This is a genomic window from Tenacibaculum aquaeponti, assembly GCF_052084715.1.
GTDB lineage: Bacteria > Bacteroidota > Bacteroidia > Flavobacteriales > Flavobacteriaceae > Polaribacter.
Map to the genome: position 1 here is coordinate 807,401 of NZ_CP197288.1, position 57,671 is coordinate 865,071.

The window sequence follows — 57,671 nt, forward strand, 5'->3', positions numbered from 1 at the left end:
GAGTTGGAAACCCTAATACATTCGCAGTAGCAGTTCCAAGGCCTCCAAAGAACTGAGAATTAAAATTCCCCTCTAAATCTCCTCCTCCTGGCATATCAAAACGTTGAATTGGTTGAGTTCTATTATCCTTCAATTGTATTGCTTCTTTACCTACTTGATTTGCACTAGCTTCTTTTCTTTGTACAGTGTTTGTTTTTTTATATTCCATGATAATTGAGGTTTTGTTTTATTTTGTATGAACAATTACAGGTCCTATAGCTCCGCTATAATCAATAGTAGAGCAATAATTATAGGTGTTAATAATTGCTTTTAGTTTTTCTATATGTGAATTTTCATATGGGAGTTTTATCTTCTTTCCTGTTAATATTTTAATAATGTATGGATTGTATAAAGTCTGCTTTTTAAATAGTTCTCGATAACTGTTTTCATATCCTAAACTTTCTTCATCTGCATTAGTAAAAATATATTGATACTCATATATCAATTCTACTATTTTTTTTGCGAGATAATTCAGTATTTTATCTAAGTTATGATGCTTGCTTTTCAATATTAAAAACAACCTTCTTTTCGCTATTACATATCCTTTTATTTGTATTCCCTTTCTTTCTACACAATAATTGAGTGCTTCTGCAAGTAATATGTTTCTATCAGTTATTGTAAGATTTTTATCCCAAGATTTTATAATGAGTATTAATTGATATATATGTTTTTCTTTGTGGTTTTGTATTACTAATATTGTACTCATTACAGGTTCTATTTACACTAATGAAATTGTTTTATTTTCTTTTTTAAACTCTTTTCGAATACCTTCTAAAAGTTCTTCTTTAGTTACTACAGTAGCACCTCTACTTATGGCTGATAAGGCACAAAACCGTAATACGTTAATAATTGCTCCACCAGCTAATTCATAAGCTTCTGCTATTTTCCATAAATCTATTGAAGTATCTAGTGTACAAGTTCCAGAGAATGCATTTTTCCATAACTGATAACGTTCATTTACTCCTGGCATATCAAAAAGAATCATAGCTTGAAATCTTCTGGTAAATGCGGCATCCATATTTCCTTTTAGATTTGAGGCTAATATGACAACGCCTGGAAAATCTTCTATGCGTTGCAATAAATAGGAAGTTTGCTGATTGGCATGTCGATCGTTAGAACTGTTGGCTTCTGTTCTCTTTCCGAATAAAGCATCGGCTTCATCAAAAAATAGAATCCAATTTTTATGTTCAGCGATATCAAAAACTCTAGATAAATTTTTCTCAGTTTCTCCGATATATTTAGATACAATCATAGATAAATCTACTCGATATACATCTCGTTTAGAAACTTTTCCTAACAATGAAACTGTTAGTGTTTTTCCTGTTCCCGGAGGCCCGTAAAATAAAGCTCTATATCCTGGTTTTATTTTTTTGTATAATTTCCAATCTTTAAGTAAAGTATTTCCATGAGTTAACCAAGCTTTTAATTCTAATACTTGATCCATCACCAAATCGTTTAAAACAACATCTTCCCATGCTAAATGTGTTGTGATTTTTTGTGCAGGAAATGTACTACTGTGTTCTAATTTTGGCATTTCTCCTGACAGGAAGTTATGAAACCAACGTTTGCTTAAGCTTATGATTCCATTGAATTTAGGAATGAATGTTTCTGTGGTTTCTAATGAAAGTATTTGCTCTTTTATTAAGATATTATCTTTATTGAAAATAGCTACAGCATCTTTTCTTAAAGACGGTTTTGTGGCTGCGATTAGAAATAATAAGGTTTGTCCTGTTGGTAAAAACCCGCTATGGTTTTTATCTATCACACCACCAAACTCTGTAAATCCTCTGTCGTAAATTTTATTTTTACCAAAGAAAATATCTAGTACTTCTGGCCTTAGCTGAGGTGCTAAAGTCAGTGCAATAGCCAAGCGTTCGAAAATTGTAAGCTTATAAGTTATTACAAAATTAGCGTACACGCTTTCTTGTATTTGTATATCTGGCATTGGAATATCCATCCAAAAAGGACGCTCGCCTTCGTGCTCTAAGTATGTACTTATTACATTGTGAATTACTTCTTGTAACCAATATACTTCATTTAATAGTGCTTGTATGTTTATTTTATAATCCATAAGAAAAAAACATTTGCTCTATATCATCAAGATTTGCATTTTCCCATTTAAAATATTCTAAAGCCGTATTTGGATTTAATTGATTAGCTTGTAACATATCTAGTACAGAGGCTTGTGGATTTCTTGGTGTTTTATTAGAAACATGGAGATTTTCGTGATAAAATTCATAATCAAAAAAATTAGATGCCCAATCTGCTACTCCTGTTCTTTCTGTTATTAGGTCACTAATAAAAACTTCTAATTTTTCGGGTTGTACTACCAACTTTTTTGCTTTAAAAAATGAAGGTCGTTTATGATTTTCTATTTCATAATATTCTATATCTCTTGCCTGAATAGTTTTAGAATTTGCATTTCCAAATAACTCTATTAGTCCAGCACTTTCGGTTTCTGAAGCGATTTCTAATTCTCCTTTATCAGATCCTGAAATAACTAATGTCCAATTTTTAGGCGCTACACTTTCTGTTACTACATATACTTCTCTAAATGAATAAAGTACTTGTGTTAGTTTTATAATGAGCTCTGCTGCAATAGCATTCCAATTAATTATTTTTACAGATTCTGGGTTTGTACTTGTAAAAAAGAAACTACCAAATTCTTTAAAGGATAATACTTGTCTGGTATATCCAAAAGTTCCTTCTATTGGATTTTGTCCGCTATCTCTACCAACAAATGGTTTAGTTACACCATTGCTAAACTTCCAATTGAATTCATTTTGTGGTATTCCGTTTTCAAAAATTACCTCATCTATATCTACTATATTTTTTCTAAAAATATTTCCCAATACAATGATTTCTCCTTTTTGAATTTGAAAAAAATCTCCTGGATATAAATTTTGTTTCAAAGGTTTTGATGGAATAAAACCATTGGTTTTATTATAGAAATCGACATAAAATTTTTTGGTAATATTTATCATCTCCTTATATTTAATTTATTATTGCTATTTTTTATTTTTCTTTCTCCTTTTCTCTAGTCTATTTTGAGCGAGTTTATCTTCTTTAAAATTTTTTCTTTGTGCTTTTACAAATGCCTTTGCTTTCTTACGCAAACTAGGAGGTATATTATCTCTTGTATATCGTTTTTTATCTTTATGTATTTTTTTTGATAGAATTTCCAGATTACTTTCTACATTGTATGAGTAGTTCTTAAACTCTTCCATTTCATTTGAAGATAAATCGCTATCATCATATCTATCTATTTCATCATCTATAGCCAAAAAATCAATCATATGATCTATATCGGGTTGTTTATTTTTTGTTGATTTCTTTTTATGGCTTCTTATTTCCCTTCCTTTAGCATCTAAATTAATAATAGGTCCATCTCCTGCGAAACCTGAACGTAAATTCCCTTTTGAATCGGTTTGACGTTTTATTAGATTTTTTCTTGTGTCTTGAGTTTTTCCAGTGTAAAATGAGCGTCCGCTTCTGTATGACTTTCCTGATTCTCTATAAATTTCATCAGGATCAAATTCTTCTTCAGATGGCGGATTATAATCATAATCACTATTTGATTCTTCATGCATAAAATCACTTTCATCATCTGATTCAGAAATCATTTTTTCATCATCACTGTCTATTCTTTGAATTATACTTTTTAACTGTATTTGTTCTCTATTATCTTCTAAATGATAATTACTTTTATTAGGCGATTTGCCCGTATTTGCTACTGATTGATGTGCTGTATTTATTTTGTTAGGAGTTTTATACATTGGTGAGTTTTATAAAACAAGAGATTGTTTTAAATACTATTTTAACAATCTCTTGTTTATTAACTTTATGAAGCCAAAGCAGCTGCATTTGCAGCTGCTAAACCAGCTTCTAAAGATTGTAATTTTATTGTTGCTTTGTTTAGTCTTGTTTCTGCTTCTCCTAGCTGATCTATCGCTTTTTTATTTGCTCTTAAAGTATTGTTATATATAACTGTAGCATTTGCATAAGCTTTATTAATTAAAGCAACTAAACTTTTATCTTTTGACGGTTTTTCGTTAGCTTTAGTTTCCTCTGATCCTAAGTTATTTTTTTGCTGCTGTAAAATATCTATACAGGTATCAATATCTTCTTGTTTAAGTATATTATTTACAGTTTCTCCAGTTATAAATTCATATAACCTAATTGATTGATAAAACTCTAAAGACATTACTCCTTCTGCCTCGATATTTGTAGTTTGTGAAGTGATTACAGAATTTAAAGCTGTTAATGTAAGCGATACTGCATTGTTAGCATTTGTTCCTGCAGTATTAACCATAGTTACTAAATCATCAGAAATTAATGGATTTTGCGCTTTTTTTCTAATAACTAAATTTGATAGCTTATTAATTACTTCAGCAGAATAAATTAGTTTATTCATTACTTCTTCAATACTATTAGCTACCTCTTTTATCTTAATATCTGATTTGGTTATTCCTACAAATGTAATTTTTGAATTGATTAAAACATTTATAACCTCATCTACAATTTTATCTAAAGACTCTTTATTGGCTAAGGTAGCTTTTTGATTGGTTTTATCGGTTTCTAATTTTGTTTGTAATGCATTGGTTTTATTCGTTAAAGAATCTACAATTGCTTGTAATTGTTCAACTTCGTTTTGTGCATCTTGTACTTCATTAGTTAATGCATCTATCTCTGCTTTCTTTTTCTCTGTAATTCCGTATTTTTTTACTTTTGGTGTAGCTAATGTTATTGGTGCCATATTATTTTATTTTAAGGAAGTTATTTTGTTATTGTGTAAGTGAAAAAATCTGTTTGCTGAGCATCTGATAGAGCTCCAATAAATCGGAAACGTTCGTCTTTTTTAGATGACATTGCTAACACTACAGGAATGTATTGTTTCCCGTTTATTAAACTATTTCCAAAACTATCTGTAGTAGTTATATCTATTTCTAATGAATATTTTTTCTTTCCATTAGAACTCGCTAAACGATAACTTTCTCGTTCTAAACTTTTTGCTATAGTGTAATTGAAGAAAAATTCTGGTTTGTCTCCTTCTATCTCTTGAATTTCTTCCGTTAATTCTTCTTTTTTCTCTTCTAAGGCTTTTAATTCTGAATTTACTCTTTCTAATTCCGCTTTTAACTCATCTAAATCGGTATTTTCAGCTCCTTTGTTTGTAATCTGATCGTTTAAATCTTTGATACGAGATTTTAACTTTTCTATTTTACTTTTATTTTCTTTTTCTAGTTCTTCTACTTCGTTTTTAACTTGAATTAGATCGTTAAATGTTAATAAACCTTTTGTTAATTCTGGACTGTATAACAAAAACATACAACGATACTCTACATCGAAATTAGATTTTTTATCTAAAGTAAAAGTCAACTTATTATTATTAACTTCAATTTTATCTGCATCTGGTGCAACTAATTGATTTTTTAAAGAAAAGGTTGCAGATGGTGCTGTTAAATAATCATCGAATGTATTTATTATTTTTTTATAGCCATTGTCAAAAACTGCAAAAACATAAACCACATAATTCTCTCCAATTTTTATAAATTCACCATTAACATCTTTTAAATATGTTTCGTCTGATGTATCATCTTTTCTTTGATCTTCGGTAAGAACTTGTATCTTTTGAGAATACTTTTTTTCTATTGTACTCGGAATTTTAATATATAAATGTTCCTTTTCTGATTCCGTTATTAATCCTTCTGCGTCTGAAATTGAAAAAAAATTCTTGTCTTTATTTTTTACTAAAAAGATATAATAATCGTTTACAGGATAACCTGGCTTTTTTGGTCCGCTCGTAATTCCTTCTTCTTGCTCATAAGCAAACGGACTTTTATAACTATTAAAACTTACAGTATAAGATGTTGGTCTTCCTTTTACTTCTCCTTCAGCTAAATCTACTTTTAAATCTAAATTTAACTGTTTATTACTTAAATCATAAGCTTCCTGTGTAGATAGATATACAATACCTGAATCTTCTAATGATCCTTCGGCTTTTTTCTCTGTAGAATTTGATGTTGTTAATGCTGTTGTATCTGTTAAAATTGTTTCTGATGCTGTATTAAAATTTGTATTAACAACTTCTAATAATGCTTTTATAGCTGTATCTGTTGAAGTTACTATTTCTGTTAAATTAGCGATAGGTACTTCGGCTATTTCTGCCGAAGCTTCCATACTTAATCTTGAAGTATTTTCAGCTAAATATGCTGTTCCTTCAACACCTTTAGCTACTTTACTTTTATCTGTACATTTTCCATTCATTAATTCATTAGCATATTTACTTTGATCGTAAATTTCAGTTCCATAATCTGCTGCATTTACAATGCTAAAAATACTTCCAACATCACTCGCTAACTTTATAATTGCATTTGTTGCTATTTGAACATTTGCTGCTGCAACTGCTGTATTACTTACTGTTTCTGGAATGAAAGTATTCGCTAGATTCGTTGTAGATAACACATTGGTAGAAACATCACTATCAATAACCATTTGTTCTAAAATGGCTTGTTGTTCTTTGTAGTTTACATTTGCTTTTTGTAGTTCTTCTGCCGCAGTAATTCTAGCTCCTTGTGCATAGTATAACGAAAACATAGAAGCATCTAAATTTGCTTTAGTTTTTTGTAATTTAGTTTCTTGCTCGCTTAGTGTTGATAATATACTAGCTTGCAAATTTTCATTATAAGAGTTCATAAAAAATTGTTTTAGTTAATATTCTTTTCGTTTATTTTTATTTTAAAAAGGCCAGCTTACATGTAATGCTTTTGGCATCCATGGAAATTTGATAATTGAAAATGAAAAAGGTGATTTATTTAATAGAATATCGTATGGTCTTTTCTCTATTGTTAATTCCCATCGATCTTCGTTTTCTCTTAGAATTCCATCTCTTACAAACCAGTTTCCTCGAAATCCGTTTACAGTTGTACTTCCAATAGCATTCCAATGCATAATTGCAGATTGTAACATTCCGTTTATTAATTCTCTATTTTCTGTACTTACATCTAAACTATCTTTTACAGGTTCTTCAAAATTTAATCCGCATAAAAGTTTATTTAAAACCAAAAATTCTTCTTCAGTTTGTGTTAAACCTGTTGCTACATACTGTAGATAATGTACTGCTTGAATTTGCGCTTCTTTAGTAACAAAAGACTTGTTTTCAACCAATTTTAGTCGCTCAAATAATATTGGAAAATAACTATTTAACAATACTAATCCTGCATTAGGAATTAATATTCTTTCATTCATAATTTTTGTCTTTTTAAAAATTGTGTTTGTTTTAGTTTCGCTTATATTTTCCTTTTTGATTGTTTTTTTAATCATTGTCTTTTTTTTAGTTGAACGCGTTGCTTCATATGATACTTGTAGCGTATTTGGTAACTGTAGCTTTACTTCATCTAAAGCTTTATAAAAATCATTTTCTTTAATGATATTTTTTATAGAAATCTCCCAAATTAGTTCCTTCCAAATTGAAGCCGTAGTTAATGGTTTCCAATTATTCTTTATCCAAGCACTTAACACTTTTTCATATAAAACCTCTCTAATTTTTATCACTTTACTTTTACTTATAGAATTACATTCTATAAGCTTATAAAACTTCTCTACTGATTTTAATAGTGTTTGTTTATCTGGATATAAATTGCTTAATACATTTACGATCTCAGTAAAACTGATATTAGATATTAGATTCTTTTTTGCTATACTATGTTTTCGTAAAACTGCTAGTATTGTTAAGGGAAATTCGTTTAGTACAAGTTTTAGTAATTCAATTTTTGTAATTGAATTTTGGTGTAAAAACCACGACGGAATTTTATTTTCTACTAAAAGTGTTTTTGATAATAATGGTAAACATTCTATGACTTGATTCTTTAGTGAACCTTCTGAAACATTACTTATGATTTCTGCTTCTTTTATTAATCTGAAAGTTGAATTTTTATTTACCAAAATCTTTTTTAAAATTGGTGGTAAAACAATATTTTCATATAGTATTTTTTCAATTATAAATTTTACACTAATGGTATCGATTTTATAAAATTCTTCGAAAACATCATTTACTATTTTTTTTAAACTTGATTCTTTTTTTTCTTGTAATATATTTAGTGCACATTCCCAAAAAGCAAATTCCTTTTCTTTTGTTATTGAAGTTCCTATAACTTTTTTCCGAATAGTATATAATACTTGAATTGAACGTATTAAAGCTATTAGTTTATTATTAGAAGTATCTTTTATTATTAATGTTAGAAATTGCGAAAAAGAGATTAAAACTTCAAAATATTCTATTTGATTCTTTGTCAGTTTTATAGTTCTTATGATTTCTCTTACCGCTTTAGGTGAACTTTCTAACAACTTAAAAAATGCAAATTGAACTGCTATTTCTTCAGTTTTTATTTTTAATGTTAATTCTCTTTTTTCTATCGCTTTTTGTAGAAGGTTTTGTAATTTTTTTATAGTGAAAATTTGAGAAGAAAATTGAATTTTAAATACTTCTTTTTGTATTATTTTATCATTTAAAAAGTAATGTATTGTTTCTTCTAAGAGCTTTTTAAATTTCGTTTGATTACCTTTATGCTTTTTATAATCCGCTATGCATTGCCAATAAATTTCGTGCATCACTTTAGAATTATCTATCTTACTTTCTAATCTGTTTTTAAAATTATTTTTAGTTTTTTTAAAAACCTCATCTGCATCTTTTAATAAATAATTACTAATTTTTTTTTCTACTTTTTTAAAAGCTACTGTATGAATTTCTTTTCGATGAACTAATTCTTCTAAAATTTCTGTAATTTCTTCCTGTTTATTTGGTGTACACTCTATAAACTTTAATAAAAATTCTAACGTAGTCGTTTGTGTAAACTCTTCTATGAAGTTCGATAATGTTTTCTTTTGATTTATTGAAAAATCGGTATGTTCTTTTTGAAAATACAATAAAACATCTAACAAACTTTCTCTTGCTATTACTGATGTTTTATAACTTTGCTGAACAACTATTTCTTTAAATAAAGTGGTTACTAATGAAACTTTACTTTTATTTTCTTCAAGTATTAATAACTTAATTCCTTTAAAAAATAATTGTGTTTTAAATTCATGTAAAACGGTATTGGCTCCTGTATTTTTTTCTAAAACTTTATTTATACTCTTTTCTAAGTCTTTTATAAATGCTAGTTGGTTTGATAATACTTGATCTAATACTATTGTTTTTAGAACTTCATCATTAAAAAGCTCTGGAAGTATTCTTAAAATAAAGTTTTTATTTTTCTGTACCTTTAACGATTTCCATAATTGTTTTGGTGTTTTCTTTATCCAATTACGAATAATCTCATAATAATTTTCAGTGATAATTGTAGTTCCTCCTTCTTGTAAATTCTTTTCTAATGCTTTTAAAACAATCTCTAATTTCTCTTCTGTAAATTTTGTTTCTTGATTTAATATTTCATTTGTATATAAATCTTTAATCGCATGAAAAATAGTAGCATTCACATCGTTTTTTCGATATACTTGAACATCTGTATTAAGAAGTTTTTCTAAAATTGAAGTTTTAGTCTTCTTCTTTAATGTACTGATTTCTTGAAATATAAAATTCAAATATTTCGTTCTTGAAAAAGTTTGACTTTTATATTTTTTTATAAATTTTAAACTTATAGCAAACAACCAATTTTCGTTTAATTGAAAATGTTTTTGGATTTGTAGTTTTTGTAAATTTTTAAGCTCTAACAAAACATTGTCTGCGACTTCATTAGAAATTGATTTTAAGAGAACTCCAAATAATTCTGGCTGTAAATCTTTGCTTACAAATTGCCAATTTTCTGTTGTATTATTTATTTTGTTAATTAAGTTTTGAAATCTAACTTTATTGATTTGAGAAAGTTTATTAACTAATTCTTTAAAAGCTTCTTTTTCTGATGATGTTTTTTGTTGTTGCGGGTTTTGTAAATAATTTAAGAGTAAACTCCAGCGTTTTTCTTGCTCTGCTATTGTAGCTTTTTCGTATTGAAAATTCTCTGTTTCTTTGTGTGAAAGAATTTCAAGAATATGAATGAATTCATTTTTAATATAAGATTGCTCGTGTAGTTTTTGAACTGCTTTTTCTATCAATGCAAAAAGTTCATGGTATTCCATATTAAAATGATTTGCCATTTGTTGAATGTTACTTCTCACAAACTCAACCTTATTAAACATGGTTCCTCTATGAACAAATAGATAATTTAAAATCCAAAACCACAGATTCTTTTTAAAATCATAAATACCTGCTTTTACTAATGTTTCTTTTGTTTGAAGCTTTGTAAACTCTTCTGAAAACTCTATAATATAATTATGATTACTTCGTTCTAAACTCGCTATAATATGATGAATATTAGCTTCTTTAAATTGCCATGCTATACGTTTTCGAACATATTCTTTTTCTGCAATCGCTGTAATTGCTTGTATTAATGCTTCTTTATTTTCTTGAAACTGAATTTCAAAAATTTGATTGATATTTTCTCCTCTTTTTGTGTAATTCCAAGGCATTATTCCTTGCTGTAAATAATGTGTAATTACATTAAACCAAACATCTTCTCCTTTTAAAATTTGTACGTTTTTTTTGTATTTATTTGGGTTGTTTAAAATTTCACGAAATTGTTCTTGTAATACTTCCTGTAATTTAAGTGTTAGTTGTTCTTTTAAGTTTTCATACTGAATTGCTCCAAGATCTATGGTTAATGATTTTATTTTAAAACTTTGATATTGAGTACAAATCGTATCAAAAACATCGTTTAATGTTCTTGGCATAAAATGTTCACTCCAATTACTAATTGCATTTTGCAACTCTCTTCCTTTCTCTTTATCATCAAAAACAGTATTCCAACTACAACGAGCCACGATATGTTGATTTAAGTTTCTCATAATTTTTTAGATTTTGTTAAACTTAAAAGTGCCAACATCAACTCTATCGTATGAACTACTAAATCAGGTCCGTGTAATTTTCCTGTTTGCTCATCGAAGCGTAAACTATTATGCCAATTTGCATAAGCTATAATCACAGCTTCAAGTTCTTTGCCTTTTGCATATAAAATTTGATATATGATTTGTACAGGTAATTCCCCTTCTAAAAAATAGCTTAATCGTTTTTTAAAATCTGGAATCTTAAATTGATTTTTCTCTGTAGAGTTTATATTTTCTTCTATAAAAAAACTAGGAAAAATAAATAATAAGCAATTTCTATTATCTAAAAACTCATCGATAACCCATTTATATTTTTCTAAGTAATCTATTTGATTTTCATTCTTATCAAGTTGATTAGTTAAAGATTCAATAATTAAATTGGCTTCAATACATAACAATCCTTTCCTAAATTTGTATAACCAATATGTACATGAGTCTTCATTTTGAATTAAGTAATTTTCATAAAAAACAGGTAAAGAGAATAAAAGATTCAATTTTAATTCTACACCAGAATAATTCGTAAAAAATGGTTTCTTTATTTGCTGTGTTTTATTGATTTCTACAGTTCTAAAAATGAAATCTTTTTGATTACCTTGTAACCACTTTTCTTGTAATTTTTTATATTTTTTTTGAAATTTTTCTGGTACTGTTATTATCTCTGTACTTAAAAAATTAGAACCTATATAATTATATGCCTTAGGCTGATAATAAGATAATAATCCTAAATTTTGCAGATATAAACTTTTTACAATTACTTTATCCTTTTGTGTATTTCCTGAATACACATTTCCTTCAATAATTGTATCTATAATTTCTGGTGATTCTCCATGTCTTGCCAATAAATGATTTAAAATCTTGTTTCTTCTTTTTATGTTTTCATGTTCATCTTCCATAAAAAGCATTAAACCGTGGATGTAAGAATTGTATGGATCGTACTGATATTCTTCCCAAGCGTTTTGCTTTTTTTTCTCAGTTTCAAAAACATCAAAAGTAAATTCGTGCTTTTTAATATTCTTTAATAAAGGTTTTATATGCGGAACTTCTTTATATAACGATTGATAGAAATAGGTTGGAGAAAAGCATAGATATGGCGCTGGGTATTTTTGATATTTCTCCTCATTAAAAGTTTGTACACTATAAAATTGAGCTTTATCTTTTGGATCGCCAGTTATTGAATTATCAAAAGAAAATAATCTTCCTAAATTCCCAAGTTGCATAAATTGGTTGGTAAATACTTGATCGAATAAAGTTAAATAGCCTTTGAGTTGCCTTGATTGTGCTTTTTGAAAATCCGTAGCATTATCACTCACTCCTGCAACTCCAACTGCATATACTTCTGGAAATGTATTTTGTATTGAAAAATAACTTTCGATATCACGATAATTTCCTTTAGGTAGTTCTGGATACATTTGTATCGTAGATACTTTTGAAATTTGCTCTATCGGTTGATTTAAGTTGGATAGTTCCTGAAGTAAATTTGAATTGATACTTTTATTTAATTGTCGATCTTTTCTGTAAATTTTAAAATTATACAACGAATTTATTTCTGCATTTTCTTCAAGCTCATCATCTAAATAATTACTACTTTTTTCTACACATTGAATAAAATCAAAAGTTAGGATTTCTTCTGGTCTAGAAAAAACTTCTAACTCTGTTCCTAAACGATTAAAGGCTACATTTGAAATACTTAAAACTCCAGGTACTTTTTGAATTACTTCAGCTAACTCAAATGCTTGAATTTTGTTTTTTTTAGGACATAAAGTTTCATCTGCTATCCAACCATTTTTCAAATTAGGTCCGTTAAAAATTTCATCTGTTGTTTTTCCTTCTTTCTTTAATTTATCATAACCTACTTCTAAAATTTCTGGAAAAACATAATTATTTATTGCAAACTCAATAGCTACAATAACTGTATCTAAATCATGATCTTCTGCTAATTCTAAAGTTCCATAAACTCGTTGTTTTTTTGATTGCAATGACTTCGGATAGCAAAACAATTCTCCTAAATTTCTACAGGTATTTAAAACAAAAAAAGTGTGATTTAAAATTAACTGTTCTTTAGTTATTATTTTTCCTTCTGCTTTTTCTTCTTTTATTAAACTAGTTTTTGCTTCTTCATTTTTATTTATCCTAGAATCTATTAAAACCTCTACTTTATATTTTCCCTCAATGTAATTTGAATCTTCTTTTATTGGTGTAATTTGAAGATTTATTACTTCTTTCACCTGATCTACAACATATTTTCTAATATCATTAATTGTAACTGGTGTAGTTGTTAAAATATCTTCCGGTAGGTAAAACTGATTTCTAATTTCTAACTCTTTATTCTTATTCGTAAGAATATCTTTCATTGGAAAATAGTTACAATATCCTAGTTCAGTAAATGCATAACATAGTTGATCTAATATGGTAACTCCTGGATCACTTGGATTTAAATTTGTCCATGTATTATCATTATTCTTTTGAATATAAGCAAGAGCCATACCTTTTAACTCCTCAAAATTAATCGTTAGCGGTAATGTTTTTTCTTCTATGTAATTTTGCTTTTCCATCATTTCACATAAATTAATTCTTGATTATTTAATGATGGTACAATTAATACATTCGAATTTATAGTGTATTTCTTTGTTATTAATTCAAAATCAACTTGTAATTCTCCTCTTACTGTTTTAGTTTCTATTATTTGAAAAGGTCCTTTTGTATAGTTTATTTTTCCTTTTTCTTCTCTTTCTCCTAAATATAATTTTAGGTTTTGAACACTTTTTATAGATGGATAACTTGTAATAAATTCTGAAATCTGAGCTATGCTTATTCCTGAATCTATTGTGATTTGTGATTGTGTAGTAGTAATCCAAGGCGATAAGAAAATATTTAATCTCCTATTAATTTCTTTCGATACTCCTTCAACTGCATAAGAATTTGTAACAGTTATTTCTCCTTCAATTTTTAAATACCTAATATCAAAATTTCTTACTTGAATATTAGCAAATTTAGATGCTCTCCCTTTTAAATATTCTTGAACTTCGTTTATTAAACATGTATTTACTAACGGAATAAAAGCATTAGATTCCGTCCAATCTTGAATGTTTTTTACTAGTAAAACTTCCGTTTTATTTAAAGCTCTATTGAATATTATTTTAGGATAGAAAACTTCTACAAATGTTTCTTTAATTATTCTGTAATAATCTTCGTTTGAAATTACTCTATCTTTTGTTTTTAAACGTACACTTACTCTTTTATTAAATCCTCTATCTGTTTCCGCCATTTGTCCTCCAAAAGATGAAAAAGGTTGCATAATTGTTGCTATTTGAGGAATTGAGCTATATGGACTATCAATAGTATTTGCAGCTATTTCAGGTTTTTCTGTATCGAACCTAAAGTTTTTTCCTGTTCTTTTTAGTTTAAATCCGTTTGTATTTAAAAAAGAAGTTTTACAAAAAGAATCTGTATTATTATCTACCGAAATTGAAATCCAAAGATTATCGCTTGGCATTGTGTGATGCAATTTTTCACTTTCTGATAGTAGATTTAAAACGATAAGGCCAGAACAACTAAAACCATTTGTTCCGTCTGCTAAAACTGGTAATTTCTTCCAATAATTTTCACTTAAATATCGATAAGAAATTTCAGATTTTCCTTGTGTATAAGTTGTAGCATAATCTTGAACTAATTGAAAATAAATCGACAACTCTGCTGGAGCAATTACTTCTTGTAACCCTAAAAATAATGTTCCTTCTTGTTTGATTCTTGGTAATAAACTAGGAAAATTTACATTGATTTTTTTATTAGTAATTGTACTTAAACTACTATCGTAAACTTTATAATTTTTAAAAACATCTTGGTAAAAACATTGAATTGGATATTTATTTTTCTTATCAGTTTCTGTAAAATCATATGTAAAACTACTCTTGTAATTACCTGTAAATATTCCCACAATTGGAGTATAAGGTTCGTTTGCTTCTTCTTGAAAAGTAACATCCTGTTTGTTAAACGCTAACGATAACAAATCGGCATTATACATTGCAATTGCGCTTACTACTTTTGGATATAATATAGCTCCAAATCCGTATATCGGATTGGTTAATTTCATTCTTAAAAAACCTGAAGTTGATGTTTCATCAAACTCCAATGGAAGATATTGAATTTCAGGATTAATATCTTTTTGTACTTCAGTTATTTTAGTTGATCCAAAAACACTGTAATTGAACATTTCTTTATAAGTCGTTGTATTTTCCTTTAATTCATAGATTTCCTTTCCTTTTGTTTGAAAAATATTTGTAAACTTTAAAGTATCTTGAATTTTTAAAAAACTAAATATTTCTACAGTTTCTTTAAAAGAAAGTGTTCCTGTTGAATTTAAAATTATCGGTGATTCATTTTTACACTCAATTTTTATACTCTCAACAGATTTTGTAAGAACTTCTGTAAAATTAAAATCAGCTTCATGAAATAATTCTTTGAATTTAAATTCTTTATTTATCTTAAAAATTGTAGTTGTTTTTCCATCTAAAAAATCTTTCAAAAACAACGAATCATCCAGTTCTATAATGGTATTAAACGAAAGCGATCTATTTATAATTCTCAATTTTTCTATATGAAACTTAATATGCTCTATCGTTGTTGTTTCATTTTTTAAAACGCCTATTTTCTTTAATTTTTTTTCAAAAGAAAATGTATCATTTACTTCTAAAAACTCTTGAAAAACAAAAACTTCCCTTGCTTTTAAATTTTCTTTTATTTCAAAAACATCTGTAAGTTTTATACTATTTTCTTCTTTTAAAACCTTATCTAACGTTACCTCTTCTTTTATTCTTAAAATCGCACTAACTTCTAAATCATTTATGATTTTAAGTACATTTTTTACTTTAATCTGATCCTCTAACCGAATTCCGTTTTTAAATTGAAAATTAATATCCGTAGTAAAAATATTTTCAAGAATAAATAATGTATCAACAGTTATATTTCTATTGATTTTTATCAATTCTGATATTTTTAATTCTTTAAATTTCTCGTCAATAAATAAAGGTGTACCTTGAAAGAGAGTTCTTGTTAAATCATTAGATTTTAATTGAAAAATATCTTTTAAAATAGAAGGTGTAAAATTCATATCTACAGCAGTCCATTGTTTATTTTGAAGCAACTGAAAATCTACTTTAAATGCTTTATCATTAAATGGTTCTTTATATATATTAACCTCAACTAAAGTGTTTAATATGAGTTCTTTTATTTTTGATCTGAGTTCTTTTACATTTTGATCTGATCCAGATACAAAAACATTTATTTTTTTTTCTGTTTGTTTTAAAACAAAAACTGATTTCTTCTTATTTCTTGAAAATATTTTATTTAAATTTTTATCAATTTTAGAGATCAGTACATTTACTAATTTTCCGTCTTTTAAAAACCATGACTCTATAGCTTTATCTATATCTGCTAAAGCTTTTTTTATTATTTTTTTATTATTTTTAAATAGATTCCCAATTGTTTTATTCCATAAATCTTGGAATACAAAATTTGTATCTTTTATTGGCGGATTTTTATAAAAATCTGCTAAGTATTTGTTATACTGTTCGTAATACTTAATAAAATTATCTGGTAAATTATCCCAATTCAATTTAAAATCGAATTCAGTAACAGGCTTACTAAACACCTCTGAACTACCAATCATAAAACTTTGATCTTTACTAGGTGTTGGCCCTAATAGTTGGAATGGCTTTTCTGTTTCTAGCGCTCCAAAATCATTATACAACTGAAAATTTTGTAAATTTTTAACCTCAACATCTATTGTAATTGTTTTAATTTCTAACTGATAATCTTCAGCCATGAATTCTGAAAAAGACATGTAAAATAAAGGCCATGAAGTTTTAAAATTATCTTTCTCTTCTGAAAAAGCTATGATAGCTGGATCTTCTTCAGTTAATTGAATTTCTATAAAAAGCTGTGATAATTCTTCTTGATTTTGAGTTATTTTTATTTGTGAATCTAGAATTATAAACCATTCTTCTTCTGTACTTAATTGATAAATTCCTTTTGTAAAAAACTCTAGATTTAAAATATCTTCTTTGAAAGTTATAGTGATACAAAGTTTTCTTTTTCCTCCATTTAAAAATAACATAGGAGAAGCAAAAGCAAAACCTAAATTTACTTTTTTACCGTCTTTAATTGTAGAAGAACCAAAAGTTTTCCAACTCTGAATTTCTCCTTCTTCACTAGTTTTTACTTCATTTACATTCTCATGTGTTTTAAGATAAAGTTTAAAACTTTCTTTCTTTTCATTAGATACTTTAGATAAAGTATAGACTTCTGCTATTTTGGCTGGATTTATAGATACATTTTCTACAGATTCATATAAAATCGTTGAATCATCTTGATAAGTACCACCATTAAAAAGTGTTCCTTTTGCCAAATCAAAAGTTGATACATTTTCTTGAAGTTCTGCACACACAAAAACCGAATCTGGTTTTGCTAATGTTTTTCTTTCTTTTAAAATGTCTTTATAGTAAAAGTTAAGATGCTTTTTTGTTAATCCATTCAACTGATTTTTATACGGTTTTATTAATTCAGTAAATGTTTTAAGTAATAATGTATCTGGATATAAATCTTTTTCTTTTTCAAGTTCTTGAAACTCTACTGGCGCATATTCTATAATACTATTAAAAAATGAGAACATAATTTCTCCTATTTTTTTTAATGTTCCAGATATATTTAATAGTCCTTTATTAGTATTTTCAATCGAATAATTAATTTCTAATAATTCCCAATACGGTGTAGTTTTAACTCCAGATTTCCAAATATTTTTATCATAAGATTGATATATATTGTCGTTATCATCTTCTGTTTTTTCTACAATTTTATTATGATGTAATTGGTTTTTTAACCATAATATAGCCCATAAAAAGTGGCTATATTTTGTTTTTACTTCTCTAATTACATAACTCTTTAGCTTGTATTCTAGCGGGTATTGTAACATATAATATATCCATCTTTCTATTAAATGAAAAACATGTAATAATTGATGAAATAATTGTTTAAATCCAATTAACACCTTCTCTTTTATCTCGTTTTTTTCTAATTCTTTTTGCTCTAAAACTCTTTTTAAAGTAACACTAGTTTGTAAAAAAAGCGTGTACATTTTTTTAAAAGGAGTTTTTGCAATAGAAGCCATTAAAAATGATGGATCTTTCAATAAAAAAGGCGTCCAACTTCCATTTACTTGATTCTTGTCATCATAAAAATTAATCAATGAACTAAAGTTTACTAGAAAATTCAAATCATCTATTTCCGATCGACTATCGATTAGATTAACTTGATTTTCAAGTGCCATTGACAATGACTTTAAAGCTTTATTTTGATTAATTAAACTCATTAATTACTTTCCTAAATTTGTACCTTCTTTTAAATAAAAAGGATATACATAATTGTGTCTTGTATTTGTTTGGTTGTATTCGTATGCAACATCTATTTCAATCAATCCATTATCAATATCTATATAGGTAACTTCTACATCTAGCACACTTATTCTTGGTTCGTTATTTAATAAACTTATTCTTACTGTATCTCTAATTTCAGCTTTTAATGTCTCGTTCATTTCTTGAAAGAAAAACTGTTGTAATCCTGATCCAAATTGAGGATTTATAGGTCGTTCTTCGAAATTCGTTTGCAAAATGACATCAATAGAATCTTTGATATTATTTTCAAATCGAGTAGTTATTAATTGATGATTTCCAACAGAAAAAGTTACTGGAAAAGACCAACCTGAACCTAAAAATTCTTTCTTTCTTTTTATTCCAATGCTATCCACCAATCATCACATTAAAAGCTCCTAAAACTATTTTACCTCCGTGAGCGGTTGCATCTCCCATTCTTGCAGCAGGCATTCCTCCTATTTTAACTGTTGCAGATCCTTTCACAATTACATCTGGCGGGCCTACACATACCAACATATCTCCAACTTTTGCCGCTGGTAATTTTCCTATTAATACATTTGGTTGTCCTGGGCCAATTATTGGTCCACCAACATGCGGAATTGGTGCTGGAATTGCTGGTGTTTGCATTGGACATTGATGAAAATCTGTTAATCTTGCTGCTGGTGGCATTTTGTTTATTTTTAATTATTTAGTTAATCATTACCATTGCTCCTTTAATTACAGTTTGAGCACCTCCTTTTAACTCTGCTTGCGCACTTCCGTTTGCTGAAAATTTCACATTTGCTGAGTTTTTAATATTCGTTCCTTTAAGAGTTACGTCTCCTGGTGAACCATCTATTGTAACTCCTTGTTTTCCTTTTAATGTTAATTTCTGATTTGCTTCTATAGAAATACTTTTAGCACTTTTAATAACAATACCACTAGAAGACATGACGATACTATTATTATTCTGATCTTTAATCGTTACTTTTTTACTTTTGTCATCAAAAATCGCTGTATTTTTACTTGGTGTTTCTATTGTAAACACTTTGTTCTCATCATCAAACTCGATAAAAATTCCTTGCTTGGATACAATTGCTTTCTTTGAATTTTTCTGATTAGGCTTTAATTCTTTGTATGGTTTATGTTTACTGCTACTGTATACGCTACCAAGTATAATTGGGAATCGTGGATCTTGATTTAAAAAACCAACAATAACCTCATCTCCAATTTCTGGTAAAAAAAATGCTCCAGCTCCTGATGTTGCATAAAAATTGGATAACCTAGCCCAAATCCCTTGCCCTTTATCATCGAAAAGTGGAATATCTACTAAAATTCTAAATTGATTATCTGGGTCTTCGTAAATTTTCTTTACCGTAGCATTAAATAATCCTTGAGCTCCAGGTAATAATCCAGAAGCAGGAGGAGCCATAACATCTGGCTCTTGTGTAAACCAAACTGGCGATAATCCTATCGCAGTTTCAGTAATCCAATTTCCTTTTGCAATAACATGACGTACATTAGAAACAAAATGATCTCCATTAAATCGATCTCCTAAACCATCTAATGTGATATAATTTCCTGGGTTAACTTTACTTGTTCCTTGGAATTTAACTTCTCCTCTTATTTTTGAGAAATCACTTTTAGTTAAAACAGCTTTAGTCCAATTGGTTAAATCTGTGCTTTGTAAAGGCGCTGTAGTTTGAACTTCAAAATCTTTTAAACCTACCACTTTTGATAAGGTTTGACTAGATAAATTTCCTGGACCTGAATATGAATTTTTAGAAGAGCCTGATAGTATTTTCTGTTTTGTATAATCCCAAGATTCGGCTTTAACATTTCCTAATTGAGTAACCGCATCTAAATCTGCATGAAATCCCATTAAATCATCACCATAAGTAATTTCTAAAACTGGTTTTTTATTTTTATCAGGAGGAAATACAGATACTTTTCCATCTAATGTTGTTACAACCATTCCATTTACTTCTGCTCTAGCCATAATAAAATCCCAATCTGTAGTAAAATATTGTACTTGTTCTGGCCATTTTGTAGTGGTATTGGTTACATCAGCTGAGAGTCCAGAATAACTTCCTATAATTGAAGACATAATTTGGCTATCTTTCTTTTTAGAAAATGTAAGGCTCTTACGACCTACTAACATTTTTACAGCTTCATCTCTACATTCAACTTGTAAAGTAGCTCCTTCAGCATCTGAAATATCAATACTTTGCTTAGTTACAATTCCTTTAAAAATAGTTTTATTCATAGTATCGTAACCTGCTTCTATTATTACTTTATTTCCTGGAAGAAATGTTTTTGAAGAACTTACTTCAAAGCTTTCTGTAGCTGGATCTCCATCTATAACAGTAATAATAGCTTTTGATACTTTATTCACTGATTTCTCAACTTCTACTTTTTGAATTTCGATTACATCAGGAATTTGAGTTCCGTCAATCTTTATCGCAAAAGTGACTAAGCCTCCATTTGAACCGTTACATCCCATTCTTATGATTTTATGATTGGTGGAAAAATTAATTCTTGCCCACCTTTAAGATTTCTGAACTTATTCAATCCATTATAATTCGCTACTTGCACATAATAAAGTGGATTATTCCAAACTTTATTACATAATTGAGGAAGGCTTTCTCCTTCTACTACCTCTACTAAATGTGTAATATCTGGAGATTCTTTTTTTTCAACTTTACACTTTTTTTTAGGCGAGACATATTCTTCAAAACTCAATGAGACCTTTGCTCTTAAAGGACTTCCATCTGGTTTAAAAAGTGTGTATGTTGTATTAAACGTTTTTAAAACTCCTTTAAAAGAAATATTACTTCCCCATTGTACTTTTACAAAATTTGGTCGGTGTATTTTTCCATCATATTTGTAAACTATATCTTCTAAAGTTTTTATTTCTGTAGCCATATCTACTCGTTTAGAAAATACAACTCCAGTACAATCAATAACAATATCAAAACTCAAATCATCTATTCCTGAGTTTTTATATTTCTGAGAAGCTTTACTTGCATCGATTGGACGCTGCTTGTTATATATGATTTTTCGATTCCACTTTATTGTGTTTGGATTAATCATAACTTTATAAGGATCTCCAGGTATAGGATTGGTAAAATCACCATCATAATATCCTGCTATTTTCATGTGTTCTAATCCCATAACTATCTTCGATAACTTGTTCTTCTTACTTCTTCAGAAAGCATGCGTTTACACATTTCTATTATTTCTTCTTTAAAAACTGAGAGATCAATATCTTGTATTGTTGATGATTGCTCTACTGCTGTTTTTATTTCAGTTTTAATAATTAGCTCTCTTATTTCTACAGGCATCTATTTATTTTTTAGTTCTAAAACATCTTTTTGTACTTAAGAAGTAGTATAATGTATGTAAGCTAATTCTATGGTATCCATTAAGATTTCGCTCTCTTGAGATTTTAAATCAGAAATAGAATATTTAATTGGATAAGCTTTATAAAAGTTCCATTTCATAGAAACCTGGCCTTCATTATTCAATAAATTAATTGATACTGTTTTAGTTTTAATCGGCTTAGCTAAACCTCCATCTATAGAATCTTTACACCAAGTAGTAAGCTCATCTCCTTTTGGTACAACAGCTCTTTTCAATACTAAATTTTGACTCGCAGTAATAGAAGGAAGGCGATACTTAAATCTATTCTCGCCTCCACCTATTACTTCTTCTACGGTTTGTTCTTTACTTAAACCAGATACTTGTTGAAAAGGCATTTCTTTACCACCATCAAACGAAACAGAAAAGTAAAAGCCTACGGGGAACTTCCCTACTTTACTTTCTTCTTTTGCTTTCTGATTTTTTTTAGCCATTTGTAATAATTAACTCTTCGTGTGCTATTTCTAATGTATCAACAGCCACTTCGTTACCATCAGATTTTAAATCTGTACTTGAAATTTTTGTTGGCCAAGCATTATTTAATTGCCATTGCATAGTAACATTTCCTGCTTCATCTAAAAGTTTAATTAAAACTGTTCTACGTTTTATTGTATTCATTTTAATTTCTGCATGCCAATCCCAAAATGTATTATCGTTTACAAAAACACCTCGTTTCATTGTTACATTTCCGTATTTTACAATGCCAGGCATTTTTTCTACAGAAAATAGTGGACTATTACTTTTTCTGTACTCAATAATTTGGTTTTCAACATCCATCCCAGAAACTTCCTGAAATGCAACTCCTGTTAATTCCGTACCTAAATCTACTTCGAAACGAAATTTTGGCATGGGCCAGGTTGCACCTTGTACACTTCCATCATCTGTTGCCATAATATTATTTTTAGTTTTATATTATTTGATTAATTTCTTATGATATGTATTACTCTCTTCTATGCTGAAGTTGCCATTTGTTGTTGGAAAGTAATTACAATAAATTCTGCTGGTCTTACAACTGCTACTTTTACAGAAACATTCATAAATCCATTTAAAATATCTTCTCCAGTCATTGTAGAACCTAATCCACACTCTACTGTAAATGCATCTGCTGCACTTGCTCCTTGTAACCCTCCTTGTTTCCAAACATCATTTAAGAAACTACTAATCATAGCTTTTACAGATTCCCAAGTATTTTTATCATTTGGTTCAAAAACGTAAGCATTAGCAGCTAACTTACAAGACTGTTCTATGAAAATCATAGTTCTTCTTACCGAAATATATCTCCAATCTTGACTGTTTCCATCTAAAGTTCTTGCTCCCCAAATAAGGATTCCTAAACCGTTGAAAAAACGAATTGCATTAATTGATTTTCCTGAAATTGCATCAACATTTAAATCAGCTTGTTGTGTTTCAGAAATTCGAATTGGTAAACTCACAGCATCTACCATCGATGTATTTGCAGGCGCTTGCCAAGGACCAACTGTATTATCTGTAACAGTAATTACTCCTGCCATACCTCCACTTGGGGGTAACATATTTGCATCTTCTAATACATTAGCTATGATTGTATTATAAGTTGGACTTGCAACTAAAAGTGAATTATTATATTGACTTACAGTTAGGGCTTTTCCTTCAGGTGGATTTTGAATATTTTGCAGGATTGTATCTACAGTTGGATTTGGATTATCCGGTGGACTAAGTATTGGTTGTAATTTACTTACATCTCCTCCAAATAAATTGGTATAATTAATATCCGAAGGTTGCATTATTGTTGTTCCTACAAAAGGATAATATGCTGCTCCGAAATCTAATCCATTTGATCCTGTTCCATTTCTAAATGTTTCTATATCTTCAGTATAATTGATAGGGTCTGGATTATTTCCTCCTATAATATCAAAAATACATACAGCTGTTTGCATTGATGAAGCTTGTAATAACATCGCTTGAGTTAAAGATGCATTATTATCTACAGATAGTAATGTTGCTTCTGGACAGATATACATCGTTGGTTCTTGCTCTTGCTTTAACAATTCTAATCCTTTTGTCAATTGATCCAATTGTACATTTGGATTTACAATTTGATCTCCCAACGTCATTGGTGCTCCCGAAAGTGGTCCGTAAGTACCTACAGAAACAATATAAGCATCTCCTCCTCCATTATCATAAAACAATTTCACACTGTTGTACAGATAATAAATTGAGTTAGGATCAGGTAAAATAGAATAATAAGTAGTTCCAATCATAATATAATTACCTTCTGTTGGCTGACTATCTTGTGCAACTAAATAGTATTCTGGCGTATATTGTTGTGATGGATCTGCTGGCGGTGGCAGATCTGGCAAACAGAAAATTGCTTGAAAATCTGAAAATGATGTGATTTTCTTAGGCACATTAGTGTATGATTTTCCATCATACATTGCCTGTGGTGTATATCCTATAAATGCTGGAACTGCAGTTGCCACTGGCACTACTGAGTTTCCAAAAGCATTTATCTCATTGATATAAACCCCTGGAGATTTAATAGTAGATAAGTTCATAAAACATATTGATTATTTTGTAGTTAATTTTTCTTTTGATATTCGAATTTTTTAATAATTACTTCTTGATTCTCTTGTGGATAAACCACATTTGGTGGTTGCCTCCATAAATTAAAGTGTACTGTTTGGCACCCTTCATTTGGAATAAATTTATTCTGATTACTAGTTGTTGTCCAAGTAATATCTGGCTTAGTTGGTAATGTTTTTAATGTATAAACCCCGTAATAAATTGAAAATACAACTGGTGCATTTTCATCCTGCCAATCCATAACTATTGTTATTTTACTTTTTTCTGTATTTAATGCAACTCTATGTACATTTTGTGGTGTTGCCTCCCAAGGTTGTAGCGTGAATTGAGCATTTGTAGGATCATTAATTTTCCCCCAACGGCTCAATTCAATCATATCTAATTCTCTATGACTATTAATTATAGAATTGTCTGCTTGAAATTGGTATGTGAATACTCCAAAACAGCAGTTATTTGCGATATCATTAAACATTCCTGAAACTGATTCAGCAGCGACCAAATATCTTCCATAACCAGGGTAAGTTCTTTCTGGTATATTAGTAGGTGTGTTTGGATTGTTAATCGTTTCTCCCCAAAGTACAAGCTCTACAGATGACCATTGTTTATGTGGAGCATTCGGTAAAAGCGTTTGCTTCATCTGTAAATGCAAACCATCAGCATCTACAAACGCACATCTTGGATCCCATTGTTGATTATTAAACCAATAACCTGTATTCGAAATTCCAAAAGGATAATTTGTCCACCAATAATAACCATCAAACTCTAACATTCCATTTACAGCCTTTGAGTTTGGTTCTATTGCTCCTTTTGGCATAGGAGGTCTATTTAAACATGTTTTTAAATTATGCATTGCTTTATTCTTTTAGATATATACATACATTAAGGAGGTTATTTTTGAAGACAATAACTCCTCATTTATTGCTATTTCTTTTGGATTTGATTTTGGTAATCCTTTAAAAACAACTTTACTTCGTTCAACTCCATTTTTTATTGAATTACTTATTAAATCAAAGGTGTAAATTGGTTTTTCCGAAAATGGTAACAAGTCTCCTACTAAAGAAAAAAGTTGTGCTTTTTGTTCATTGGGTAGCAGTATTTGTTCTGGTCCCGAAAATTGTATTCCTGATGTGTCTTTTATTGATAATTTTCCTAAATGTTGTCCAGTAGTATTAACAATATAATATTTCCATTGCGTTGCTCTTGCTTCGAATTTAATCTCATAATTTGCTTCTTTTTTTTCATCATTCAATTTGATTAAATCTTCAAATCGAATAGTAAATTCAAATAAGTAATCAGCGGAATTTGTACTTCTAAAACTAGGAGTTAATATTAATTTATTAGTTTCTACATTTTCAATTGCATTATCTGTATTGAAATGCGTTATTCCTATCTCATTAATTGGTAATTCTGTAAATTGATAGAACAATGGGTTTAATGTACTTGCATGAAATTTAAAAGTAGTTTCTCCTGTAGTTGAAGTAATGTAATTCAACAGATTAGAAAAGTTCTCTTTTCTATCTACATACAATTCAAAACCAACCGCAGTTATTATAATTTTAAATCCGTATTTATTTATAATGTCTCCAGATTCTTTAGCTGGTTCATATTTTAAATCTTTACAAACATTACCTGTGTAATAATTATGTAAAACTGTTAATGATACTATTTTATAGAAACTACTTTTCAACATGTTTAAACGTATTTGAAGTTGTGTTAATAGCAGTTTCAAAACCTTTTACTTCATCAGAAACAATAGTAATTAATCGCATTTGGTAAATTACACTTGGCTTATATTTTGCTCCTAATGCACTCCATAAATTGTGCATTTGTTGATATCCATCACCTGTTTCAAATTGAAACTCTAATCGGTTTATTTCTTTAGGTATATTTGAAGTATAATTGGCATCTAAAATCGGATAGGTTTGAAAGAATTGTAATGAAGCACTCAAAAATTTTAAAGTTTCATTATAATCTTCAAAATTTGGAGTTACTAAAAGAAATACATTGTAACGTTCATCTTGAGGTTTATTTGCGAAACTATTATCGTTCAACTTCCTATTCTTATTATAAAAAGATTTCACAGTTTCTTGCTCTACATGAACGACTGTAATTAAAACTTTATTTTGATTTTCTATTGGTTCGCCTCCATTTTGATCGACAATTTTATTTGCAATCACTATATTTTCGGATACTCCGAATTTATTTTTTAAATATAGATTTAATGAATTAACAGTAAATTGTATTGCTTTAGAAATCAATTTTTAAAGTATAATTTGGTTGATATTCCAAATTTATATCTTAGAGAGAAAAAAACTTTAAAATGTAGATATACATATCATGAACATTTTTAGATCGGTTGAAAAAAACGTGCACAAAACATAGACAGCTTTTTTTTTATCAATTTTTAAACTGAAATAAAATATTTATAAACAAAAAAGAGACTGCTTAAAAACAGTCTCTTCTTATTAAATAGAACTAATATAAGTTCTTAAATCTTGCTCTCTCTCGAGTGTCATTTTTTTCTTTAATCGATATTTGTGCGTTCTAACACTTTCCTTATTTATACCTAAAATATATCGGATATCTTCATTAGACATGTTCATTTTAAGGTAACAACAATATTTAATATCTTTAGAGGTTAAACATGGAAATCTTGTGGTTAATTGCTTAATAAAATTTGGATTGATACTTTCAAAATACATTTTAAAATCTTCCCAATGACCTGTTTTTGTATTCAGTTTTATATTGTTTACAATCGAATTTAATTTATTTCTTGTTCCAATATCTGTAGCGTTACTTAATTCTTTAATTCTGCTCATTATTTTTTTGAACAGCATTTTATTTTGATCCAATTCTAAAACATAACGAGCTAAATTTTTATTCTCTAAAAGTGAACTTTCTTCTTTTCTTTTATTTTTTTTGATTGATGTATTGAATCTTACCATAGACAAAACACTTTTCACGTTAGTTAACAAGTATTTGTTTTCTAAAATTTCGAATGGTTGTATTAATAAAGGAGTTTTTTCTGGTATTTCTGGCAGTAGTTCATAACGATTCATTAAGCATAAAATTGGGAATTCAAACTTTATATTTTGACGGAATAATCTATTAAACTCAATAGTATTATTCTTAAAATACAAAATCATAAGCTTAGGTGAAATTGTTTCTAATAATCTAGTTACTAAAATGGCAGAGTTTACGGTAATACAACTATATCCATGTAAATTATTTAATTCATTAACTATTTTAGAAAGTGTAGCACTATGATCGGATGCAACTATTATGTAGTTATCCGTTTTCAAAAGGTTAATTAATTTTTGGTTGATTAAAAAAAGTCATTAACTAATTTGATTTTATAACTATATTAATAACTCAAAATCAAATTAGTTAATAACATGATATACTAAATAATTGTTTTTCTACTTCTAAATAAAAATTTTTCATCTTCACTATATGTTTCTTTAATTTTAATTAAAGCATCGTAGTTTTGTGAAAAATAATTTTTAGTCGGTACAGAGTTATCTTTAAAACTTATAAATGAACCATCGGTTTCATCTATTTGATAATCGCGACATTCTTCCATCCAATCTAAAGCTCTATTTACATATTCTCTCGTTGGAATTACTTTCTCTGCCACATATTTTCTTTCATTATCATGTCCTTCTGATTTTACTGTAAATTGAAAATTATTAGAAGAAAAGAACTCTATAGCAGTAGCAACATATTCTTTTGTATATGGATGAAAGATTAGCGAAAGCATAAAATCAAATCTTTTATTAAATACTTTTCTTAATAAATTATAGGAACCAGAATCTTTAGGTTCGTAAAAAACTGGAGTTATTTTATCGTTACGAAATTTTTTTTTTAGCACTTCAACTTCTTCTTTGTTAATTTCGAGGGTATATATACTCATAATATAAGGTTAGTTTTAATTTATGCTGATTCTTATTTTTAAGAAAATTACTTTCTTTAATTATATAAATCCTAAAGAAAACTTTCTGTTGTACTAAAATTAGTTAATCAACATCGAAAAAATTAAACAGAATGCTATAACTGTATCTATAATATACTTAAGTGTATTATTTTTGATATTTAAAGTCTTTTTAATTTTTTCTTATGATTCAACCATTTCATTTAGCTATACCAGTACAGAATTTAGAAAAATGTCGTACTTACTACAGAGATATCTTACAATGTGAAGAAGGCAGAAGTGCTGAACATTGGGTCGATTTTAATTTCTTTGGACATCAATTGGTAATTCATCAAAAAGAAAACTTTATTCCAACAAAATCAATTACAAACCCTGTTGATGGTCATGATGTTCCTGTTCCGCATTTTGGCGTTGTATTATCATGGGATGACTGGCATAAATTAGCAGATCGTTTAAAAAGTGTAAACATAAAATTTGTTATTGAACCAACTATTCGTTTTAAAGGGAAAGTTGGTGAACAAGCAACTATGTTTTTTAATGATCCTGAAAATAATGCTTTAGAATTTAAAGCCTTTAAAGATATAGATCAGCTTTTCGCTAAATAAAACACAGACACCATCACTTACTTTTTTAAAGAAATAGAAAGAAGTGATGGCGTACAATATTTTTGAATAATATTCTGTATTAGTAATTAAATACTTTCTAAAGCTTTTAGAATCTTATCTTTTTCTTCACTATCAAAATGCTCTAAAAAGCTCATTAATTTTGATTCTTCTTGTCTTTTAATTAAATTAAAATCAACACTAAATGGAGTTCCATCGTAATACCTAGCTTCAGTTCCTGGTCCGTCTGGAGAACCATGATCTGCATCTATAGATTGTCTCCATCTCCAAGCATGACTCGCCCATTCATTCTGATTTACAAGTTCTGGCTCTGTAAACCAAACATTCCATGTTAGCACGTTTTTTTCCTGTAACATATTACCAGAACCTAAGTTAAAAACATCCATCACCAATGCATTAAATTCGTCAACTATTGGATAACCTGTTTTAACAATTGGTCCTATTTGAACTTCTAAATTCCCAACAGTCCAAGCTTCATCTTCATGTTTAGCAAAGTCAGGAATAGGAAAACTTGTACTTAACCCTTTTCTCACTGGAAATACTGGCTGATCTGGAGCTCCATTTTTATGAGTTGTAACCATAATTGCTTGAGATTTAGTAAAAGGAAATGGAAAACGTGCTTCTTGTAATTTATCCCATAATAACTTTTGAATTCCAGAAACTATCCATCCTTCTTTCGATTTTGGTGGACTAAACCATATTTTTCCTACAACACCCATCTCTGCTGCTAATTCTCTGTTATCTTCATTAACCCAGCCTCTTGTTCCAGTAACAGTTACTTCTACATTTAATGATCCAAAAAGCGGAGATGTAATTCCTTGTTGCGGACAAATAATAGAATATACTCGACCTTCATTTGTATATCCTATTCTTGAAATATCTGGCGCAAACATTTGATAACATCGTTTAGGATCTACAGCTCCCATTTCTGTTTCCCAGCTAAACTCAGGCCATTTTACTGCTTGCTGACGTTGTAATCTTCCAATATTTAACATATTATCTGGCATTGGCAACGAAGTTAAATTCGGATTTGGATAAGCAAATTCTGGATTAGAATTTGCGAAGCCACCAACCCAACCAGCTGGAATATTTGAAATGGTTTGATTTTTAGTTTCCATAATATATTTGGTTTCAATTAAGGTTCATTCGTTTATTTTGCTTTCTTCCAAACACCTAAAATTAATTTAAGCTTCTCTGTTTTCTTGGGGAAAACCCCTGGAAATTCTGAAGGAACTTGTGGCTGATTTCCTTGATTTCCTCCAATAGGATTTTCATCATATGCAAATCCATATGCTTTCGCCATATATGTTCCTCTTGCTGACTGTACTGCATTTTTAGGTAAAGAAAAAATATGTTTTGTACCAACTTTAGCCGTATGCATAAAATATGAGAACATATTTTGTGGTTGTTTTGCTGGATACCATTTCGTTTCATCTCCCCAGTTTTTAGTTGTTCTACCAGCAGAAGTAGTATCAGGAAAACTTAATAGCGCTACACCTCTATTTAATGCGGTACTTATTTGGTTTTCTAACCCTTTTACTACAACTTGATCATTAGTATCTGTATATCTAAAAACTCCATCCGCAAATAAACCTATTCCAGCGAAAGTCATGTGTCCAGGTGAATAATAATAATTCGTTGGTGCTTTGGAGAATTTGTATTGAAAGTAACTAGAATAATCTGTACTTGAATTTAAAGTAACAGATGTAATAGTATTATTTAATTTGGTAATTGCAGTTATTTGCGTTGTTCCATCTGTAGAACCTCCTCCAGAACTCACATACATTCCTGTTACTAAACCACAATCAGATGGTAATGGATTTTTAAATGTTAATACATTATTACTTATTTTTCCAAAAATCGGTTTTATATCTCCACTTTTTGAGTCTTTGTAAGAAACTACCGAAAAACCAACTGGATTAAATATGTGCAGTGTTGTTGCATTAGAACTTGTAAATTCTAATGCTGAATGTGTATTTGTAGTTCCAGGAAACACCATTTTTTTTATTGGATTTACGGCATAGTTTCTTGCAAAATTTCCTTTCCCATTTTGCCAAATATTCATTTTCATATTAGCATCTGTAAATAATTGATCGATAGCTTCGTTGAATACTAAATCTAAATCATTTGTATTACTATTTAAATACATACCTGGGTTTAACAAAACAGATGATTCTCCTTGAGGTGTATATACTAAATCTTTATATCCCTTAGAAACATCTTTTTGGTTTAAGAATGTTTGGTATGCTTCAATTACTTCATTTCCGCTAATTCCATCAGTTTGCCCTACTCTATCTAATTCTTTTCCTGATTTATCTTCAGCAAGTATAGAAACCGGAAAGAAAAAACCATCCACAAAAGAAGCATCTATATACAGGTTTTGTTTTCTTAAAAATGTTGCTTCTATATAACTATATTGAGGAAACTGACTTTGAGGTGGGTTGTTTACCTGAAATACATTAGCTCCCGATGCATTAAATTTAAATCCTAAATTTCCATTTGTTGTTTTACTTGAATTATCTTGATATCTTTTAGTTGTATCTCTAACGAAAAAATAAATTCGTGCTCCATTAATTTCATTTTTATTCGATAGAGTAATACTTGTTATTTCTTTTCCTAATTCATAAGATTCTATATATCCTTTTTTACTTGAAAACGTTTTAAAATTTCCTTGTTTAGTGTTTTTATTTAGAGCTAGATATTTTTGAGAAGTTGTACTATAACCTAAAACATAAACTTTATAATTTGAACTTAATCCTGTAAGATTTTCTAGAGATAATTCATACGTGTTTTTTATAGAATTATTCTTATAATTGAATTGAAAAGGTACTGATACATATTGAGCTTGAACATCTACAGCTACAGTTACATTACCAGCTACATGAGGCGGGTTTTTAACTTTAATAACTGAATCGTTTACAAATATTGGTTTATTACCCGATTTTCCAAACTTTACATAAGTTGCTCCTGAAAAGTACTTCCCTTTTATAGTAATAGTTTTTCCTCCTTTTACCGTAGTAGTATCTGGACTCATCGTATTTACTTCTGGTAATTTGTATTCAAATTTGATTGGTGCATAAACCTTTTTAGCATCTTTCTTTAATTCTAAATACACAGAAAAACTCTGAGGATTTGATCGTTTTGATGTTTTAAAAGTTATAGTAGAATCATTTACATAGGTGATACTTGAAACTCCTACTCCATTCGGATATTTTGCATTTTTAAAAAAGACTCCAACAGATTTATTTTTGTCAAATCCACTTCCTTTTAATGTCACTAAAGTTTCTCCTGCTAAAGAACCTTTAGACGGACTCATACTAGTTATACTTTGACTTGTAATTGAAGTAATTCCAAATAAAAAGAAAACACATACACTTACTAAGTTTCTATAATTCATTATTTCCATGTTTAGTATAGTTTTTTGGATTACAATACTGTAATTAATCACTAAATTAAATAGCAAGTCATAATTTTCAGACATGATTTTCCTTTAACGCAAACAGAAATGGTATGAAAGTATATTTTTTTAGAACGAAAAATCAATTCTCACTATTCATTTTAAATATTTAAAACTTTAATATAAATCTAAATCGCTTTAACAAATTCTTCACGCTTTCCGTTTTCCTTTTTGTGTACCTTTATTTACTTCATTAACCAAATAAAATATCATGAAAAAAATTCTCATAGTTATGGCTTTGTCAATTTTCTATTTTGGAAATTCTCAAGGCACAAGACTATTAAGACAACCTACACTTTCGCAAAATGATGTAGTTTTTGTTTATGCAAACGATTTATGGAAAGCTTCTTTAAATGGAGGCGATGCCGCTAGACTTACAAGTCATGAAGGATATGAGTCTAATCCTCATTTTTCTAAAGATGGAAAAATGATTGCTTTTACAGCTCAATATGATGGAAACATTGATGTTTATGTAATTCCTACTGAAGGTGGAGAACCTAAAAGATTAACTTACCATCCTGCTGGTGATTTTGTTCAAGGCTGGACTCCAGATAATAAAATCTTATTCCGTTCTGGTAGAGAATCAAGACCTACTCAAACCAATAAATTCTTTACAGTTTCCCCTAAAGGTGAAATGCCAACAGCTGTTGAAATTCCAAGAGCTGCATATGGTGAAATTTCTGCTGATGGGAAATATATTGCTTATACTCCTATTACAAGCTGGGATGCAGAATGGAGAAACTACCGAGGTGGACAAGCAATGCCTATTTGGATTGTAAATTTAAAAACGAAAGCCTTACAAACTACTCCGCAAAAAGATAAAGAAAGACATTTAGATCCTGTATGGCATAACGGAATTGTATATTATTTATCTGAAAGAGATTATACAAGTAATATTTGGTCATACGATATTAAAACTAAACTAGAGCGTCAAATTACATTTCATAAAAAATTTGATGTAAAAAGTTTAGATGCAAATACTAATGGAATTGTTTACGAACAAGGTGGATATATTCACTTTTTAAATCCTGAAACTAAAACCACAAGACAAATAAAAATTAATGTAAAAGGTGATTTAAATTATTCAAGAACACGTTGGATGAATGTTTCTGGTAGAAACTTAACCAACCCAAATGTATCTCCTAAAGGAAAAAGAGCCATTTTTGAGTATCGTGGAGAAATCTTTACAGTACCAAAAGAAAATGGTACTTGGAGAAATCTTACCAACTCACCAGGTGTTGCAGATCGCTCACCTATTTGGTCTCCAAAAGGTGATAAAGTTGCTTGGTTTTCTGATAAAAATGGAGAATACGAATTAGTTTTAGCTGATCAAGATGGACAAAACCAACAGTATATTTCATTACCTAATCCAACTTTCTACTTTAGACCAGATTGGTCTCCAGATGGAAAATACATCGCTTATACCGATACCGATTTTAATATTTGGGTAATTAATTTAGACACAAAAAAGACTTTTAAAGTAGATACAGATCGTTATGCACATCCTAACAGATCGATGAATCCTGTTTGGTCTCCAGATAGTGACTGGATTGCTTATGCAAAACAAAATGACAGTCATTTCAAATCTATTTTTGCTTACCAAATAAGTACAAAAAAGAAAGTTCAAATTACAGATCCAATTGCTGATGCTATTTCACCTGTTTGGGATGCTTCTGGAAAATATATTTATACACTAGCAAGTACCGATTATGGTTTACAATCTGGTTGGTTAGATATGAGTTCATACGATCCTAGTGTATCTAGAAGCTTATACGCTGTTGTTTTAAATTCAAAAGACAAAGCTCCTAATCTTCCGAAAACAGATGAAGAAGCTGCTAAAAAAGAAGAAACAGCTTCTAAAAATAAAAAAGACACTAAAAAACCTAGTAAAAAAGACAGTGAAAAAGTCATAGTGACTATTGACGAAGCTGGTATTTTTAATAGAGCTGTTGCATTAAAACTACCTGCTAGAAACTACTTAGGTTTAACAAAAGGACCAAAAAATAAAGTTTTTATTGCTGAAGCTATTCCAAATACACCAGGAATTACAATGCATTCTTATGATGTTACTAAAGAGAAAGCAACTGTTTTCTCTAAAGGAGTTTCTGGAATGGTGACTACTGAAGATAGAAATTCTGTTTTATTATCAAGTCGTGGTAATTGGAGTATTGTAAGTAGTAAAGCACCTGTAAAAGGAACAAAAGGAAGGTTAAAAACAAATCTTAAAATAAAAGTAGATCCGAAAGCTGAAGCACATCAAATCTTTAAAGAAGGATGGAGATACATGCGTGATTTCTTATATGTTGATAATGTTCACGGTGCTCCTTGGGACGATGTTTATAAATGGTATTCTGAATGGATTGACCATGTAAGACACAGAACTGATTTAAATTATGTAGTAGATATTATGAGTGGTGAAGTTGCTATCGGTCACTCTTATGTTTCTGGTGGAGATACACCAAATGTAAACCGAGTTCCTGTAGGATTATTAGGCGCAGATTTAGAACAAAGTAAAGGTTTATACCGTTTTGCTAAAATTTATAAAGGAGAACGTTGGAATCCAAATGTTTCTGCTCCACTTGGTTTACCTGGAATAAACGTAAATAAAGGAGATTATCTTATCGAGGTTAATGGAGTAAAATTAACTAGTGACATGAATCCTTATCAATTATTAGAACAAACAGCTGGACGAGAAATTTATATCAAAGTAAATTCTAAACCAAGTTCAGATGGAGCTAAATCTATTTTAGTAAAACCTACTTTTAGTGAACGTTTCTTAAGATCTATCGATTGGGTTGAAAGCAACAGAAGAAAAGTAGATCAATTATCGAACGGAAAACTTGCTTACGTTTATGTTCCAAATACTTCTGGACCTGGATTTACATCTTTTAATCGTTATTACTTTTCTCAACAAGACAAAAAAGGTGCCGTTATCGATGAAAGAAATAATGGTGGTGGATCTGCAGCTGATTATATGATTGATATTATGTCTCGTGATTTAATGGGATATTTTAATAGTAAAGCTAATGATCGTAGACCTTGGACTACTCCAATGGCTGGAATTTGGGGACCAAAAGTTATGATTATTAATGAACGTGCTGGTTCTGGTGGAGATTTACTTCCGTATATGTTTAAATTTAAGAAAATCGGACCTTTAGTAGGAACTAGAACTTGGGGTGGATTAGTTGGAACTTGGGATACTCCTCGTTTTATTGATGGTGGTAGAATGGTTGCGCCTCGTGGAGGATTCTTTGATGTTGATGGGAAATGGGCTGTAGAAGGCGAAGGTGTTGCTCCGGATATTGAAGTAATTCAAGATCCTAAGAAAGTATTACAAGGAAATGATCCGCAATTAGAAAGAGCAGTTCAAGAAGCTTTACGATTATTAAAAGGAAACGAATTCCAATTAAAACCAGAACCTAAAGCTCCAATTCGTTCTAAGCGACCAAAAGGATACGAGAAAGAAAAATAAATCATATAAGAATATTATTATGCCACATTTTGTAATTGATTGTTCAGAGCATATTATAAAATTGAAATCTCCTCAAGAGATTATACAACAAGTTTACAATACTGCAGACGCTTCAGGTTTGTTTGCTAAAGGAGATATTAAAGTGAGAATAAATCCTTTTCAATATTTTACCATTGGAAATACTTCTGATGATTTTATCCATGTATTTGGAAATATTATGGAAGGAAGAACTGCAGACCAAAAGAAAAAGCTTTCTGAAAGTATTGTATCAACATTAAAATCAATGTTTCCAGATGTTCCAATTATCTCTATTAATATCAGAGATTTTGAAAAAGCAACATACTGTAATAAAACTATGGTGTAATCTATTATAGATTTAGAATAAAATTCTGTCAATTCGAGTGATTTTTCATATAAAATGAAGAAAAGTTTTATCGAAAATAAGGATTTTAACTTCAAAATAGTTCTCGATACACTTTTTCGTGCCTCAAAAGCACTCGAACTGATATCTTAGAATTGTTTAAGTATTTAAATGCACAACGGATTGGTATAATTAAAATCTTGGATATATAACAAACGAAGTTGAAAAACTATTTTTCAGCTTCGTTTTTTTATACCATCTTGCCATAAAATTAATTCTACTTGAAATTAAAAGAGCAACATAAAGTACCTCAACTAAAACAACCAATACGTTTACAAGAATATGGAATTGGCATTTTTAATACGAATCCGACTAGATCTGGTTTTAAAAAAGCCATTAAAAAAGGATTAGTTCTTGTAAATGGAAAAACTGCAACTACTGCTCTATTTATAAACGGAGGTGAATTAATTGAATTGTATCAAGAAGCATCGAATAAAAAAACATTTAATTTTCCTTTAGAAGTTATTTTTGAAGATGAATATCTTGCTGTAATTTTTAAGCCTGCTGGTGTTTTAGTTAGTGGAAATTCGTTTGCAACTATTGCTAACGCTTTAGAACAAAACTTGAAAAAAAGTACACTTGAAGATGCTGTAATACCTCGACCTGTACACCGTTTAGATTATCCAACAAGTGGATTATTACTTATTAGTAAAACTAATGCTGCAACTATAGCATTGACAAAACTTTTTGAAGAAAAAGAAATCGAAAAAACATATCATGCTATAACTATTGATAACATGAAATCATCAGGAGAAATTACAATTCCAGTAGATGAAAAAGAATCTAAATCATTATTCACTGTTTTACAGAGTATTCCTTCAGAAAAATACACCTTTTTAAACCTTGTAGAATTACATCCAAAAACAGGACGAAGACATCAACTTCGAAAACATTTACATGCTATTGGCAATCCGATTTTAGGCGATAAAGATTATTATATCGAAGCATTACTTTCTTATGGAAATGGATTGTATTTACATGCTTCAAAATTAGAATTCATACACCCTTTTACCAATCAAAAAGTTCTTTTTGAAAAAGAACTTCCTAAAAAATTTAAACGGATTTTTCCTGATTTACTAAATCTTTCATTGTAAACTTCATTCGTTTAATTAATTCATAAAGTTCTTCTTCATTAAATGTAGCAAATCCCATTCGTATTGCATTATGATTTGTTTTTGCCATATCGTAACGAGAAACATTTCCTATTGCTAACTTATATTTTTTTGCTATATCAGATACTTGATTCCAAGTATATTTTTTATTTAAAGTTAGCCAAACTGCCATTCCACCTTTCGGCTTATTAAAGCTGAAAAACTCGCTCAACTCTTCTTTTAATAAATTACAAAACAAATCGCGTCTCTTTTCATATACCTTAAGCACTTTTCGAATATGACGATCTAAATCTCCAGATTTAATAAATTCCGCAAAAGTTAATTCTTGTAATGCATCTCCTTGTCGGTCTACAAAACCTCTAACTTGCGAAGCTTCATTTACAAATTCTTTATCAGCAATTAAATAACCAACTCTAAAAACTGGTGCCACTGTTTTACAGACAGAACCAATATAAATTACATTGTGATGTACATCATGACTTGCTAATGGTAAAATTGGAGCATGATTATAATTAAAATCATAATCGTAATCATCTTCTATAATGGCAAAACGGTACTTCTTTGCCAAATTCAATAAACAAATGCGACGCTCAGCAGATAATGTTACCGTAGTTGGATGATGATGATGTGAAGTTACATACACTCCTTTTATTTGCTGAGATTCGCAAATTTTTTCTAAAGCAACCGTATCTATCCCACTTTCATCAACAGGAACTCGTAAAACTTTTGCTCCTTGGTGTAAAAAAGTAATATCTGCAGAAGCATAATTTGTTTCTCCAACTACAATAATATCTTCTTCTTTTAAAAGTAATTGTGCGGATAACCATATTCCCATTTGACTACCTCTTGTAATCAAAATATGATCTTTGGTAATACTTAAACCTCTAGTTTCATTTAAATAACTCGCTAAAACACCTCGAAGTTGTTCATTTCCTTGAGTAGATATATACCCCAAATGTTCAGTAATATTTTTTCTAGCTGAAATCCTTCTGTAAATCTTAGCTAAATCTTCTGTTGGTGTTAATCTTCCATCTGAAACACCATCATTAATATATAACCAACCTTCTTCTTTTTCTATTGTTTTTCCAGGTAAATTAGACTTATAATACGAAAAACCTATTTGATCTATATTATCTGAAACTTCATTTCCTTTATAATCCTCAGATTTTAAAAGTGGTAGATTCTCAGGCACAAAGGTTCCCTTTTTAGGTATCGTTTCCAACCAACCTTGCATTGCCAATTCTTCGTAACAGGCTACAACAGTTTTTCGATGTACTTGCAATAATTCAGCTAGACTTCTGGTTCCTATCAATTTAGTTCCAGACGGAATTTTTCCCTCTTTTATTAAATGAATGAATTGATTCGTTAACTGTAAAAACAAAGGTTCTTTGCTTTTTCTATTAATGTGTAAACTTGTTTTGTAAGGAAACATCTGGACTACTAATTAAATTAATTCTGGACTAATACAACACACCATAAATGTATTATTTTTGAATGAAAATAAGTTACAATCCATGAAAAAATTAGAAGTTTTACCTCATGAATACGACGAATATTACGGAAAATATATTCATAAACTTTCTGATGATATTACTTTAATTGATAGCTTTTCTGAAGGCGCTCATAAAACCTATGATTTCTTTAAGAATATTTCTAACGAGAAACTAGATTATAAATATCAACCAGAAAAATGGAGTGTTAAAGAGATTTTTCAACACTTGATAGACTCTGAACGTGTATTTATACATAGATGCTTTCGAATTGCTAGAAGAGACACTACTCCTTTAGCTGGATTTGATCAAAACATTTACATATCGCCATCAAATGCAAGTCATAAAAATATAGGTGATTTATTAGAAGAATTTAAAATTAATCGTGCCAATTCTATACAGTTATTAAAATCGTTAAACAACGAAGATTTATCTTTTATAGGTAATGCTAACGGAACTAAAATGTCTGCTAGAGCTGCTGCATTTGTAATTCCTGGTCATGATATTTGGCATATAGAGATTATTAAAGAACGATATTTATAACATGAAAAAAACAGTAGGTATATTTATTTTTGATAATGCAGAAGTATTAGATTTTGCCGGACCATTTGAAGTTTTTTCAGTGACTTCAGAGTTAAATAATTTTGAATTATTTGATGTTTTTACCGTAGCGAAAACCAAAAAAGCTATTTCTGCTATAAACGGATTATCTGTAAATCCAAAATACGATTTTAATGATTGTCCAAAAGTTGACATTCTAATTTTAGCTGGTGGAGACGGAACTAATCAAGCTATACAAGATCAAGAAATTATCGATTGGATTGCTAAAACAGATCAAGAAACAGAAATTACAATGAGTATTTGCTCTGGTTCTCGATTCTTAGCAAAAATTGGAGCTTTAGACAACAATCCGTATTGTACACATCATTTAGTTTATGAAGACATGGAAAAATTAGTTCCTTCAGGAAAAACTATTACAGATAAACGTTATGTTCAATCGAATTCAAAAACATATACTTCTGGTGGAATTTCTGCTGGTATTGATTTATCTTTTCATATCGTTGAAAAAATTCATGGTAAGAAAACAGTAGAAAAAACGGCAAAGTACATGGAATATATAATTAATGAAGCTTAGCATTATGAATGCGACAATATCACAAACAGATACAATAGAAATAAAACAAGGAACAGTAAAAGATTTAGAAACTTTAGCCTTATTAGGTAGAGTTACATTTAGAGAATCTCATGGTGATTACATTGAAGATAAAACAAACTTAAATGCTTATTTAGACAAAGCTTTTTCTATTGAAACTACTAAAAAAGAATTAGAAGATAGTAACAACGTATATTTTATACTATATAGAAATCAACTGCCTGTTGGTTATGTAAAATTAGTTTTAAATGCTCCTTCAGAATTTATAGAAAATCAGAATTGTTGTCGTTTAGAGCGTATTTATGTTTTAGATGAATTTATCACTCATAAATTCGGATTAGAACTTTTTAAGAAAACTGTTGCAAAAGCAAAAGAATTACAGTTTGACGTTATGTGGCTTACGGTATATATCAAAAACACAAGAGCTATTAACTTTTATGAAAAAAACGACTTTGAAAAAGTAGGCAATATTTATTTCAAAATCAACAAACAAGGATATGAAAATCCAATTTTAGCAAAAAAATTATAAACTATGGGAACTTTTGAAAAAACGAAACTTAATAGAGTAAAAAGAGGTCAGAATAGAGCTATTTACGATACTGAAGTAATTCATCAAATTATCGATGCAGGATTTATTGGACATGTAGGGTACATTTATGATGGATATCCGATTAGTATTCCAATGGCTTACGCTAGAAAAGAAGATAAAATATATTTACACGGATCAACAGCAAATCGAATGTTAAAAGCTATTCTCGATTCGGGGAAAACATCCATCAATATTATGCATTTAGATGGTTTGGTAATTGCTCGTTCTGGATTGCATCATTCTGTAAATTATCGTTCTGTAACACTTTTTGGTGAAGTAAAAGAAATTACTGAAGATCAGCTAAAAACAATATTTATAAAAGATATTGTAGATCAAATGATTCCTAATCACTGGGACACATTACGTCCGATGCATCAGAAAGAATTAGATCGTACTATGGTTATTGAATTTACTATTACTTCAGCTTCAGCTAAAGTAAGAGCAGAAGGTGTTAACGATGAACCAGAAGATTACGATTTACCATATTGGGCTGGCGTTATACCGGTGAAACAAGTTTTAGAAGCACCTGTTGCAGATAAAGGTTATCCTTCTACAATAGCAATTCCAGAACATATAACAACGCATTACAATAATTATAAATAAAATTAAATGCTTAACCTTTTTAAAATTAATAGTTAAGCATTTATTTTTAAGCTCTTACCTTAATAACTTTAGTTAAAGTATAACCACTAGTTATATTACCAGTTAATGAATCTGCAAGATTTCCATTAGATACAATACCATCATTTGAATTATTAGTATCTGCATTTCCTTTATATCCATTTGTTGCATACACTGCGTTAGAAACGTTAATATCCCAAGAAACTTGTGTAATTAATAGTGAAGATCCTGTATTAGATTTTACTTCAACATGAATATGTGGAGTACGACCAGGATACCAACCTGGAAAAACACTTATAAAAGAAACATTTCCATTAGTGTCTGTTCTTTGTCTTCCTCTTAAGAAATTTTCACTTGTAAAATCACCATCTAATTGATTATTATATTCTGAGTAATTTCCTTTAGCATCACAATGCCAAATATCAACTAATACATTAGGTAAAACAGCACAATTATCATTTGCATTTTGAATTTTAAAATTAATTAATAAAGGAACCCCTGTTCTATTACCAACTATATTTTCTCGAACTAAATCAGCAGGTGTTTTGTTAGGAAATGGTCCTGCTGTCTCAGTTGGTGAAACAATACAAGAATTTGAATCTGTAATTCCTTTTTCGTTATTTTCGTTGCTACAAGATGAAATCAATGTTGGAACTGTCATAATAGTTCCCATTCCTAATAATCCTTTTTTGATAAATTTTTTTCTATTCATTTTTAAGTTATTAAAGGTTCAACAAAAACATTTACTCTATAATGAAAAAATTAATTATCTAAATTATTTCTAATAGCATGTATAGAATAATTTGTTCTATAAGTTTAGAACTTATACTATAATTAATTTGATTCTATTAAATAAAAAACAAGAAAACTTTAATCTACCCTACCTTTTTGATCATCTTGATAAATTTCAATATATTTTTGATGATACTTTTCCTAACTAGATTATTAACATATTATACAAACTATAAGTAAATAGTTTTTCAGAAATTAGCAGCATGAAAAAATTCGATGTTGTAATTCTTTCCGAGAAAAGATATGTAAATCCTATAAAAGTAAATGATTATATAAAAAACCTTTTACTTGAGGATGATTTAGTAAAAAAAGCATTAGAAAAAGAAGGACTAAAAGTTACTCGACTATCTTGGGACGATCCTGATTTTAATTGGTCTGATACAAAATATATTCTTTTTCGTACAACTTGGGATTATTTTGATCGATTTCCAGAATTTTCTGCTTGGTTAAAAAAGGTAAGTCAGCAAACAAAACTGATTAACTCAGAAGCTATCATACGTTGGAACTTAGACAAACATTACCTTTTAGATCTTCAAAACAAAGGAGTTCATATTTGTGAATCTTACTTTATAGAAAAAGGCGAAACTGCTAGTTTACAAGAAATAGCTACAAAACATAATTTAGAAAATTTTGTATTAAAACCTTGTATTTCTGGAGGAGGAAGACATACTTACAAAATAACTTCTGAAACAATTGCTGAACACGAAAACACTTTTCAAAAGTTAATCGCTGAGGAAGCTTATATTGTACAACCTTTTCAAAAAAACATAGTTGAGAAAGGAGAAATCTCGTTAATTATTATCAATGGAGAATTTACTCATGCTGTTTTAAAAATCGCTAAACCTGGTGATTTTAGAGTTCAAGATGATTTTGGAGGTACTGTTCACGATTACACTCCTACTGCTGATGAAATTGCTTTTGCAGAAAAAGCTATTAAAGCTTGTAACGAATTACCGTTATATGCTAGAGTAGATATTTTTACTGATAATGATAACAAATTAGCTATTGCAGAATTGGAGTTGATTGAACCTGAACTTTGGTTTAGAAATCATCCTGAAGCTGCAGTAAAACTTTCACAACCCATCAAACAATTAATTACACCAAACTAATGAAAAAACTCTTAAAATTTATAGGAATTCTATTACTACTAATTATTGGAGTACTTACATTTTTATATTTTAAATATAACGAAGCTTTACCTACTGGGAAACAAGGTGAAGAAGCTGATGCCTTAGCCAATAAAATGTTAATCGCTTTACAACACGAAGCTTTCGAAAATACGGAGATTATAGAATGGTCTTTTATTGGAAAACATTTTTACAAATGGTACAAACAAGAAGATAAAGTTGAAGTTTCTTGGGAGAAGAATAAAGTAGTATTAGACACTAAGAATCCTGACAAAAGTGAAATCTTTGTGGACGGACAAAAATCCGATGATAAAACACTAATCAAAAAAGCAGAAGCTTTCTTTAATAACGATAGTTTTTGGTTAATTGCTCCACATAAAGTTTTTGATAATGGAGTCGAAAGAAGAATTGTAAAACACAACGATAAAGATGCTTTACTTGTAACTTATACTTCTGGTGGAACTACTCCTGGTGATTCTTATTTATGGATTTTAAATGATTATGGTTTTCCTACGCACTTTAAAATGTGGACTCAAATTATTCCTATTGGTGGTCTTGGAGCTTCTTGGAATGATTGGACTACTACCGAATCTGATTTACAACTTCCAACAAAACATAAGTTAGATGTATTCGGATTTGAAATCAACATGGGAACTCCAAAAGCTTCTAATCCAAAATCTGATGGATTAGCAAATAAGGTTTTAAAAGCTATTAAACACGACGCATACAAAACAACAAATACTTTAGAATGGAGTTTTGGTGGTAGAAGAGCTTACAAATGGAACAAAAAAGAACATATTGCAGAAGTTACTTGGGATTCTACAATGGTGGTACTTCATCCAAATAATATTGAAAAAAGTATAATTTATTTTAATGGAAAATTATCTGATTCTAAAGATAAAGCGATCATTAAAAAAGCGGAAGATTACTTTAACAACGATAGTTTTTGGTTAGTTGCTCCTCATAAATTATTTGAGCCTGGAATAATTCGTACTGTAAAAGAAGTAGATGGAAAAGAAGCTTTACTTGTAAAATATACAACTGGTGGGACAACTCCTGGTGATTCTTATTTATGGACTTTAGATGAAAATTATATTCCTATAAGTTATAAAATGTATGTACCTAGCATGAAAATGGAAGGTGTTCCTGCTACTTGGGAAGATTGGATTACTACCGAAAGTGGAACTTTATTACCTAAAATGCATCGTTTTGGAAAAAATGGTGAATTAAGTATGGGAGAAGTTAAAGGATACTAAAAATAGTAAAACATAAATAATCTTACACCTCCGTATCTTTTAGATATGGAGGTTTTTAATTTACAATAAATGCTAATAAAATAATATTAGTAAAGTTGTTGAAGCTATTCCGCCGATGATATTAAATGACAATAACAGGTGATCTAATTTATTTTTACTCTTCCATAATACAGCAAACCATAATGCAAAAAATAAAGCTATAATAAAACCAGCTAATTCATAAAAAAGAGGAAGAATACAAGAAGCGATAAATAAACTTGCTACTGTGATTAAGATAAAAGGAGTTACATTTTTTTCTTTTTTAAATATTGAAAGAATAGAAACTACACCAAAAGGAAAAAGAAAAATCCCTAATAATAATCTGTAAAAATTGATAATCCAATCTCCTTCATAAGAAAACATCAAGATGATAATTGTAATAATTATAATCATTTGATAAAAACTCAACCACCTATTCAATTTTTTAATCATAATTACTTCTAAAAAATCTTGAACAATAATGAAAAAATTGCTTTTAACATCTTAAAAACAAGATAAATTGCTAATGTTCCAATCAAATAAAACTTGAAGAATTCTCCTATTCTATCCAAATAAGAAAAGAACTTTTCAATGTAATAAAGTAAACGATCAATAATTGTTTTCATAACATCTGTAAATATAAATAAACTAAACTTACTTGTTCGTTTATAAAATCCTACTTTTGCATCATGCGAGTAGATATTATTACAGTTGAGCCAGATTTAATTAAAAGTCCTTTTCAAAATTCAATGATGAAAAGAGCCATTGATAAAGGATTAGCCGAAGTTCATTTTCATAACTTAAGAGAATTTGGATTTGGAAATTACCGTCAAATAGATGATTATCAATTTGGTGGTGGTGCTGGAATGGTATTAATGATTGAACCTATTGCAAAATGTATCGAAGGATTATTAGCTGAACGTAAATACGATGAAATTATTTACATGACTCCAGATGCACCAACTTTAAATCAAGCTACTGCAAATACATTATCACTTAAAGAAAATATTATTATTCTTACTGGTCATTACAAAGGTGTAGATCAACGTGTAAGAGATAAATACATTACAAAAGAAATCTCAATTGGAGATTACGTTTTAACAGGAGGAGAATTAGCTGCCGCTGTGTTGTGCGATGCTATTATTCGTTTAATTCCTGGAGTTTTAGGAGATGAAACTTCTGCCTTGACTGATTCTTTTCAAGATAATTTATTATCACCACCAGTTTATACAAGACCTTCGGAATATGAAGGTATGAAAGTTCCTGAAGTATTATTATCAGGAAATTTTCCTAAAATAGAAGAATGGCGTTCAGAAAAAGCTTACGAAAGAACTAAAGCTATACGTCCGGATTTACTAGATGAAGAGTAATTATTTTTCTAATATGTAAAGAAAAACGTATTTTACTACTGCTTCGTTTCTTTCAATAGGAATTTCTTTTAGTTTTTTTATGGTTGAGTATTCATTCTTATAAATTTCTCTAGGATCCTTATAATTTCTACTATCCGTAATGTATAAAACTTTATTTCCGAGTTTAGGATATGTTTTATTAATCCAATAGTATTTATGAATAGCTGTCAACTCTCCTACTCCATAAACTCTCATTGAATTTGGTTGAGCTATGTAATAATCAATATGAGCTGCAGGATACCATCTGTTTGATACAATAGGCAAACTTCTTAACTCTTCTTTTTCAAAAAATAAAGTCAGCTTTTCTGAAGCTTGTTCCCATCCATACATATCTAAAACGGCATCTTTTCTACCTAAAATTTCTTTAGTCTTGGATAAATTATCAGATAATAAAAATCCTGTAGTAATCATAATGGAAGCGAAAATCAATAGCATAAAAAAACTCGACATTCCAATGGTAAGCTTTTTAATGATTCTCTTCTTTTCTGAAAGAAAAACTGCTAATAATGGCAATAAAGTTAAATATGAAACTCCAGACCAATGTGGTAATGTATCTCTTGAAAATGACAAATAAACTGTAGTTAAAATTAAAGGTAATGAACAACTGATAAAAAAATAAGAAACTTTACTATCCATAATAAACTTCTTCTTTCTTAATGCAAGAAACATAATAACTAACATTACAACTATGTAAGGATTATTATAAACAAACTGTCCTAAAATTTCTCTTAAAAATGAATCTTTATTGAACTTAAAACTAAAAAATGAAACTCGATTTCCATGAAACTTATAACTGATAAAATCGTTTAAATAATTCCAATAAAAAATAATTCCAACAGCTATAATTGGAAATATAAAACCAGAATAGAAAATAGGCTTTTTTAGCCATACATTATTTTTAACAACAACAAATAGAATAACTCCAAAAAGTAAATAAATAGCTTGATATTTAGAATAAATTGCTAAACCGGCAAACACAAAAGCTAGAATTAATTTTAGATATAATTTTTGATCAGGGTCTTTCGGTAAAACTTGAATAAAGAAATAAAAACTCAACAACCAAAAAAATACTAAGGGTGAATCTGGTAAAATAAAAGTTCCAGCGATTACAAATCCGTAAATATGAATATTGTATAATAAAACAGCTATAAAACCTATTTTTTCTCCTCTTAAGTATTTTCCTATTAAAAAAAGAACATACATGGTTATGCTTGTAGGAATAATAGCGGCTAACCTAATGGTTAATTCAGAACTAAATAATAAATCTAAAGTGAAGAACTGTATAAAAAAACCAACCATTGGCGGATGATCAAAATGACTTATATCTGAATATTTTGCATATAACCAATAATACACTTCGTCATTTCCAAACTCCAAACTTCCTGCTAAAAAGAACCTTAAAATTGTACTGATTACAATAGTAATTATAGTAATCTTTTTATAATCGTTTTGCATTAATGAATTCTTTTTCTTTCTGGAAAAAACAAACTCATACTAACAAAACCGATTACAATTCCTAAAATTGAACCAACAAAAATATCCATCAAAAAATGTTGAGAAAGATATACTCTTGAAATTCCAGCAATAATAGCAAGTAATATCCAAACATATTGTGAAACACACTTTCTAAAGTATAAACAAAGTATCGCAAAAATTGTAAAAGCTGTCATGGTATGACCTGATGGAAATGAATTCCAAAAAGCCATTTTAACACCATTAATAAGATGTAAATTTTCTAAACCTAAAAACTCTGCTGGTCTTGGTACTCCTTTAAAAATAATCTTTTTAAAAAAGTGAGTAATTACTAATGTTAACAAACCTCCTACAACGAATACTAAAGTCATTTTTCGTTTAACAAACAAAAAAATAAACGCCAATACAGCAAACATAACTCCATCTCCTAAAAAAGTAGAATATTTAAAAAACACATCAAAAAAAGACGAATGATATTTATTTAACTTTAAATGTAAGTCTGCTTTATTATACAATATAACTAATAGTACGGAAGCAAAAAAGAATATTAAATAAGTAATAGACACTTCTTTTCTAATCGTTTTAATAAAAGACATAAAAGAGCTTAAGAATCTTTTTAATCTAGAATTAAAAAGTCTTTCTTTATAAATTACAGTTTCCATCAATAGTTTTTAAAGCACTGTAATATATTTTTAAAGCTTATACTAGAATTTAAGAAGGTTTTAAAAAATCATCATTAAAAAAAACTCTTTTAACTATTAATCAATAGTTTATTAATACATTAAGAAACTTTTTTTACAGTAATTTAATTTCATTTTTTTCATAATTACTTAAAAATATGTTCTATATTTGCACTCGCAAAATCAACCTCTGACGAGAATCGTGAATGTTGTTTTGTTAAAACTACAAGATTTTAAACAAATGGATTTAATTAAATTTGTTCAAGACGAATTCGTAACAAGAAACGATTTACCAGAATTCGCAGCAGGAGATACAATTACTGTATACTACGAAATTAAAGAAGGAAACAAGACTCGTACTCAGTTCTTTAGAGGAGTTGTAATTCAAAGAAGAGGAAGTGGTTCTTCTGAAACTTTTACAATCAGAAAAATGTCTGGTACAGTTGGAGTTGAGCGTATTTTCCCAGTTAATTTACCATCTATTCAAAAGATTGAAATTAACAAAAGAGGTAAAGTTCGTAGAGCTAGAATTTTCTACTTCAGAGGTCTTACTGGTAAGAAAGCAAGAATCAAAGAAAGAAGAATCTAATCTGTCTTTTAAAAATATTAAAAAGCGATGCATAAAGCATTGCTTTTTTTTTGTTTCATATATAACAAATCCCAAATAAGAGTTAACTTTTTTTTTAATAAGAAATTAACTTTAAAAAAACCAATTGTAATACTTAAATTTGCATCACTTCAAATTAAAATAACTAGATAATTTATGAGCGCAACTGCAAAAATTATGTATACAAAAACAGACGAGGCTCCAGCGCTTGCTACCCGTTCGTTTTTGCCTATCGTAAAAGCATATACAAAATCATCTAACATAGAAATTGAAACTAAAGATATTTCTTTGGCTGGTAGAATTTTAGCAAACTTTTCTGAATACTTAACAGAAGATCAAAAAGTAGAAGATGCATTAGCATTTTTAGGAGAATTAGCTACAAAACCAGAAGCTAACATTATAAAGTTACCAAATATTAGTGCTTCTGTTCCTCAATTAAAAGCAGCTGTTAAAGAACTACAAGCTTTAGGTTACGCTTTACCTGATTATCCTGAAGAAGTTGAAACTGAAGAAGACAAAAAAGTTTTAGCTTTATATAACAAAGTAAAAGGTTCTGCAGTAAATCCTGTGTTACGTGAAGGAAATTCTGATCGTCGTGCACCTAAAGCAGTTAAAAATTATGCAAAGAAAAATCCACATTCTATGGGAGCTTGGAGTTCAGACTCTAAAACTCACGTAGCTACAATGGGAGAAAATGACTTTGCTCACAACGAAAAATCTGTAACAGTTTCTAATGCTACAGATGTTAAAATAGTACATACAGATGCTAGTGGTTCTGAAACCGTTTTAAAAGCTAGCACTACTTTATTAGCAGGAGAAATTATTGATGCTTCTGTTATGAATAAAAAAGCTTTATTAGCTTTCTTAGATAAAGAAATTAAAGATGCTAAAGATCAAGGTATCTTATTTTCTTTACACATGAAAGCTACAATGATGAAGGTTTCTGATCCAATTATTTTTGGACATGCAGTAAGAACTTTCTTTAAAGACGTTTTTGCTAAACATGGTGAAACTTTTGAAGAAATTGGAGTTGACGTTAATAACGGTTTTGGAAACTTATTAAGCAATTTAGAAGAAGTTTCTGCTGAAAAGAAAGCTGAAATTTTAGCTGATATTGAAGCTGTTTACGCTAGCAATCCTGATTTAGCTATGGTAGATTCTGATAAAGGAATTACAAATTTACATGTTCCTTCAGATGTTATTATTGATGCTTCTATGCCAGCTATGATTCGTACTTCTGGTCAAATGTGGAATAAAGAAGGAAAGCAACAAGATACTAAAGCTGTAATTCCAGATAGTTCTTATGCTTCATTATACCAAGCTACTATTCAATTCTGTAAAGAAAATGGCGCTTTTGATCCAACAACAATGGGAACTGTTCCTAATGTAGGATTAATGGCAAAGAAAGCAGAAGAATATGGATCTCATGACAAAACTTTTGAAATAGCTGCTGATGGAAAAGTTTCTGTAATCGATAGCGAAGGAAATACTTTAATTGAGCATACTGTTGAAAAAGGAGACATCTGGAGAATGTGTCAGACTAAAGATGCTCCAGTTAAAGATTGGGTAAAACTAGCTGTAACTAGAGCTAAAGCTATGCAAGCTCCTGCAGTATTTTGGTTAGATAAAAATAGAGCTCACGATGCTGAATTAATTAAAAAAGTAGAAGCTTACTTACCAGAACATGATACAACTGGATTAGAAATTTTAATCAAATCTGTTTCTGAAGCAACTTCATATACTTTAGCAAGAGTTAAAAACGGAGAAGATACTATTTCTGTTACAGGAAACGTATTACGTGACTACTTAACAGATTTATTCCCTATTTTAGAATTAGGTACTTCTGCTAAAATGTTATCTATTGTTCCTTTAATGAATGGTGGTGGTTTATTTGAAACTGGTGCTGGTGGATCTGCTCCTAAACACGTACAACAATTTGTTAGAGAAAATCATTTACGCTGGGATTCTTTAGGTGAATTCTTAGCTTTAGCTGTTTCTTTAGAACACTTAGGACAAACTAACAATAACGATAAAGCGTTAGTTTTAGCTGAAACTTTAGATGACGCTATTGAGAAGTTATTAGATAATAAAAAATCTCCTTCTAGAAAAGCTGGAGAATTAGATAACAGAGGTAGTCATTTCTATTTAGCTATGTATTGGGCTGAAGAATTAGCTAATCAATCTAAAAACGAAGAATTAAAAACACAATTCGCTTCTGTAGCTGAAAATATGAAAGCTAACGAAGATAAAATTGTAAATGAATTAAACGAAGTACAAGGTAAAGCTATTGAAATAGGTGGATACTATGTACCAAATGATAATTCAGCTGATAGTTTCATGAGACCTAATGAAACTTTAAACGCGATATTAACAGAAGTATAAATTTTATACTTTTTGACTAGTCCTAAATAACCGTTACAGTTATTTATTGATTAAATATATTAAACATCATCTAAAGCTATAGCTTTAGATGATGTTTTTTTTCGATATGATTTTATCTTCATTTTATTTTGTTGATGTGCCTGGTTAGGAGTTTTAAAATGACATGACCAATGCGGTCTTTTAGAGTTATAAATAGTTATTGATTGCTTTACTATTTTCTTCATTATCTTAATATCTAGATTTGTGGTAGCAATAAAGAACTCTTGTTTTAAGATTCCATTAACCCGTTCAGCTATCGCATTTTGATATGGATCGTATGATTCTGTCATACTACATTTAATATTATGTTTTGATAAAATATTTTGATAGATGTTACTACAGTACTGCAATCCTCTATCTGAATGATGGATAAGTTCCTTCTCTGGATATACTCTATTTTTCATAGCTATCTCCAAGGCTTTTACCGTTGAGCTTACTTCTAAAGTTTTATCCAAATGATATCCTATGATTTTCTTAGAATATGCATCTGTAATTAATGATAAATACATAGGGTTCTTACGATTGCCTAAATATGTAATATCTGCTACCCATACTTGTTCTGGTCTATTTATTTCCAGATTTTCAATAAGATTAGTATGTTTTCTAAAACGATGATGAGAGTTGGTTGTAATGTGATAACTCTTTTGTCGTTTTATCAATAGTTTATTAGCTCGTAAAATATCAAATAATCGATCTCTTCCAACAGCTAAACTGCTTAATTCCTCCGAAAGAAGATAATACAGTTTTCTTGTCCCAATCCTTGGTTGTTCCATTCTTACACGCTTAACCAATTCAACAACCTTATTGGCTATTGATTGAGATTTCTTAACTCTATAGTTAGCTTGATAATAGACCTGTCTGCTAAACCCAAGTAATTTACAGGTAGAAGAAATACTTTCTTTCTTTTGTAAAACAAACATATCAATTACTCGGTTTTGGAGTTTTTTCTAATAGGAATATTATACTCTTTCTCAGCTAAATCAATCATCATATCAAACAGTATCGCTTTCTTCTCTGATGCTGCTGCTTGAGCTTTTAAACGATTGTTTTGCTTTTCTAATTGACGTAATTTTTGCTCTAACTCTAATAATTTTTGTTCTGGTGATTTTGGCATATTAGATGGTGTTTGATCAGTCCAATCAAAGTTACCATATTTTCTCAACCATACTAAAACAGTACTTCTTCCTTGAATCCCATATTTAAGTTGAGCTTGTTTGTAGGTTAATTCGCCTTTTTCTACTTCCGATACAACCGAAAGTTTAAAACTCATCGTATAATCTTTCTGAGTACGTTTGCGGTAAATGTTGTCGTTCATAAGGTTACAAATTTGTGTAACGCTATTTCAGGACGAGACATTTTAAAATATAAAAAAAGCCGGTTATATAACCGGCTTTTTTATTATTGTGTGTCTCGTCCTGAAATAAGTTGACACAAATTTGACTTATTTATTCATAGTTACTATTCTTTGCGGTAATGGAGCTTCATATCCTGCTGCGCCTAAAGCTTCTACAATCTTCTGACGAGTATCCCAATATACATCCCAATAATTATTACAATCTACATAAGGTAAAGCTAACAACTCAACACTATTAACTCCTAAATTATTTACTGCAACTCTTGGCTCCTTCCCTTCTCCACTTAAAACATTTACATCATTTCTTAAAACATCAAGAACGATTTGCTTTGCTTTTTCTATATCAGATCCATATCTAATAGCAAAAGGCATATCTACTCTTAAATTACCTATTGCTGTTAAGTTTGTTATTTTATTTGATGTAATTGCTGAATTTGGAATAATTTCAGTTTCATTTTGAAAAGTTTCTATTACCGTAACAAAAACAGAAATCTCTTTCACAAAACCAAAAGCTCCATTTGTTTTAATTAAATCACCGACCTTAAATGGTCTAAAAATTAAAAGCATTACACCAGATGCCAAATGTCCAAGAGATCCATTAAATGCACTTCCTATTGCAAAAGCTGCCGCTGCTATAACAGCCGCAAAAGACGCAGTAGGAACACCAACTATTCCTGCAATTGAAATTAATAATAATGCTTTTAAAGCAAAACCTATTAGTGTTATTAAAAACGGACGCAAAGTTTCATCTACATGTTTTGTTTCAAATACTCTTGAAATTCCTTTCATGATCATTCTTATAACCCATAAACCTAGAATTAAAGCTGCTAAAGCTCCTAGTAATTTCAATCCCCAATCTCCAAAACCTGAAGCAATTGAATTATAAAAATTTGAAAGTGAATTTGTTAATGTTTCCATATTTTGATTTTTTATTGATTTAAATATTAGACACTTCTAATCAATTTTAGTCACCATCTTAAGAAGAATAAATTGTAAATTTGGTGTATGAAATTTTTTAAAACTACCGAACAAGATTCTAAGTATGAAGATCTTGAAAAAATGGATCTTGAAGAATTATTAGTTAATATTAATAATGAAGATAAAACTGTACCTAATGCAGTGGAAAAAGCAATTCCACAAATAAAACAATTGGTAGAAGTAGCTGTTAACAAACTAAAAAATAATGGGCGCTTGTTTTATCTTGGTGCTGGTACTAGTGGTAGATTAGGTGTTGTAGATGCCTCTGAATGCCCTCCTACATTTGGTGTTTCTCATGATCTTGTTATTGGTTTAATTGCAGGTGGTGATACTGCTATTCGTAAAGCTGTAGAATTTGCAGAAGATTCTACTGAACAAGGATGGTTAGATCTTGTAAATTATAAAGTTTCAGAAAAAGACATTGTTATAGGAATAGCAGCATCTGGTACTACTCCTTATGTAGTTAATGCTTTAAAAAAATGTAATGATAATAATATAGTAACAGGATGTATTACTTGTAATGAAAAAAGTCCTTTAGCTTTAACCGCTAAATTTCCTATTACAGTAATTGTTGGACCTGAATTTGTAACTGGTAGTTCACGTATGAAAGCTGGTACAGCACAAAAATTAGTTTTAAATATGATTTCTACGACTTCAATGATACAACTAGGTAAAGTCAAAGGAAATAAAATGGTAGACATGCAACTATCCAATAAAAAATTAGTGGAAAGAGGTGAAAAAATGTTAGTTTCAGAATTAAATATAGACCAACGCACAGCCAAAGAACTATTAAACAAATATGGAAATGTTAGAGAAGCTATAAGTAAATATAATGCAAATGACAGATAAATCTTATGAAAAACCAATTAAGAAATTTCTAATTTTATTATCATTATTAGTTATTTCTCCTGTTATATTAAGCTTGGCTTTTAGAGCTCAAAGAGCTTTTAAAGAGATGCCTAAAATAATTATAGCATATGTTTTATTGTTTTTAGGTATTTTGCTAATATTATATACGGTTTACTTTGGATTTAAAACATTTAAATCTTTATTAGATACTTTATTTGAAGATTAATGACTAAAACAAAATTTGAAAAAATAAGAAACTGGGAATATTGGCCTTCGTTAATGTTTTATGTCCCTAATCTACCCTATGCTTTTTATTTAGCAATTAGAGCTAAACACCCTGCATTTTTCAGTGCTGCAAATCCAGCTATAAAGAGTTCAGGAAATGGTACAGAAAGTAAATTCAAAACCATCCAATTAGTACCTGAAAAATATCGCCCAAAATCAATTTTAATAAAGCCTAATAGTGAATTTAAAACTGTAATTAATGAATTAAAAATTCAAAAAATTACTTTCCCACTAATAGCTAAACCAGATATTGGATTTAGAGGCTTACTAGTTAAGAAAATAAATACTGAAAGTGAATTAGAACAATATTTAATAAACTATCCTATTGATATAATTATTCAAGAATTTTTACTTCATGAAAATGAGTGTGGTATTTTTTATCACAGAAATCCAAATAAAGATAAAGGTTACATAAGCTCAATTACTCTTAAAAAATTTTTAACAGTTACTGGAGATGGAAAATCAACACTAAGAGAGTTAATCACAAACGATGATAGAGCATCTATGTATTTAAATTTACTTGAAAAAATTCATGCCACAAATTTAAAAACTATTCCTGAAATTGGAAAAATAATTAAACTCACTGTTATAGGTAATCACTCTAAAGGAACTCAATTTATAAATGGAAACCACTTAATATCAAAAGAACTAGAAGAAACATTTGATCATTTAAGTAATTCTATCAATGGATGGTATTATGGAAGAGTAGATTTAAAATATAATTCTTTTGAAAATTTAGAAAATGGAACAGATTTTAAAGTTTTAGAAATTAATGGGATTATAGCAGAACCAACCCACATTTATGATTCCAAAAAATTTTCTTACTTTCAGGCACTGAAAGCTATTAGAACTCATTGGGAATCCTTATTTCAAATAGCAATTATAAATCATAAAACAAATAAAGTCCCATACAAAAGCACAAAAAAATTTATTTTAGAAATGTTTGAACTTAAAAACTACATTTCTTCAATTAAAAAATTTCAATAAATCAAAATACATTATGTATTCCATCTTAAATTTAACAATATAAACTAACTAAAATCCAAACTAAAGTGTATGAAACAATTAAAAATTACATTTCATCGATAAAAATCATCCAATAAAAGAACAAAAACAACTTCCTAACCCAAATACACACTGCAAATCAAGTATTTGTGACTATTTTACGTTTTGTGTGTCTAAAAATATACAATACAATTTTATTACATTTATGCAATAAAAATTACCCCGATTATGAAGAAAATCATTACTATTTTAATAGCAATATTAGGATTTTCTAGTTATTCACAAGTAAAAGTTGGTGATAATCCCAACACTATAGATATCAACTCTTTACTTGAATTAGAAAGTTCTGAGAAAGTTTTCGTGCTTACAAGAGTATCAACTCTTCAAATGAATAGAATTACTCCATTAGAAGGTGCTCTAGTTTATAACACTGATGACAAATGCGTATATCAGTATACTGGAGATAAATGGACTAGCCTGTGTACTTCTGGAGGAGCTAGACAACTACTTTTTGATTCTAACACTAACATTTTAACTCTTTCTGATGGTAATTCAGTGGATCTTTCTTCTTTAATAAAAGATGATGACAATGACCCTAAAAATGAAGTAAATATATCTTTTAGAATAAATGGAGGAAATTTAGAAATAACCGATAGTAATGGTACTCTTTCCGTGTCTATCGCTGATATAGCAGCACAAGGAGCTCCTGGATTGGATGGAAGTAACTCAATTATAAATACAACTCAGGAACCTATCGGAATTAATTGTCCTACGGGGGGACAAAAAATAGAATATGGTATCGATGACAATAACAATGGGATTCTTGACAGTTTTGAAATTGATGGAACAAAATACATATGTAATGGTGCTACGGGTGCAACTGGAGCTACAGGAGTAAACGGATCGAATGGAATTAACGGAAATAATTCTATAATAAATACAACTATAGAGCCTGCTGGAACAAACTGTATTTCAGGAGGGCAAAGAATAGATTACGGTTCTGATGATAATAAAAACGGTGTTCTTGATCCTCTTGAAATTGATGGAACCACTTACATATGTAATGGTAGTACTGGAGCTACAGGTGTCACAGGGCAAACTGGAGCTATAGGAAACACAGGTGCAACAGGACAAACCGGGGCAACAGGACAAACTGGAGCTACAGGGCAAACCGGGGCAACGGGACAAACTGGAGCAACAGGTAATACAGGGGCTACTGGACAAACTGGAGCTACAGGAAACACAGGTACAACAGGACAAATTGGTGCCACTGGACAAACTGGAGTTACAGGTAATACAGGTGCTACTGGACAAACCGGAGCAACAGGACAAACTGGTGCTACTGGACAAACTGGAGCAACAGGACAAACTGGAGCTACAGGACAAACCGGAGCAACAGGACAAACTGGGGCAACAGGACAAACCGGAGCAACAGGACAAACTGGGGCAACAGGTAATACAGGTGCTACTGGACAAACCGGGGCAACGGGACAAACCGGAGCAACAGGACAAACTGGGGCAACAGGAAATACTGGTGCTGCTGGGCAAACTGGAGCAACAGGAAATACAGGTGCTACTGGACAAACCGGAGCAACAGGTAATACAGGGGCTACTGGACAAACTGGAGCTACAGGAAACACAGGTACAACAGGACAAACTGGTGCCACTGGGCAAACTGGAGCTACAGGAAACACAGGTGCTACTGGACAAACCGGAGCAACGGGTAACACTGGAACTACAGGAAATACAGGTGCTACTGGACAAACCGGAGCAACAGGAAGCACTGGAGCTACAGGTAATACAGGGGCTACTGGACAAACCGGGGCTACGGGAAATACTGGTGCTGCTGGGCAAACTGGGGCAACGGGTAATACAGGGGCTACAGGACAAACTGGGGCAACGGGTAATACAGGTACTACTGGACAAACTGGGGCAACAGGTAATACAGGGGCTACAGGACAAACTGGAGCAACAGGAAATACAGGTGCTACTGGACAAACTGGAGCAACAGGAAACACAGGTGCTACAGGACAAACTGGGACAACGGGAAATACTGGTGCTACTGGGCAAACTGGAGCTACAGGTACTACTGGACAAACCGGAGCAACAGGAAATACAGGTGCTACTGGACAAACCGGAGCAACAGGAAACACAGGTGCTACTGGGCAAACCGGAGCTACAGGAAACACTGGTGCCACGGGGCA

49 protein-coding genes and 1 pseudogene (2 of these 50 running past the window's edge) are annotated in these 57,671 nt (G+C 29.7%); 18 read left to right on the forward strand and 32 right to left on the reverse strand.

The genetic code is table 11. The features are described 5' to 3' along the window. The 23 genes from ACSIGC_RS03700 to ACSIGC_RS03810 all read right to left on the reverse strand — a co-directional run. Positions 1–208, reverse strand: the 5' end (the start) of a protein-coding gene (locus ACSIGC_RS03700) for a hypothetical protein (RefSeq protein ID WP_442266815.1). Its footprint begins 473 nt before the window's first position; only the first 208 of its 681 coding nucleotides appear in the window; its start codon is at positions 206–208; its stop codon lies beyond the left edge, outside the window. A gap of 18 nt (positions 209–226) precedes the next feature. Further along, positions 227–745, reverse strand: a complete 519-nt coding sequence (locus ACSIGC_RS03705) for a hypothetical protein (RefSeq protein WP_442266816.1) — start codon at positions 743–745, stop codon at positions 227–229. A 12-nt stretch (positions 746–757) separates the two neighbouring features. After that, positions 758–2,110: an ATP-binding protein gene (locus ACSIGC_RS03710; protein WP_442266817.1), complete on the reverse strand. Its 1,353-nt coding sequence runs from the start codon at positions 2,108–2,110 to the stop codon at positions 758–760. Next, on the reverse strand, positions 2,100–3,023 hold the full coding sequence (locus tag ACSIGC_RS03715; RefSeq protein WP_442266818.1) for a hypothetical protein: 924 nt from the start codon (positions 3,021–3,023) through the stop codon (positions 2,100–2,102). Before ACSIGC_RS03715 ends, ACSIGC_RS03710 begins: the two co-directional genes overlap by 11 nt. A gap of 24 nt (positions 3,024–3,047) precedes the next feature. Beyond that, positions 3,048–3,815 carry a hypothetical protein gene (locus ACSIGC_RS03720; RefSeq protein WP_442266819.1) on the reverse strand — a complete coding sequence of 256 codons (768 nt, stop codon included), beginning with the start codon at positions 3,813–3,815 and terminating at the stop codon, positions 3,048–3,050. Between the two features lie 65 nt (positions 3,816–3,880). Beyond that, on the reverse strand, positions 3,881–4,795 hold the full coding sequence (locus ACSIGC_RS03725) for a bZIP transcription factor (protein WP_442266820.1): 915 nt from the start codon (positions 4,793–4,795) through the stop codon (positions 3,881–3,883). Positions 4,796–4,815: 20 nt separating this feature from the next. Then, positions 4,816–6,735: a hypothetical protein gene (locus ACSIGC_RS03730; RefSeq protein WP_442266821.1), complete on the reverse strand. Its 1,920-nt coding sequence runs from the start codon at positions 6,733–6,735 to the stop codon at positions 4,816–4,818. A gap of 42 nt (positions 6,736–6,777) precedes the next feature. Then, the gene (locus ACSIGC_RS03735) at positions 6,778–10,920 is read right to left on the reverse strand and encodes a contractile injection system tape measure protein (protein WP_442266822.1); all 4,143 of its coding nucleotides are present in this window, start codon (positions 10,918–10,920) and stop codon (positions 6,778–6,780) included. Then, a complete protein-coding gene (locus tag ACSIGC_RS03740) occupies positions 10,917–13,514 on the reverse strand; it encodes a hypothetical protein (protein WP_442266823.1) in 2,598 nt (865 codons plus the stop codon). Before ACSIGC_RS03740 ends, ACSIGC_RS03735 begins: the two co-directional genes overlap by 4 nt. Beyond that, on the reverse strand, positions 13,511–18,322 hold the full coding sequence (locus tag ACSIGC_RS03745) for a hypothetical protein (RefSeq protein WP_442266824.1): 4,812 nt from the start codon (positions 18,320–18,322) through the stop codon (positions 13,511–13,513). Before ACSIGC_RS03745 ends, ACSIGC_RS03740 begins: the two co-directional genes overlap by 4 nt. Before the next feature lie 3 nt (positions 18,323–18,325). Continuing rightward, positions 18,326–18,757 carry a GPW/gp25 family protein gene (locus ACSIGC_RS03750; protein ID WP_442266825.1) on the reverse strand — a complete coding sequence of 144 codons (432 nt, stop codon included), beginning with the start codon at positions 18,755–18,757 and terminating at the stop codon, positions 18,326–18,328. Then, complete coding sequence (locus ACSIGC_RS03755; protein WP_442266826.1) at positions 18,750–19,052, reverse strand: PAAR domain-containing protein; 303 nt, start codon at positions 19,050–19,052, stop codon at positions 18,750–18,752. Before ACSIGC_RS03755 ends, ACSIGC_RS03750 begins: the two co-directional genes overlap by 8 nt. 19 nt (positions 19,053–19,071) lie before the next feature. Further along, positions 19,072–20,865: a type VI secretion system tip protein VgrG gene (gene vgrG / locus ACSIGC_RS03760; RefSeq protein WP_442266827.1), complete on the reverse strand. Its 1,794-nt coding sequence runs from the start codon at positions 20,863–20,865 to the stop codon at positions 19,072–19,074. A gap of 2 nt (positions 20,866–20,867) precedes the next feature. Further along, positions 20,868–21,536, reverse strand: a complete 669-nt coding sequence (locus tag ACSIGC_RS03765) for a CIS tube protein (RefSeq protein ID WP_442266828.1) — start codon at positions 21,534–21,536, stop codon at positions 20,868–20,870. 2 nt (positions 21,537–21,538) lie between these two features. Further along, a complete protein-coding gene (locus ACSIGC_RS03770; protein WP_442266829.1) occupies positions 21,539–21,706 on the reverse strand; it encodes a DUF5908 family protein in 168 nt (55 codons plus the stop codon). A 36-nt stretch (positions 21,707–21,742) separates the two neighbouring features. After that, the gene (locus ACSIGC_RS03775; protein ID WP_442266830.1) at positions 21,743–22,216 is read right to left on the reverse strand and encodes a phage tail protein; all 474 of its coding nucleotides are present in this window, start codon (positions 22,214–22,216) and stop codon (positions 21,743–21,745) included. Beyond that, positions 22,209–22,673: a phage tail protein gene (locus ACSIGC_RS03780; protein ID WP_442266831.1), complete on the reverse strand. Its 465-nt coding sequence runs from the start codon at positions 22,671–22,673 to the stop codon at positions 22,209–22,211. Before ACSIGC_RS03780 ends, ACSIGC_RS03775 begins: the two co-directional genes overlap by 8 nt. 59 nt (positions 22,674–22,732) lie before the next feature. Beyond that, a complete protein-coding gene (locus ACSIGC_RS03785) occupies positions 22,733–24,316 on the reverse strand; it encodes a phage tail sheath family protein (protein WP_442266832.1) in 1,584 nt (527 codons plus the stop codon). Between the two features lie 23 nt (positions 24,317–24,339). Then, a complete protein-coding gene (locus tag ACSIGC_RS03790) occupies positions 24,340–25,194 on the reverse strand; it encodes a hypothetical protein (protein WP_442266833.1) in 855 nt (284 codons plus the stop codon). Positions 25,195–25,206: 12 nt separating this feature from the next. Continuing rightward, a complete protein-coding gene (locus ACSIGC_RS03795) occupies positions 25,207–26,034 on the reverse strand; it encodes a hypothetical protein (protein ID WP_442266834.1) in 828 nt (275 codons plus the stop codon). Beyond that, a complete protein-coding gene (locus ACSIGC_RS03800) occupies positions 26,021–26,602 on the reverse strand; it encodes a DUF4255 domain-containing protein (protein ID WP_442266835.1) in 582 nt (193 codons plus the stop codon). Before ACSIGC_RS03800 ends, ACSIGC_RS03795 begins: the two co-directional genes overlap by 14 nt. Before the next feature lie 207 nt (positions 26,603–26,809). Next, positions 26,810–27,646: a helix-turn-helix transcriptional regulator gene (locus tag ACSIGC_RS03805; RefSeq protein WP_442266836.1), complete on the reverse strand. Its 837-nt coding sequence runs from the start codon at positions 27,644–27,646 to the stop codon at positions 26,810–26,812. A 101-nt stretch (positions 27,647–27,747) separates the two neighbouring features. Continuing rightward, complete coding sequence (locus ACSIGC_RS03810; RefSeq protein ID WP_442266837.1) at positions 27,748–28,257, reverse strand: BBE domain-containing protein; 510 nt, start codon at positions 28,255–28,257, stop codon at positions 27,748–27,750. Positions 28,258–28,460: 203 nt separating this feature from the next. Here ACSIGC_RS03810 and ACSIGC_RS03815 point away from each other — a divergent pair, with 203 nt between their 5' ends. Beyond that, entirely contained in the window at positions 28,461–28,880 is a 420-nt protein-coding gene (locus ACSIGC_RS03815) for a VOC family protein (protein WP_442266838.1), read from the forward strand. A gap of 86 nt (positions 28,881–28,966) precedes the next feature. Here ACSIGC_RS03815 and ACSIGC_RS03820 read toward each other — a convergent pair whose 3' ends face one another. Next, positions 28,967–30,016, reverse strand: a complete 1,050-nt coding sequence (locus ACSIGC_RS03820; protein WP_442266839.1) for a hypothetical protein — start codon at positions 30,014–30,016, stop codon at positions 28,967–28,969. Positions 30,017–30,048: 32 nt separating this feature from the next. Continuing rightward, positions 30,049–32,295: an IPT/TIG domain-containing protein gene (locus tag ACSIGC_RS03825; RefSeq protein WP_442266840.1), complete on the reverse strand. Its 2,247-nt coding sequence runs from the start codon at positions 32,293–32,295 to the stop codon at positions 30,049–30,051. 271 nt (positions 32,296–32,566) lie between these two features. On the opposite strand from ACSIGC_RS03825, the gene ACSIGC_RS03830 reads away from it, so the two are divergent. The 3 genes from ACSIGC_RS03830 (at position 32,567) to ACSIGC_RS03840 (ending at position 37,342) form a co-directional block, all read left to right on the forward strand. Further along, on the forward strand, positions 32,567–35,827 hold the full coding sequence (locus ACSIGC_RS03830) for a S41 family peptidase (RefSeq protein ID WP_442266841.1): 3,261 nt from the start codon (positions 32,567–32,569) through the stop codon (positions 35,825–35,827). Between the two features lie 19 nt (positions 35,828–35,846). Further along, positions 35,847–36,191 (forward strand): 5-carboxymethyl-2-hydroxymuconate Delta-isomerase, encoded by a 345-nt coding sequence (locus ACSIGC_RS03835; RefSeq protein ID WP_442266842.1) that lies wholly within the window; start codon positions 35,847–35,849, stop codon positions 36,189–36,191. Between the two features lie 278 nt (positions 36,192–36,469). Continuing rightward, positions 36,470–37,342 (forward strand): RluA family pseudouridine synthase, encoded by an 873-nt coding sequence (locus ACSIGC_RS03840; RefSeq protein ID WP_442266843.1) that lies wholly within the window; start codon positions 36,470–36,472, stop codon positions 37,340–37,342. Here the strand turns inward: ACSIGC_RS03840 and pdxR are convergent. Next, positions 37,302–38,792, reverse strand: coding sequence for a MocR-like pyridoxine biosynthesis transcription factor PdxR (pdxR, locus tag ACSIGC_RS03845; protein ID WP_442266844.1), 1,491 nt, complete (start codon positions 38,790–38,792; stop codon positions 37,302–37,304). The genes ACSIGC_RS03840 and pdxR overlap by 41 nt on opposite strands. 82 nt (positions 38,793–38,874) lie before the next feature. On the opposite strand from pdxR, the gene ACSIGC_RS03850 reads away from it, so the two are divergent. From ACSIGC_RS03850 to ACSIGC_RS03865, 4 genes are read left to right on the forward strand one after another with little or no spacing between them, the layout of a single operon-like run. After that, positions 38,875–39,393: a DinB family protein gene (locus ACSIGC_RS03850; RefSeq protein WP_442266845.1), complete on the forward strand. Its 519-nt coding sequence runs from the start codon at positions 38,875–38,877 to the stop codon at positions 39,391–39,393. A gap of 1 nt (position 39,394) precedes the next feature. After that, positions 39,395–39,985, forward strand: coding sequence for a DJ-1/PfpI family protein (locus ACSIGC_RS03855; protein ID WP_442266846.1), 591 nt, complete (start codon positions 39,395–39,397; stop codon positions 39,983–39,985). A 4-nt stretch (positions 39,986–39,989) separates the two neighbouring features. After that, entirely contained in the window at positions 39,990–40,532 is a 543-nt protein-coding gene (locus tag ACSIGC_RS03860; RefSeq protein WP_442266847.1) for a GNAT family N-acetyltransferase, read from the forward strand. A 3-nt stretch (positions 40,533–40,535) separates the two neighbouring features. Continuing rightward, positions 40,536–41,195 carry a pyridoxamine 5'-phosphate oxidase family protein gene (locus ACSIGC_RS03865; protein ID WP_442266848.1) on the forward strand — a complete coding sequence of 220 codons (660 nt, stop codon included), beginning with the start codon at positions 40,536–40,538 and terminating at the stop codon, positions 41,193–41,195. Between the two features lie 46 nt (positions 41,196–41,241). Here ACSIGC_RS03865 and ACSIGC_RS03870 read toward each other — a convergent pair whose 3' ends face one another. Further along, positions 41,242–41,925 carry a dioxygenase family protein gene (locus tag ACSIGC_RS03870; protein WP_442266849.1) on the reverse strand — a complete coding sequence of 228 codons (684 nt, stop codon included), beginning with the start codon at positions 41,923–41,925 and terminating at the stop codon, positions 41,242–41,244. Between the two features lie 283 nt (positions 41,926–42,208). On the opposite strand from ACSIGC_RS03870, the gene ACSIGC_RS03875 reads away from it, so the two are divergent. Beyond that, complete coding sequence (locus ACSIGC_RS03875) at positions 42,209–43,114, forward strand: ATP-grasp domain-containing protein (RefSeq protein WP_442266850.1); 906 nt, start codon at positions 42,209–42,211, stop codon at positions 43,112–43,114. Then, positions 43,114–44,388, forward strand: coding sequence for a hypothetical protein (locus ACSIGC_RS03880; protein WP_442266851.1), 1,275 nt, complete (start codon positions 43,114–43,116; stop codon positions 44,386–44,388). Before ACSIGC_RS03875 ends, ACSIGC_RS03880 begins: the two co-directional genes overlap by 1 nt. 72 nt (positions 44,389–44,460) lie before the next feature. Here ACSIGC_RS03880 and ACSIGC_RS03885 read toward each other — a convergent pair whose 3' ends face one another. Beyond that, on the reverse strand, positions 44,461–44,820 hold the full coding sequence (locus tag ACSIGC_RS03885) for a hypothetical protein (RefSeq protein WP_442266852.1): 360 nt from the start codon (positions 44,818–44,820) through the stop codon (positions 44,461–44,463). Positions 44,821–45,095: 275 nt separating this feature from the next. On the opposite strand from ACSIGC_RS03885, the gene trmD reads away from it, so the two are divergent. Then, entirely contained in the window at positions 45,096–45,776 is a 681-nt protein-coding gene (gene trmD / locus ACSIGC_RS03890) for a tRNA (guanosine(37)-N1)-methyltransferase TrmD (RefSeq protein WP_442266853.1), read from the forward strand. Here trmD and ACSIGC_RS03895 read toward each other — a convergent pair whose 3' ends face one another. Further along, positions 45,777–47,270, reverse strand: coding sequence for an ArnT family glycosyltransferase (locus ACSIGC_RS03895; RefSeq protein WP_442266854.1), 1,494 nt, complete (start codon positions 47,268–47,270; stop codon positions 45,777–45,779). After that, positions 47,270–47,950 carry a phosphatase PAP2 family protein gene (locus ACSIGC_RS03900; RefSeq protein ID WP_442266855.1) on the reverse strand — a complete coding sequence of 227 codons (681 nt, stop codon included), beginning with the start codon at positions 47,948–47,950 and terminating at the stop codon, positions 47,270–47,272. The genes ACSIGC_RS03895 and ACSIGC_RS03900 overlap by 1 nt, the downstream gene beginning before the upstream one ends. Positions 47,951–48,209: 259 nt before the next feature. Between ACSIGC_RS03900 and rplS the strand changes: the two genes are divergently transcribed. Further along, the gene (gene rplS / locus ACSIGC_RS03905; RefSeq protein WP_442266856.1) at positions 48,210–48,557 is read left to right on the forward strand and encodes a 50S ribosomal protein L19; all 348 of its coding nucleotides are present in this window, start codon (positions 48,210–48,212) and stop codon (positions 48,555–48,557) included. Positions 48,558–48,731: 174 nt separating this feature from the next. Next, on the forward strand, positions 48,732–50,957 hold the full coding sequence (locus tag ACSIGC_RS03910) for an NADP-dependent isocitrate dehydrogenase (protein ID WP_442266857.1): 2,226 nt from the start codon (positions 48,732–48,734) through the stop codon (positions 50,955–50,957). A gap of 59 nt (positions 50,958–51,016) precedes the next feature. Here ACSIGC_RS03910 and ACSIGC_RS03915 read toward each other — a convergent pair. Together ACSIGC_RS03915 and ACSIGC_RS03920 are read right to left on the reverse strand one after the other, a co-directional pair. Continuing rightward, a protein-coding gene (locus ACSIGC_RS03915) for an IS3 family transposase (RefSeq protein WP_442266462.1) occupies positions 51,017–52,311 on the reverse strand; the annotation gives its coding sequence in 2 pieces (ribosomal slippage) (positions 51,017–51,945 and positions 51,945–52,311; 1,296 coding nt in all). 126 nt (positions 52,312–52,437) lie between these two features. Further along, on the reverse strand, positions 52,438–53,268 hold the full coding sequence (locus tag ACSIGC_RS03920) for a mechanosensitive ion channel family protein (RefSeq protein ID WP_442266858.1): 831 nt from the start codon (positions 53,266–53,268) through the stop codon (positions 52,438–52,440). 87 nt (positions 53,269–53,355) lie between these two features. Here ACSIGC_RS03920 and murQ point away from each other — a divergent pair, with 87 nt between their 5' ends. From murQ to ACSIGC_RS03945, 5 genes and pseudogenes are all read left to right on the forward strand, one after another. Then, positions 53,356–54,177: an N-acetylmuramic acid 6-phosphate etherase gene (murQ, locus tag ACSIGC_RS03925; protein ID WP_442266859.1), complete on the forward strand. Its 822-nt coding sequence runs from the start codon at positions 53,356–53,358 to the stop codon at positions 54,175–54,177. After that, positions 54,167–54,403 carry a DUF6095 family protein gene (locus tag ACSIGC_RS03930; protein WP_442266860.1) on the forward strand — a complete coding sequence of 79 codons (237 nt, stop codon included), beginning with the start codon at positions 54,167–54,169 and terminating at the stop codon, positions 54,401–54,403. The genes murQ and ACSIGC_RS03930 overlap by 11 nt, the downstream gene beginning before the upstream one ends. Continuing rightward, complete coding sequence (locus ACSIGC_RS03935; protein WP_442266861.1) at positions 54,403–55,449, forward strand: D-alanine--D-alanine ligase; 1,047 nt, start codon at positions 54,403–54,405, stop codon at positions 55,447–55,449. The genes ACSIGC_RS03930 and ACSIGC_RS03935 overlap by 1 nt, the downstream gene beginning before the upstream one ends. Positions 55,450–55,854: 405 nt before the next feature. Beyond that, positions 55,855–56,517, forward strand: a pseudogene (locus ACSIGC_RS03940) (DUF7151 family protein); the annotation flags it as partial. Positions 56,518–56,587: 70 nt separating this feature from the next. Then, positions 56,588–57,671, forward strand: the start of a protein-coding gene (locus tag ACSIGC_RS03945; RefSeq protein WP_442266862.1) for a hypothetical protein. It continues 4,583 nt past the right edge of the window; 1,084 of the gene's 5,667 nt are visible here — the first part of the coding sequence; its start codon is at positions 56,588–56,590; its stop codon lies beyond the right edge, outside the window.

Bases quoted from the DNA above. Each gene is read 5' to 3' on its own strand.
- ACSIGC_RS03820 (WP_442266839.1), bottom strand. From the start codon at position 30,016: ATGGAAACTAAAAATCAAACCATTTCAAATATTCCAGCTGGTTGGGTT.
- pdxR (WP_442266844.1), bottom strand. From the start codon at position 38,792: ATGTTTCCTTACAAAACAAGTTTACACATTAATAGAAAAAGCAAAGAA.
- ACSIGC_RS03785 (WP_442266832.1), bottom strand. From the start codon at position 24,316: ATGAACTTATCTACTATTAAATCTCCAGGGGTTTATATCAATGAGATA.
- ACSIGC_RS03705 (WP_442266816.1), bottom strand. From the start codon at position 745: ATGAGTACAATATTAGTAATACAAAACCACAAAGAAAAACATATATAT.
- ACSIGC_RS03910 (WP_442266857.1), top strand. From the start codon at position 48,732: ATGAGCGCAACTGCAAAAATTATGTATACAAAAACAGACGAGGCTCCA.
- ACSIGC_RS03935 (WP_442266861.1), top strand. From the start codon at position 54,403: ATGACTAAAACAAAATTTGAAAAAATAAGAAACTGGGAATATTGGCCT.
- ACSIGC_RS03830 (WP_442266841.1), top strand. From the start codon at position 32,567: ATGAAAAAAATTCTCATAGTTATGGCTTTGTCAATTTTCTATTTTGGA.
- ACSIGC_RS03730 (WP_442266821.1), bottom strand. From the start codon at position 6,735: ATGAACTCTTATAATGAAAATTTGCAAGCTAGTATATTATCAACACTA.
- ACSIGC_RS03835 (WP_442266842.1), top strand. From the start codon at position 35,847: ATGCCACATTTTGTAATTGATTGTTCAGAGCATATTATAAAATTGAAA.
- ACSIGC_RS03920 (WP_442266858.1), bottom strand. From the start codon at position 53,268: ATGGAAACATTAACAAATTCACTTTCAAATTTTTATAATTCAATTGCT.
- rplS (WP_442266856.1), top strand. From the start codon at position 48,210: ATGGATTTAATTAAATTTGTTCAAGACGAATTCGTAACAAGAAACGAT.
- ACSIGC_RS03735 (WP_442266822.1), bottom strand. From the start codon at position 10,920: ATGAGAAACTTAAATCAACATATCGTGGCTCGTTGTAGTTGGAATACT.
- ACSIGC_RS03790 (WP_442266833.1), bottom strand. From the start codon at position 25,194: ATGCATAATTTAAAAACATGTTTAAATAGACCTCCTATGCCAAAAGGA.
- ACSIGC_RS03815 (WP_442266838.1), top strand. From the start codon at position 28,461: ATGATTCAACCATTTCATTTAGCTATACCAGTACAGAATTTAGAAAAA.
- murQ (WP_442266859.1), top strand. From the start codon at position 53,356: ATGAAATTTTTTAAAACTACCGAACAAGATTCTAAGTATGAAGATCTT.
- ACSIGC_RS03860 (WP_442266847.1), top strand. From the start codon at position 39,990: ATGAATGCGACAATATCACAAACAGATACAATAGAAATAAAACAAGGA.
- ACSIGC_RS03880 (WP_442266851.1), top strand. From the start codon at position 43,114: ATGAAAAAACTCTTAAAATTTATAGGAATTCTATTACTACTAATTATT.
- ACSIGC_RS03715 (WP_442266818.1), bottom strand. From the start codon at position 3,023: ATGATAAATATTACCAAAAAATTTTATGTCGATTTCTATAATAAAACC.
- ACSIGC_RS03720 (WP_442266819.1), bottom strand. From the start codon at position 3,815: ATGTATAAAACTCCTAACAAAATAAATACAGCACATCAATCAGTAGCA.
- ACSIGC_RS03775 (WP_442266830.1), bottom strand. From the start codon at position 22,216: ATGGCTAAAAAAAATCAGAAAGCAAAAGAAGAAAGTAAAGTAGGGAAG.
- ACSIGC_RS03810 (WP_442266837.1), bottom strand. From the start codon at position 28,257: ATGAGTATATATACCCTCGAAATTAACAAAGAAGAAGTTGAAGTGCTA.
- vgrG (WP_442266827.1), bottom strand. From the start codon at position 20,865: ATGGGATGTAACGGTTCAAATGGAGGCTTAGTCACTTTTGCGATAAAG.
- ACSIGC_RS03725 (WP_442266820.1), bottom strand. From the start codon at position 4,795: ATGGCACCAATAACATTAGCTACACCAAAAGTAAAAAAATACGGAATT.
- ACSIGC_RS03770 (WP_442266829.1), bottom strand. From the start codon at position 21,706: ATGCCTGTAGAAATAAGAGAGCTAATTATTAAAACTGAAATAAAAACA.
- ACSIGC_RS03930 (WP_442266860.1), top strand. From the start codon at position 54,167: ATGACAGATAAATCTTATGAAAAACCAATTAAGAAATTTCTAATTTTA.
- ACSIGC_RS03755 (WP_442266826.1), bottom strand. From the start codon at position 19,052: ATGCCACCAGCAGCAAGATTAACAGATTTTCATCAATGTCCAATGCAA.
- ACSIGC_RS03780 (WP_442266831.1), bottom strand. From the start codon at position 22,673: ATGGCAACAGATGATGGAAGTGTACAAGGTGCAACCTGGCCCATGCCA.
- ACSIGC_RS03825 (WP_442266840.1), bottom strand. From the start codon at position 32,295: ATGAATTATAGAAACTTAGTAAGTGTATGTGTTTTCTTTTTATTTGGA.
- trmD (WP_442266853.1), top strand. From the start codon at position 45,096: ATGCGAGTAGATATTATTACAGTTGAGCCAGATTTAATTAAAAGTCCT.
- ACSIGC_RS03740 (WP_442266823.1), bottom strand. From the start codon at position 13,514: ATGATGGAAAAGCAAAATTACATAGAAGAAAAAACATTACCGCTAACG.
- ACSIGC_RS03795 (WP_442266834.1), bottom strand. From the start codon at position 26,034: ATGTTGAAAAGTAGTTTCTATAAAATAGTATCATTAACAGTTTTACAT.
- ACSIGC_RS03850 (WP_442266845.1), top strand. From the start codon at position 38,875: ATGAAAAAATTAGAAGTTTTACCTCATGAATACGACGAATATTACGGA.
- ACSIGC_RS03870 (WP_442266849.1), bottom strand. From the start codon at position 41,925: ATGAATAGAAAAAAATTTATCAAAAAAGGATTATTAGGAATGGGAACT.
- ACSIGC_RS03885 (WP_442266852.1), bottom strand. From the start codon at position 44,820: ATGATTATAATTATTACAATTATCATCTTGATGTTTTCTTATGAAGGA.
- ACSIGC_RS03745 (WP_442266824.1), bottom strand. From the start codon at position 18,322: ATGAGTTTAATTAATCAAAATAAAGCTTTAAAGTCATTGTCAATGGCA.
- ACSIGC_RS03875 (WP_442266850.1), top strand. From the start codon at position 42,209: ATGAAAAAATTCGATGTTGTAATTCTTTCCGAGAAAAGATATGTAAAT.
- ACSIGC_RS03765 (WP_442266828.1), bottom strand. From the start codon at position 21,536: ATGGGATTAGAACACATGAAAATAGCAGGATATTATGATGGTGATTTT.
- ACSIGC_RS03855 (WP_442266846.1), top strand. From the start codon at position 39,395: ATGAAAAAAACAGTAGGTATATTTATTTTTGATAATGCAGAAGTATTA.
- ACSIGC_RS03895 (WP_442266854.1), bottom strand. From the start codon at position 47,270: ATGCAAAACGATTATAAAAAGATTACTATAATTACTATTGTAATCAGT.
- ACSIGC_RS03900 (WP_442266855.1), bottom strand. From the start codon at position 47,950: ATGGAAACTGTAATTTATAAAGAAAGACTTTTTAATTCTAGATTAAAA.
- ACSIGC_RS03710 (WP_442266817.1), bottom strand. From the start codon at position 2,110: ATGGATTATAAAATAAACATACAAGCACTATTAAATGAAGTATATTGG.
- ACSIGC_RS03865 (WP_442266848.1), top strand. From the start codon at position 40,536: ATGGGAACTTTTGAAAAAACGAAACTTAATAGAGTAAAAAGAGGTCAG.